We start from the raw sequence: 57,671 nt of genomic DNA, 5'->3' as shown, positions 1-57,671 counted from the left end.
GTTAATTCGGCTGGTAGAAAATGTGAAATTTAATGATGTTGATGCCATTACAAGAAATTTACATCGATTAGAAAGTAAACACAGTGATGTTATTGATGAATTGATCAGGGACCAGGAAACAAGAAATGTGCTTAAAGACGGTTTGTCTGCAATGATCACAGAAATGTTCGAGATTTCTAGTCAGGAGTATTCAGAAGTTGTCAATTCTAAGCTTATTACCTTTGGAGAAGCGCTTTTGACATATATATTTTCTGGATTCTTAAATGCCCAGGGCATATCTAATGTTTTACTAGATGCAAAAGAGTTTATGTATGTGGGGTCTGTTGAAAATCCAGACATTAGCAGGGTTGGTGAAAAATTAAATAAAGTAATAGAAAGTAATCCTCATACATCCTTATATATAACTCAAGGGTTTGTATGTAGAAACGAGGTAGAGCAAATTAGTCATTTAAAAAGAGGAGGTAGTGATTATACTGCTACAATTATTGGTGCAGCATTAAATGCTTCAGAAGTACAAATATGGACCGATATCGATGGGTTGCATAATAACGATCCAAGATATGTAGAAGAAACACACCCGATCTCTCATCTTACGTATAATGAAGCGGCAGAATTAGCATATTTTGGCGCCAAAATACTTCATCCTCAAACCGTTTCTCCGGTTGTAGGTAAAGATATACCTGTACTTCTTAAAAATACATTTGATCCAGAAGCACCGGGAACCGTAATTTCTAATAAAACATATCAAAAAGGATTGAAAGCAATTTCTGCAAAAGATGGAATTACAGCGATTAAGATCAAGTCGAATCGAATGTTGATGGCTCATGGGTATCTAAGAAGAATTTTTGAAGTTTTTGATAACTATCATACTTCAATTGATATGATCACCACTTCAGAGATTGCAATATCGTTAACAATTGATAATACAAGCAATCTGGATGAAATCGTAAAAGAAATAGAAACCTATGCAGAAATAACTGTAGAGCAAGATCATAGTATCATATGTATTGTAGGAGAATCTGTTATCAATGATAAGAATTCATATAAGCTTTTCGAAATATTAAATTTCATACCGGTACGTATGGTATCTTATGGAGGAAGCAATAACAATATATCTATTTTGGTAGATACCAAAGACAAAATACCAACACTAAAGTTTTTAAATGATAAGCTGTTTCAAACTAAGTTAGAAGCAGTTGTATGATTGTTTGTTATGTAATTTTTACATAAAATAAGTAGGGCATAAGCTTGAGATATTATATCATACGTAATATATCTTTATAAGGCGAGGGCCCTACTTTTCAATTCTTATCTTTTAATATCTAAACAAGGAAGACCATAAAATACGTATCTAAAGTATTTTGAATACAAAATCTCAGTTTCATTTTTTAAAACTCATCGTACGTATGTTTGCATGTATGTAAAACATAACACATGCTTACAAAAGTTTTTGGAAGTGCTGTTTTTGGAGTTGAGGCAACATCCATTACGGTCGAGGTGAATATCGATAAAGGAATAGGGTATCACCTTGTAGGGTTACCAGACAATGCGATACGAGAAAGTAGTTATCGTATAGCTGCCGCTTTGCAAAACAATGGGTACAAATTACCAGGAAAGAAAATAACCATTAATATGGCTCCTGCAGACTTAAGAAAAGAAGGATCTGCATATGATCTTACCCTGGCTTTAGGAATTCTTGCGGCAAGTTCACAAATTAAGGGAGATGCAATTTCAGAATATTTGATTATGGGAGAACTATCTCTCGATGGGAGTTTACAACCTATTAAAGGAGCACTGCCTATTGCTATCAAAGCGCGCGAAGAAGGGTTTAAAGGATTTATACTTCCAAAACAAAATGCTAAAGAAGCAGCGATTGTGGATCACTTAGAAGTATACGGAGTAGAAAATATTAGAGAAGTAATTGACTATTTTGATGAAAAAGGAGAACTTGAGCAAACTATTGTAGATACCAGAGAAGAATTTTATATGGCACTGGATAATCCAGAGTTTGACTTTGCAGATGTAAAAGGGCAGGAAAGTATAAAACGATGCATGGAGATCGCTGCTGCGGGAGGACATAATATTATACTGGTAGGCCCGCCGGGAAGTGGTAAAACGATGCTAAGTAAAAGGTTACCTAGCATTTTACCACCAATGTCATTACAAGAAGCGCTAGAAACAACCAAGATACATAGCGTAGTAGGGCGTATTAAAGATAATGTAGGATTAATGGCACAACGACCGTTTCGTAGTCCGCATCATACTATATCTAATGTAGCATTAGTAGGTGGAGGCAGTTATCCTCAACCCGGAGAAATCTCACTATCTCATAATGGAGTATTGTTTTTAGATGAATTACCAGAATTTAAAAGAGAAGTACTAGAAGTTATGCGCCAGCCTCTCGAAGATAGAGAAGTAACGATTTCGAGAGCAAAATTTACAGTAACCTATCCCTCAAGTTTTATGTTAGTTGCAAGTATGAACCCTAGTCCGGGAGGGTATTTTAATGATCCGAATGCTCCTGTAACCTCTTCTCCTGCAGAAATGCAACGCTACCTTAGTAAAATTTCGGGTCCGTTATTAGATAGAATAGATATTCATATAGAAGTAACCCCGGTACCTTTTGATAAGCTGAGTGAGGAAAGACGAGGAGAATCTAGTGTTGAAATAAGAAAACGAGTAATCGAAGCAAGAAATATCCAAACCAAAAGGTTCGCAGAATTACAAAATATTCATTACAATGCGCAGATGGGTGTAAAGCAAATCAGAGCATACTGCGTCTTAGATAGCGCTTCTAAAGAATTACTAAAAACTGCAATGGAACGATTAAACCTATCTGCCAGAGCATACGATCGTATTCTAAAAGTATCCCGAACTATTGCAGATCTCGAAAAATCAAAATCAATTTTGGGAGATCATATTTCTGAAGCAATACAATATAGAAGCCTGGATCGCGATGGATGGCTAGGATAATCATAACAAACAATAAGAAAATAAGTTTTATTTGTGTTAATTAAGATATGATTTTAGAAATATAAATGTACATTTCTTTAATTATTAAAATTCAATTTGTAACAAAGAACTATAATAATAGTCTTACATATGATTGAAGATGATATGAAAATTTAACTCTTTAAAACCAATGATCTTATTTTCACTATCGCATTTTCCAAAATCAATTTCATCAGTTTTTGGTACTACTAAATACTGTAGATATTGCCTTGTCTTTTATGTTTTTACTATATGCTCTGGTGTTGCGATCGGACAAAACAAAGTAGAAAAAAAAGAGGTGTCTTATTTGATTTCAGAAAAAGAAAAACGATTTATTACTCAATCTGATTCTATAAAAAAAATAGAAAATTTTATTCAAAACACATTCTCTCAGGAGAAAGATACTATAAAAGGTTTAGCGTATTGTAAGGCTTTTTTACAAAGAGGAAAAATACAAGAAGATTACAATATTCAATATTTCTCAAGTTATCAGATCGCATACATAGAATACATACGTTCTAACCATAGTAATACAATAAAAAATGCCTATATATCTGTTAAAGCTGCAGAAAAAATAAAGGATACTATAAAGATTTTTGGAAGCCATAGTTTGTTAGGAGGTAGCTATTATGTTCTTGGAGCGTATGAAGAATCACTGCAATCTTATCTTAGTGCCAAAGAGCTTTCTAGAAGCATACAGAATTTATCATATAAGTTGATAAGTCATACCAATATAGCCAATGTACGTATGAAATTAAAACGATACAAAGATGCTATTGATGAATATGATTTAGTACTTAAAACTTTAGAGAAAGAAACAAAAGATAATTTCATTCAATATAAAAACACTTACTTAAGTTCATTATTAGGAAAAGGAAAATGCCTGGCAGAAGTTGATAAGCTTGATGAGGCATTAAAAACTAATGATCAAGGTGTTTTATTGGCAGAGAATTATGGTTTACCTATATACAAAAGCTATTTTTATATTAACCTTGGAGATATCTATTATAAAAAAGAAGAATACCATAAAGCACTGGGGTTTCTTAAGCAAGGAAAAGACATTTTTGTGAGCAATACAGGAGGGCAACAAACCAATTTGTATATAGCTAATTACTATATAGCCAGGTGTTTATATCAGCAAAAAAAATATGATGAAACGATTTCTTTATTAAATGAAAATTTTGACCTTATTGGCGATAACATAGAGGCAGATAAAATAGAAAATATGTATAGGCTGGCCATCGAAACATCAAAAATGATGGGTGATCAGGAAAAGCAGATATCTTATTATGACAAGCTTCAAAATATTATTCAGGTAAAAAGTGACAAAAGATTAGTGGCCAAAGATTTATTGTATGAAGATGATTTGGAAGATTTTAAAATTGAAAACAATAAACTGGCAAGTGAAAAAACAAAAAGCGCAACAAGTAAGAAAATTATTGTAACCGTATCTATAATATTGATTACAATACTATTGTCTGTTTTTTTGGTATATCGAAGGAAAACTAAGATAAAAGAACAAAAGTTTCTAAAAGTGATTGAAGATATTAAGGAGAAAAAATCTATAGATCACGAACCAGAAAACCCGATTCGGGAGGTAAAAATAAAAGATGAGAAATCAGAAAAAATACTCAAAGAACTTCAAGAATTAGAACATACTCATTTTTATATTTCACAAGACTGTAATTTGTATTCAACAGCAAAATTGCTTAATACCAATACTACTTACTTATCAAAAGCCTTAAACGAAATAAGAAAGAAGTCATTTAATCAATATCTCAATGAGTTAAGAATTAATTATGCGCTGCTAAAACTTAAAGAAGATCGCATGTTTAGATCGTATACCATCAGAGCAGTGGCTAAGGAAACGGGTTATAAAAGTGCAACTACATTTATTAAAGTTTTTAAAAGTAAAACTGGACTAAACCCTGCTTATTATATTAAGAAACTAGAGCTAAGCTAGAGGTTTATTGTTTAAATTTATAAATATGAACAATTCGGATTATTAGATAAGCCCAAATATTGATACTTTGTTTTTAATGTATAACTCTTAAAATTTCAATCATGAAAACGAAGTATTTTTTTATTCTCCTTGTTGTATGTATTCCTTATTTTATTAATGCACAAGAAACATTAGTCCCCCAGAATCGTACCGTTGATGTATCCATATCTGTCACTGATTCCTTTAATGATAAAGGGATAATAGAGCAGGTTGTAAAATTAAAAGGGCCAGAAAGATTAGCCTTTAAACCACATGATATTATAAGATTAAAGCTTAATTTAGATTATAGCTCTAGTATAAGTACTACAAAATATCTCAGATTATCCTATACCGTAATACCCAGTGACCCATTTGGAGCCAGTGCACCTGTAATTATACCTCCCGTAAAAAACGACCCCATACCGGCACCATCAATCGTAGAGCCAGTATTTGATTATCCTTATGTTTTTAATACACCTCTATTTTTTAAAGAGAAGAATAATTCAATTTCATTACGCTTGATGGAGTATGATAATGAAGAAGATTATCGTAATGATGAAGATGGTAGCGATGGGGTGTGGTTGGGTGATATTTTAGAAATTGACATATTTATAGGCAAACATCGTTCAGGCCGTACTTCAATGACATCGACTCATAAAAATCCAATTCAATTTTATCCTAATCCTGTTAAAGAGCATTTGACTATTGAATATTTTGATAAGCAAAGCAATGATCATAAAATTCAAATAGATGTGTATAATAACAATGGGATAAAATTAAGGAGTAGAACTTTAAAAAGTAAAAACAGTATAGGATCAAAAGCAATGTATCGTTTTGAAACATTAGATCTGGAAAAAGGGATGTATTATTGTCAGGTTACCTGCGGAGAAAATAGGTATTATAAAACTCTGATAAAAAACTAAAACAATTTCCTTTTTTTGAGATAAACTAAACCGTCTAACAATACGTCTAGACGGTTTTTGTATGTATTCTTATCATACCTATAAACGAGGACTTCTTACTACTAATCAACTATTTTGATTACCCAAACACATATGAGTTGCCACTCTAATACGATGAGAATAACAATCCTTCAAGAAGTGCCATTTTGTTAAAATCAAGCTATTGATTTTTGATTGTTCAAATTTATAAATATGAATATTAACCCTTTGTTTTAAAGGGATATACCACCTAATTTTGAGATAAGTGCTTAGCATGTGTTCTACTTCTGGAACTATTTGCAAACAAGATCTGGCATTTTAAAAATTAAGAAAGAAACTGTCTTAAAGATGTAAAAACATTTTAGGATTCATAAAATATTCTTGCAAGGATAGACATAAACTGTGAGTGTCTATAAATGTTCACACAAATACGATTTTTTAAATTAATAGTTATGTTAAAAAACATTGTAAACCTTAATGGTGTAGATCAATTAAAAAGAGACGAACAAGCTTTTATTAAAGGAGGGATAAAGATAGATTGCAACTCTGATGCAGACTGCCCTTTTTTATGGCCAGTATGTAGTAATAATGGTCATTGTATTAGAGGGTAATGCATCTCGGATTCGAATGAGACGAAATCAATTAATATGAGGCTAAGTTCTATGTAGTTTAGCCTCTATTTGAAGCATAAATAATTTCACATAATAAATCATAAAAACAACTTTTATATCATGAAAAAACTAATGTATAGATTACAATACCTTGTACTATTTCCTATGATTTTAGGATTGCTTTTAATTTCTTCCTGCGAGAAAGAAGATACAAATAATGAGCCGGTAGAGATAGTAGATACCAAAGAAGTGTCAGAAAAATCATTTCCTTTAGATCCTGATTTAAGAGAACCTAATATTCCTAGACCAGGATATAATGCACCTTGTGTAGTTAGGTTATCATACTTGTCTTTTTTAAGAAGATGTCCCGAAAACTCTGGAGTGATGAATTATTGGATTAATATATTGAATTCTCAAGGGTTTGATGATATGACAAAAGGGTTTGTAACTTCAAACGAAGCAAGTGTAAAATGGAATTCTCAATATAATAGTTATCTAAGTAGAAATGGTCTTAGTAGTAATCAAGTAGACAAGCTTATTTATATAACGTATAGAGGAATGCTTTTAAGAGAGCCAGATGTAACAGGAGGAATAGGCTGGACCAACCTGCTATACGATAAAGGACTAAAAAAGGTTCTTAACGGAGTAGCCAATTCTCAGGAATTTCGAAACAGATTGGCCAATATTTCAACAGAATGTACAAATGCAGCAAATCAATGTACATATTAACCCGTGGTTTGTTTTAATCAAGGTTTATAAATCTTCCGTGTAAGTAATTTACCTCGTTTTAGAGTTATACAGTTTTGTTGTTATGTTGAGAAAAATAGCAATATTTCTTTACTACATTGAATCTGTTGATGTATGATTAGAAAATTAGATTTCAAAAGTACAAACAAACTCAGATAAACTATAGTAACTTAACTAACTACAATTTTTTAAAAGGAGTACATACTACTTATCGATAGAAGGGCCTTCCAAGAAAATGGAGGGCCTTTTTATTCGAAACTTTCAATTTAATCAAGAAATAGATCAGCATAAACAATCTCATTTCCTTACTTCATAAAAGCTCCTTTAAGAGAATTTACAGGTATAAAATAGATTCCTTTAACTTTATTTTAATAATGTATCCATAGAAATACTCATTGGCAAAGATTATTTTTAACTCCATAAACAAAAAATATAATTATGAAAACTCAGGTTCATAGGGTACTCATTGTAGCAGTATCCTTTTTATTTTTAGGAGTTATTTCTTGCAAGAAGGAAACAAATTCTGAAACACAAACAGAAGAAGTAGGTAAGTTATCTATTGATTTCGAAAAATATGAGTTAGAAAACGGACTTCAAGTTGTATTGCATCAGGATACGTCTGATCCGATTGTTTCAGTTGCGATCCAGTATGGTGTAGGCTCTAATCGAGAAAAGCCAGGAAGAACAGGGTTCGCACATTTATTCGAACATATGCTGTTTCAGGAATCAGAAAATGTGCCTCAGGATCAATTCTTTAAAAAGATTCAGGATGTTGGAGGAACACTTAACGGAGGAACATGGCAGGATGGAACCATATATTATGAGGTAGTTCCTAAAAATGCTATGGAAACCGTATTATGGTTAGAGTCTGATAGAATGGGGTTTCTAATTAATACAGTCACAAAAAGTGCTTTCAAAAATCAACAGGAAGTTGTACAAAATGAAAAAAGACAACGTGTAGATAATAATCCTTATGGGCATACCAATTGGGTAATTGATAAGAATATTTATCCAGAAGGACATCCATATAACTGGCAGGTAATAGGAGAATTAGTAGACCTTCAAAATGCTACTGTAGAGGATGTGAAAGAGTTTTATGATAAATATTACGGGCCTAATAATGCTACTATAGTACTTGCCGGGGATTTTGAAACAGAAGAGGCTAAGGCAATGATCGAGAAGTATTTTGGCGAAATTAAAAAACGTCAACCGGTAGAAAAATTAAAAGTGCAAAATGTTACTTTATCTGAAACCAAAAGATTCTCTCACGAAGATAACTTTGCTACTACCGCACAATTAAATATGGTTTGGCCAACAGTAGAACAATATACTAAAGATGCATATGCATTAGACTTCTTAGGGCAATTATTATCCGATGGAAAAAAAGCTCCGTTGTATAAAGTTTTAGTAAAAGAAAAGGAATTGACTTCAGATACTAATGCATGGAATAATTCTATGGAAATAGCAGGTAAATTCAGAGTAAATATTACGGCTAATGATGGAAAAAGTCTAGTCGATATCGAAGCGGGAGTCTTTGAGGCATTTAAGAAATTTGAAGAAGAAGGAATTACTGAAACAGATATCGAACGTATTAAAGCAGGACTCGAAACACAATTTTATAATGGAATTAGTAGTGTGTTAGGAAAATCATTTCAATTAGCACAATACAATGTATTTGCCGGTGATCCAGGGTTTATAACTCAAGATATAGAAAATATTAAGGCAGTTACAAAAGAAGATGTAATTAGAGTATACAATACATACATTAAAGATAAGCCTTATGTGATTACTAGTTTTGTTCCTAAAGGAAAACTGGATCTGGCAGCAAATGATTCAGAAAAAGCAGCAGTTGTTGAAGAAGAAATTAAAGAAAATGTAGAAGAAGCAATAGCAGAAACAAAAGAAGAAATCCAAAAAACGCCTTCGGCTTTTGATCGTTCTGTAGCACCAAAAGAAGGAGAATCTCCAAAACTGAACATTCCTCAATCCTGGAGTACTTCATTATCTAATGGAATGAAAGTATATGGTTTAGAACAAAACGAACTCCCATTGGTTAATTTTAGCCTGATAATTTCTGGAGGACATTTATTAGATTCATTTGATAAAGTTGGAGTAGCAAACCTAATGACAGATATCATGATGGAAGGTACCGTTACTAAAACTCCAGAGCAGCTAGAAGAAGAGATAGAGTTGCTGGGAGCTTCTATCAGAATGTATACTACCAGAGAAGCAATTATTATCAGAGGTAATACTTTGGTTCGTAATCTTGACAAAACAATCGATTTAGTAAGTGAAATATTGTTAGAACCAAGATGGGATGAAGAAGAATTCGGAAGAATAAAAACGAAGACTATTAATGGGATTAAAAGATCGGCTGCAGATCCTAATACGGTAGCAAGAAATGTATATAATAAACTTCTTTACGGAGAAAAACATATGTTTGCTTACCCTACCAGTGGTACTGTAGCTTCTGTAGAAGCTATTACTATAGATGACTTAAAACAGTTTTATACCAATAATTTCTCTCCTTCAGTAAGTAAGTTTCAAATTGTAGGAGATTTAGATCAGGACAAAGCACTTGCTGCTCTTAAAAACTTAGAAAGTAAGTGGGCTAGTAAAGAAGTAACTATTCCAGAATATGAAGTAGTTAATACTAGAGATAAATCATCTTTATATTTTGTTGATATCCCTAATGCTAAACAATCTGTAATTAATATAGGGTATCTTTCTATGGCACGTACAGATAAGGATTATTTTCCAGCTACGGTTATGAATTATAAATTAGGAGGGTCTTTCTCAGGAAATGTAAATCTAATTTTAAGAGAGGAAAAAGGATATACCTACGGGGCACGATCCAGGTTTAATGGGAGTAAAATACCAGGAACTTTTACGGCATCTTCAAGTGTTCGTACCAATACTACTTTTGAGTCGGTAAAGATTTTTAAAGATGAAATAGAGAAGTATAAAAATGGTATTTCTGAAGAAGATTTAGCATTTACCAAAAATGCCTTAATAAAATCTAATGCTCGTAGGTTTGAAACTCAGGGAGCATTATTAGGAATGTTACAGGAAATGGGAAGATATGATTTTGCATCAGATTATATAGCTAAGGAAGAAAAAATAATAGAAGAAATGACTTTAGAACAACACAAGGAATTGGCAAATAAATATCTTGATGAAACCAAAATGGCATACCTGTTAATAGGAGATGCAGCTACACAATTTGAGCAATTTAAAAATGCAGGGTTTGATGAAGTATTGATGTTAGATAAAGAAGGAAAAGAAGTGAAGCTTAGCGACGTGAAGATGTAGATATAAAATAAGACTTTTATTGAATAAATTTAAGATGAGTTTAATAGATAGTAAAGGGATATGATCTAATCATATCCCTTTTTTTATGCCAAAACGCTAAATAAAAAACTATATAAGTGTTTAAATCATTGTTTTCTCAGAGGTGTAGTTTGTTTGTTGTCATTCCAGCGTAGGCTGGAATCCATTTTGGTGTTGTGTTATTAATAAACGGATTTCGTTTTTCAATGGGATTATAAATCAACTTATTTCCATATCATGTACGTTTTGTCATGCACTAAACTCAAAAGGGTGAAAGATAATTGAACCCGGATTATACTCTTTAGTGAGTGATTTTGAGAATTTATAAACTATTTACCGTTCTTATCAACAATCACATACGCATGATTGCGGAAATTGATATTTTTAAGAAAGTAGATATTTTAAACTTATAAATATTGATTATGTACCGAATACTTTTTCTGATTTCAATGCTTGTTTTATTAGGATGTAATAAAAACAATGATACACAAAAACAACCATCCGAGGATGTAAAAACCGAAGAACAACCACTACAAGAGAATCCAATAGAACAACCTTTACAACTCACGTTAGAGCAGGCCAATACATTGGTAGAGTTACCATTAGCTTGCTTACAAGTAGAATATCCGAATAAACTGGGGCAAACGTTAGGAGGGAAAGAGAATATTGGAGAACCTCACGTATTGCATCCTACCTTTTATGGTTGTTTTGATTGGCATTCCTCAGTCCATGGGCATTGGTCATTAGTAAAGTTATTAAAAACATTTCCTGATCTGGAAAAAAAGGAAGAAGCGAAAACCAAATTGCTTCAAAATATGTCTAAGAAGAATATTGAAGAAGAAATCAAATATTTTGAAGGAAAACATAACAAATCATACGAGAGAACATACGGTTGGGCCTGGTTGCTTAAGCTGGCCGAAGAACTACATACCTGGGATGATCCGTTAGCAAGAGAATTAGAACAAAACCTACAGCCTCTAACAGCATTGATCGTGCAACGGTATATTGATTTTCTCCCAAAACTTAAATATCCAATTAGGGTAGGAGAGCATACGAATACTGCATTCGGATTGTCTTTTGCTTGGGATTATGCAAATACCCTGGAGGATCAAAAACTAAAAGATCTTATCGAAACCAGAGCAAGAGAATTCTATGCCAATGATCAGGGTTGTCCTATTGGTTGGGAACCTAGTGGATATGATTTCCTATCTCCTTGTTTTGAAGAAATGGATGTAATGAGAAGAGTGTTAAATAAAGAAGAATTTGATCGTTGGATCTCTGATTTTATGCCTCAACTTAAAGCCAAAAACTTTACAATCGAAGTGGGAGAGGTATCTGATCGTACCGATGGTAAATTGGTTCATTTAGATGGACTTAATTTTAGTAGAGCCTGGGTGTTATATGGGCTTGCCAAACAATATAATGAGTATGCACATCTTTTTTCGGTAGCAAATACACATGTAAACTATTCTTTGCCTAATCTGGTTGGCGATAGTTATGAAGGAGGGCATTGGCTGGGATCGTTTGCTATTTATACATTAGATGTTAATACAAAATAAATGAAGAAATTTTTTAATATCGGCCCGGGAACATGGGTGACTGCAGCTTTTATTGGTCCAGGTACCGTAACTGTATGTACATTAGCAGGGGTACAGTTTGGGTTTTCATTACTATGGGCATTGGTGTTATCTATTGTAGCTTGTGTTGTTTTACAGGAAATGGCAGCAAGATTAGGTGTAGTCACCCAAAAGGGATTAAGCGAAGTGCTAAAATCTCAATTTGATAACAAGATTGTAAGAGGAGCTCTTATTACATTGATCTTGTCAGCAATTTTTATAGGAAATGCAGCTTACGAAGCCGGTAATATTAGTGGAGGAGTACTCGGGCTGTCTACAATCTTAGAATCTTCAATCGGGATTTCAGAGAACTATTTAAGTATTGTGATCGGTGTGATTGCCTTTGTACTATTGTACATAGGTAATTATAAGGTTTTAGAACGAAGTTTGATTGTTCTGGTTTTATTAATGAGTGTAGCTTTTATAGTAACCGCAATAGTTACCAAACCAGATATTTCTATGATCTTTAAAGGGTTTGTGCCTAATTTTTCTAGTGATAATGTACTTACCATTGTAGGGTTGATAGGAACAACAGTAGTACCTTATAACCTCTTTTTACATGCCTCTATTGTTAGCGAAAAGTGGAAATCTACCGAAGACCTGCCAGAAGCAAAAAAGGATACTGTAGTTGCAATTGTATTAGGGGGATTCGTATCAATGGCAATTATTATTGCGGGAGCGGCTATACAAGAAGCAGAAGTGAATAATGCAGCAGATCTGGCTAAAGGACTGGAACCGGTTTTTGGATCGATGGCAAAATATGTACTATCTATTGGGTTATTTGCAGCCGGAATTACTTCTGCCATCACAGCACCTCTTGCAGCAGCTTATGTAGTAAAAGGATGTATGGGATGGCAAAAAGGACTCAAAAGTAAATCCTTTAGAGCAGTATGGATATTTATCCTTTTTCTGGGAGTTTTGTTTTCTTCCCTAGGGATAAAATCAATAGTAATTATTCGATTTGCGCAGATCGCAAACGGACTCCTTTTACCTGTAATTGCAATCTTCCTTTTATGGGTAATGAACCAACAAAAAATATTAGGAAAATATACCAATTCATGGAAGCAAAACTTGATTGGGTTTTTCATTCTTATCATTACTTGCTTTTTAGGATTTAGAGGGATTTGGAAAGTGATTGAAAGCTTGTAGGAATTATTACTGATAAATGTAGGAATATGAAGAGAATTATTCTTAATGCAGATGTGGGGGAAGAGGCAGGTTTTGATACCGAAATTATGCAATATATCTCTTGGTGTAATATTGCATGTGGAAGCCATGCGGGAGATGCTGAGGTAATCCAAAGAACGATCGAATTGGCAATGCAACATAATGTGAAAATTGGAGCACATCCATCATACCCCGATCGTGAAAATTTTGGAAGAACCAAAGTTGAAATGCCATATGGTGATTTGGTAAAAACAATAACCGAACAAATACGGTTGGTAAAATCCTTAACCGAAAAAGCAGGAGGAAAACTACATCATGTAAAACCACATGGAGCACTTTACAATGAAGCAGTGAAAAATGAATCGGTAGCTATGGCAATTATCGAAGCTGTGAAAAATATCGATAAAAGTTTATATATAGTTACTTTGAAAAATGCTAAATTATCGTATCTTTCCCGTGAATATTTTGAGGTCAGGTACGAAGCTTTTGCAGATCGAAATTATAATGATGATTTGACATTGGTTTCAAGAAAAGAAAAAGAGGCTTTGCTTACAGGACCAAAAGAAGTTTTTGATCATGTAAAAAGAATGGTTCTTGAAGGAAAAGTGAAAACTAAAAATAGAGTAGAGGTTCCGATTTTTTTTGATACAATTTGTGTGCATGGAGATAACCCAAAATCTGTTCAGATTTTAAAATATTTGTATACAGAGTTTTCGAATTTAAATTTATTATAATGAGAAGCTCATGAAATACAAATTACAATATAAAAGATATTCTGAAAGAGCAATTTTAATAGAATGGCCTTCAGAAATTGACGAAAATATCCTTCAAAATTTACTTTCTTTTAAAAAATCGATACTTTCTTCTTGCGATAAACCAATTGTTGAGGTAATTTCTGCATACAACTCGTTATTAATTTGTTATGTATCTACTATAGAGGATTTCTATAGTGAGGTTTTGATGCTAAAATCATTGTATTCTAAAGGGTTTGGTGAAACAAGGTCCGAAAGTAGACTGTGGAAAATCCCTGTCTGCTACACTACTTCTCTTGCTCAGGATTTAGAAGCATTTGCAGAAAGTAAATCGCTTACTGTAGAAGAAATAATTAGGTTACACACTACTCCATTGTATACTGCATATTTTATTGGTTTTTTACCAGGCTTCTTGTATTTGGGTGGTCTCGATGATCAATTGCATAATGCTAGAAAAATGACACCCTCTTTGCATGTAAAAAAAGGTGCTGTAGCAATTGGTGGAAGTCAGACAGGAGTATATCCTATAAATAGCCCTGGAGGATGGCATGTAATTGGGATGTGTCCTTTGGATTTTTTTAACTCTAAAACAGAAGATTGTTGTTTTATTTCACCAGGAGATAAAATTCAGTTTATATCGATAGAAGAAAAAAAGTATAACGATATAAGAACTAGAGTTGAGAATAATAATTATACACCAGAATCTGTTAGTTTATGATTGCAGATGTCGAAATAATTAAACCAGGACTTTTTACAACTATCCAGGACGAAGGACGTTTTGGTTTTTCAAAATATGGAATTCCAAAAAGTGGAGCAATGGATCAGGTGTCATTTGGATTCGCAAATTTAATATTGGGCAATGCTAAAAATGCAGCATGTATCGAATGGACGATTCAACCTCCTGTTTTAAAATTTCATGACACCACAACTATTGTGTTAACAGGTGGTGAATCAGATGCATTCTTGAATGATGAAAAAATAGGAATGTATCGTGAAATTAAAGTCTTAAAAAATGATATTCTTAAAATGAATTTTTGTAGGAAAGGAGTGTATGGATATGTAGGAATTAAAGATGGATTTCTTTCTGAAGAAGTGTTGCATAGTAGATCTTTTTATAAGTCAATTACACCTCGTTTTCGATTGGCCAAAAATGACAAAATACCATATCAAAGTAGTAGTGATTATACCGATCATTTTTCTATAATTTCTCCACCTTTATTTTTAGGAAATTCAGATGCTTTAGAGGTGTATAAAGGACCCGAATTTGATATGTTAAATGATACTCAAAAATCTAAAGTATTAGATGCTGTTTTTACAATTTCTAATACTATAAATCGAATGGCAATTCAGTTAGAAGAGAAAATCCCAAACACTTTACCTTCGATTATAACATCACCTGTTTTACCAGGTACAATACAATTAACTCCATCTGGTAGTTTAATTGTGTTAATGAGAGACTGTCAAACTACGGGAGGATACCCAAGAGTTTTACAGCTAACCGAAACTGCTATAAACCACATAGCACAAAAACGAATGAAAGAAAAGTGTAGTTTTGGACTAATTGAGTTTTGAGGTAACACAAAATTACGTAAGTCAGAGTATTTTCTCGATTTAGGAAGTGTATTTTGATAGGCTTACCTCTGAGTTTCCTGAAAGGCTCAGCATTACATTGTTTCTAATAATGACAAATATAAAAACGCCTGTCACCCTGAGCTTGTCGAAGGGCAGATGTTAATACTTGTCGATTTAATATTAGGGCAGATGTTTATCATAAACAACATTTTTGCGATCTTTGTAATCTGAATTTGATGTAAGAGTTTAATTTCAAAAAACCGTCAAATTGAGTAATTTTTCATAGTGACACGGAGAAAAATTGTATCGAAATTAGGTTTTTTGATAGTTCTGTTGAGTCTATCGAAAATCACTTTAGCTGATGTGAATTTTGTTATATCTAATTCTGTTTTGTAATTGCTTGAACATGAGTATTCTTATGCGCTTTTTTAAATTCCTATTTCCTGTCAAAATTGTATTTCTGATTCTTTGTTTGATCTCAAGAGGTACCATTCATTCACAATCTACACAAGATACCATCATTGCTGCTCGGTACTACTCGAAAGGAGAAGAGTGGTTGGTCGATAGAAAACAAGATAGTGCATTGGTGTATTTCGAGAAAGCATTAGCAATATATAATCAATCAAATACTCAACAAAGAGTAGCCGATTGTAGTGATAAAATTTCAAAAGCTCACAAGGCCAATTATAATTTTGATCAATCAATGGTATATGCCAAAAGGGCATTGGCTATACGATTAAAAATTTTTGGTGACAACCACCCTCAGGTAGCATATTCCTATAATGATATCGGGCATATTCTTAAGCAACAAGATCAATATGAAGAAGTGATGGAGTGTTATCAAAAGGCTTTGGTAATTCAGAGGGATGCCTTTGGGAATAAAGACCATCGTGTGGCAGACTGTTATCATAATATAGGAACTGTTCATCATGTGTTGGCACAATATGATCAGGCAATGGAACAATACAAAAAAGCCCTAACGATTAGAATAGCCACTTTTGGTAAAAAACATCAAAAAATAGCTGATAGTTATATCGATATAGGGACGACTTATTATCATCTGGGAAAATATGATCAAGCTTTAGAGAATTACCAAAAAGCGCTGAAAATAAGAACTTCTGTTTTTGGAGAAAATAGCCCCGAAGTAGCTCTGTGTTATAATCATATAGGAAATGTTCTTACCTATCAAGATGAATACGATAGCGCTCTGGAATACCAAGAAAAAGCATTAGCCATTATGGTTAATATTTTTGGAGAATATCATCCTGATGTAGCACTTTGTTATAAAAGTATAGGAGTTATTTATAGATATAAAAGAAAAGAAAAATTAGCTTTAGAATACTTTAATAAAACATTAATTGTTCTCATTCAGAAATTGGGAAAAACACATACTAGAATAGCAAGTATATATACTGCGATTGGTAATATAAATTTTAAAGCCGGAAAGTATGATCAATCTCTTAAAAATAATCAAAAATCCTTAACAATTAAATTAAAAATATACTCAAGACAACATTCGTATATTGGAGTTAGTTATAATAATATTGGTCTCATCTATCAATTTAAAGGTGAATATGATAAAGCTATGCCATATTATAAAAAAGCAATAAGCAACTATATAAACACATTGGGTGAAAACCATGGTGCTGTAGCACGTACATATAATAACATAGCTAATGTTTGTAAAGCCAAAAGAGAATATGATCTGGCGTTAAGTTACTATCAAAAGGCGCTAGCTATACGAATCGATACAAAAGGGGGATATCATTCTGATACTTCTGCTTCATATCATGACATTGGTGATATTTATATAATTAAAAAAGAATATACAACAGCTTTAAGTTATTATCAAAAAGCGTTAAAAATTCAAAAACGATTATTTGGAGAAATTCACTATTACACTTGTGATATGTATAACGCTATTGCTAGGGTGTATACAGAACAAAAAGAGTATAAAAAAGCTCTGAAGTTTTTACAAAAAAGTATAGTGATCAGGCTTCGAACCGATGGTTATCATCATCCCAGAACGGCAAAATCGTATAACCAGATTGCGGATGTATATCATCAAACCAAGCACTATAAAAAGGCGATAGAATATTATGAAAAAGCAATTGTGGCCAACACCAACCCTGATGTAAAAAGCAGTGATAGGGATAGTTTGAATCCAGGAGATTATATGGATTTAAATGTCTTATTAACTACTTTTTATGGTAAAGCCAGGGTATTGCAAAAACAGGCTAGTGTTAATAATAACCAAAGTGATCTTAAAGAAAGTATAGTTGTGTGTCAAAAAGCAGATAATTTAATGCAAGGTATACGAGAATCATTGCATACGTATCAGGATAAAATTGCTTTTGCTAAACAAACTCAAAAAGTATATGCAGGGGCTATAGAAACGCAATTGTTATATCATCAAATTGATCAAAAAAAAGAGTCGTTACACCAGGCTTTTAATTATGCCGAAAGAAGTAAAGCCAATACCTTAAAAGAGTTATTAGCAGAGTCTAATGCAAAGAGCTTTGCTGGTTTACCAAAAACAATCCTCGATTTAGAGCAACATCTAAAATCAGAACGTTCTTTTTATATTTCAGAGAGGATACAAGAGCGATCCAAACAGATTGTGGATACTGCTAAAATAACAACCTATGAAAATAAATTATTTGATCTCGATAGAAAACAAGATTCTCTTGCTCAGGTTATAGAAAAAAACTACCCTAAATATTACCAGTTAAAACATCAAAACAAGATTATATCTGTTGCTGATATCCAGGAAAAATTAAATGAGAATACTACATTGTTGGAGTTTTTTGTGTCAGATAGCAGTACCTATGCATTTACGATTTCTAAAAAAGAGATAAAAGTAACGACGTTACTCACCCCAGAACTCAACAAGAATGTTGAAGCGCTAAGAGCTGCTATTGTTGCTAAAAATACGATAGTATTTAAAACGATTTCTCATGCATTGTACAATCAATTAATAGCACCTGTTAAAGATCAAATAAAAGGAAATCAACTTATTGTTATTCCCGATGGTTCGTTATGGCATCTTAATTTTGATTTGTTGCTCACTCAAAATGATCTATCATACGATCCTAAAGCGCTATCCTACCTCCTTAGAGAATATGCGATAAGCTATGCCAGTTCTGCGAATTTGTTGTTTGCTCCTTTTAAAAGTGATTTGCAATCCAAAAAACGACAAGAGTGCCTTGCGTTTTCTTTTTCTGATGGTGAGATTATAGATACAAATACAATGAGCCTTGCTGCACTAAGAGCTACTAATTATGATTTGCCGGGAACCCGTAAAGAGATCAAAGCAATCTCAGATATTATCGATGGGCAATATTATTTCGGGTCACAAGCGATAGAGGCTAATTTTAAGAAAAATGCCAGTCAATATAACATCTTACATTTGGCATTGCATGGTGATGTAGATAACGAACATCCCGAAAATTCTAAACTCCTATTTACCAAAGGTAATGATAGTATAGAGGATAGTTATCTGTATAGCCATGAGTTGTTTGCAATGAATATCCCTGCAGAACTCACTGTGCTTAGTGCATGTAACACTGGATCAGGGAAAATAGCCCAGGGAGAAGGTATTATGAGCCTGGGTAATGCTTTTCAATATGCAGGAACCAAAAGTTTATTGTTGAGTAGTTGGGAAATATCCGATCAAACCACTCCAGAATTGATGAAGTATTTTTACACCAATCTTAAAGCAGGAATGCATAAAGCCAAAGCATTACAGCAAGCTAAGATACAATATCTCAATACGGCACATATCAATCGAACAGATCCCTTTTATTGGGGAGGATTCTATTTGGTTGGGGACTCGTCTCCAATTCCTTTTAAAGAGTATACGATGTTGTATTGGTGCATAGGATTAGGGGTATTGATATTGCTCTGTGTAGGTGTACTCTGGTATCAGAGAAAAATAAAAAATGTTCGATAATTTAAAATGTATATCACCTAGAACTTGTTTTGTCATCCTGAGCCCTTCGATAAACTCAGGACAAGCCTGTCGAAGGATTGATTATTCCCGTATCTCGTCTACACTCAACATAAAATTCAACCGTAATCCTCTTTGGGATAAACTAAAATAGGGATTAACCTCAATTCATTTCCCAATAGGGGGAAAACACCCTTTTAGTAGTAGGGGTAAATACCCCTTGTAATATTTTTTGGATTTTTTTTTAGTGATTTAGGGTGTTGAAATACAGTGGTTTGATGCTGTTTAGGTGTTGTGTGGTTTTTGAATTTAAGGTAGGGTGTATTTGCTTTGCTGCATGTTTTTTGGATATATTAGCATCAATCTAACCTAATTTAATCTAAAAATAATATAACGTTATGGGAAAAGAATTACCAAAAAAAGGAAAAAAAAGACCCGCCGGATGCATTACCGAAGAAGAAGCTAGAGAGTTGCAACATGTATGGTGTTGTACCCGAACACCAGAAATAGATAAATGTATAGGATTTGAGGATACTCGAGAATTTCATTGGAGTGTTGAGGAATTACAACAATATCTTAAGTATGTAAAGAAAAAATCTAAAAAACAGGGGATTGATAATCCCGGGATTCGAATGTATTTTGGTGCGTATCCTGAATCTAAATGTAAAAATAAGAAAGGGTATTCAACTATCTTTTTAGCACCAACAGGAGCACCTGCAGGTGAGATGGGTAAAGGCGGTGATAGTGCACCGAATAATTACGGGATTGAGCCTTATAACCATGGTAATAGTGGAAATCCTCCAGTTATTTATTAATGAAATTACTTGAGATAAGCTTTCAGGTTTCTGAATTTATTGCTGCACTTGTCGGTGTAATTTGCATGATAAGATACCGTGTTGATGTATTAACACGGTATTTTGTATATTATTTATGTTTAAGTTTTATAGTAGATATAGCGGGGAACCTACCTAAACTTATTCTTAAGTTTGAGGAATTATCATTTTTGAAAGACACGTTTTTGGCTAAAAATGCATGGTTGTATAATACTTATACTGTAATAAGTATATTATTTTTTGTGTTGTATTTTAGAGGTTATTTGAAGAGCGATAAATTTCGAAAAATTCTTAGTATACTGGCAATTTTGTTTTTGATTTCTTCTGTTTTAGATTTTCTATTTACTGATGTTTTTTTTACGGTGCATACTTCATTTCTGATGATTATAGGCACTTTTATAATATTAATAAGTGTATTTTTTTATTTTTTTGAAATGCTAAGAAGTGAAAAAATTCTAGAATTTAGTAAAGATTTAGTCTTTTATGTTGCTATAGGAGCTTCGGTATTTCATTTATGTGTTACTCCTCTTTTTATATATTCAAGTTATTACAGTAATTCAATTAGTTCTTATTTTGTAGAAATTCGTCAAATAATATTATATAGCGCTATTATTTTTATGTATACTTGCTTTACCATTGGTCTTGTTTTATGCTCGCGAAAGAACAAATCTTATTAATAATCTATTTTACCATTATTATTCTATTTTTTGTAGTATTTGGTATCATATTCTTCGTGGCATTTCAGCGTCGAAAAAATAAACTACTTCTTGATAAATTTAGGGCAGAACAACGTTTTGAAGATGAGATCTTTAAGTCTCGTATAGAGATACAGGAACAGGCACTTAAAAATGTAAGCTGGGAGCTGCATGATAATATTGGGCAATTGCTATCGACTGCAGTGATGCAAATTAATATTATGGGAGCTACCATAGATGATACAGCGTCAGAATCACTACAAGATGTTAGGAAACTAGTGGGTGACAGCCTGCAAGAAATACGAACCTTATCCAAAACTCTAAATCATGAAGTGATTCAAAATGTAGGACTAGAGAAATCTATTAATGTAGAACTCAAACGTTTTGAAAAACTTAATTTTTTAACACCTTCACTTACTGTAAAAGGAGAAGAAGAATATATAAACCCTAAAGATGAGATTATCTTATATCGTATCATTCAGGAATTTTTCTCTAATACCATAAAACATGCAGAGGCTACAAACCTCGAAGTAGTTTTAGAATATACTCCAGAGACACTCAATATTAGAGTTCAGGATGATGGCGTTGGGTTTGATCCAAAATCAGTTCAGGCAAATTCTGGTTTATTAAATATGAAAAGCCGTGCATCTCTGGTAAAAGCAAAGCTGGATTATACATCTTCGCCAGGAAAAGGAGTTTTGCTTACTTTGTCATATCCTATACAACTTAACGATTGATTTAATACATTTGTATTAGAACTCATCTTGAGTAGTGGTTTTAAGCCGAAAAGTTTGGCTTTTGTGCGATAATGAAGTTAATTTTTTTCAGCATAGCCTTAGCTACGTTGAAAAAAAATAGCAAAATTAGGGTAGAAAATGTGAATTTTGTAGGCGAAAAACATTACTTAAGATGAGTTCTTAAATAAGAAGCGATGCTTCAATGTAGATACTTATAAAATTTAAATATTTGAAAAAGAGGTAATTATCACAAAAAGTAATACAGGTAAAAGGAGCCATTCTTAACTAATATCGATACCATCCAAAATATATAATGGCGAATTTGATCTGACAATTAATAAATAATAAAAAAAAAACAGATGAAGAAGAAGACTATAGTTATTGTCGATGATCATCTCTTATTTGCACAATCACTAGAAAGTTTAATATCTAAACTTGAGGAATATGAGGTGTTGGCTATTCTAAAAAACGGAAAAGAGCTTACGCAATATTATTTACATAAAAGAAAGACACCAGATCTTATTCTTTTGGATGTAAAAATGCCTGTGATGGATGGTGTGCAAACGATGCAATGGCTTAAAGAAAATCGACCAGATCAAAAAGTGCTGGCACTAACAATGGAGGATGACGAAGAAACCATTATTAGAATGCTTAGGGCGGGAGCCAAAGGGTACTTGTTAAAAGATATACATCCCGAAAATTTTGAATTTGCCATGAAGATGGTGATAGAACAAGGGTTTTATTATTCGGGTAAGATAGAAACAGCGTTACGTAATTCTGAAGAAGCCGGAGGTAGTAAAAACCTACAGGAGAAATTAACCGATAAGGAACGAGTATTTTTAAAATACGCATGTTCAGAACTTACCTATAGGAGTATCGCCGGAGAAATGGGATTGAGTCCTAAAACAATAGAGAATTATAGAGAAACGGTTTTTAAGAAGTTAGAAGTAAAAACCAGAGTAGGCCTGGTGATCTATTGCATGAAAAATAAACTTTTTAAGATTGAGTGAAACCCCATTTTGAAAAGCTTGTAAAGCGCATTCAAAATGGCTGGTTGAACCAATCCCAGTGTAGACTGGGATCCATTTGTGGAGAAGAAGGTATCCCTGTTTTGAAAAGCTTGTAAAGCGCATTCAAAATGGCTGGTTGAACCAATCCCAGTGTAGACTGGGATCCATTTGTGGAGAAGAAGGTATCTCTGTTTTGAAAAGCTAGCAAAGCGCATCTAATTACTTGGTGAAAAATCTATACTACAGTATAAGTTATTTGTTTTTAGTGAATTATACGTGTATTCGTTATTTTTTTGCCATTCCAGCAACCTGTCATCCCGTTGGAGAACGGGACTGGGATCCATTTGTGGAGAAGAGGGTGTCTTTGTTTTGAAAACCAAAAACCGTCAAATCGAGTGATTTTTTGAAATGATAATGAAAAAAATGCACTTCGACAGGTTTATCCTGAGTATACCAAAAGGCTCAGTGAGCCTATCGAGATTAGGTTTTTGTGAGAAAACAAAATATTCGGATAGCGTGAGGTCTATATAAGAAAATTTACGTTAGTCAGATTTCTATGACGTTACCAAACGATTTCGCCAAAAACTTTGCCTTCCTGGGCCTTGTCGAGTGTTTTTTTTGTTTCGAAAAGTAGATTTCATTTCGTATAACTTTTTTGGGTATTAGGAAGTATAAAGAGGAGTATGAGTTTTTTGTGATGATTATTAAATTAATTAACATTTAAATTGACGAAAATGTATTAAAACACAATTTTCCTTAGGTAATATTTGATTTTAAATGTTAAAATATTAAAATAAATGCTATTCTGGGTAAGATAGTATTAAGTGTTGCTAGTATAGTATATTTCAGAGGGTTAGAATAGCATTAATTTTGTGCACTAACACAAAACTTAACTATCTAATGAAAACAACAAACACGTTTTTATCGATTCTAATGGGGTTGATAATTTGGCCGATTATGGGTCAACACCAAAAAGAAAAGAGTTGCTCATTCGAGGAAACTCAGCAAGAATACTACGAACAGAGTCCAGAGGCTTTTGAAAAAGCTAAAGAATTTGAAAAAATACTTCGAAAACAAGCCTTACTGAAAAACAGAACCCAGGCAAAGCAGCAGAGTTTAGTACATTAAAAGAAGGAAACCAAAACAGTTCAGTTTAATGCAAATCAATTAAGTGCAGGACTGTATTTGGTAACTGTTACGCTAGGAAAATGAACAGATTCAGTAAGAGTGATAGTCGAATAATCCTTAACTGAAATAGAACTATTTATTTTCGACCTTAGCAGTAAGGTATAGAACATAACGAGTGGTTTTAATCTAATACAATCCCCCTTGAAATCAAATCAAGAAGGGTTGTTTAAATTCTTCAATTTTTTTAATCACCATTAAACTTAGGTTATGAATTCACAAAAATCACTAGTAAAGAATACATCTTAGGATGTATTCAAAAAAAGAATGGCAGTATGTGTGCTATTCAACGAAAATATTGTTGCTAAAAGCTACAGTGAGTTTTCCAATTCATTGCTTGCTTCAGCAAAAGGTGTTGATTCCCATTTATCAACAACTTCATTAACTATTAAAAATTAAATCATGAAAAATCAACTTGTCTTATTTGTAGGCTTATTTGTTTTCCAATTTGGATTTTCACAAACCAATAATTTTTGGAAAAAAAATAGTAGCCCAATTGAAAACAAAAACATTTCTTCCATAAAGAATAATAAAGAAACTTCACACCAAAATACATATCATCTTAGTGTTGAAAAACTAAAAGAAGTTTTGTCTCACTGTCCAAAAAGGTTCAATTCATTTGGAAAATCAAATGTCATTATCATACTTCCAACTGAAGACGGAAGATTTAAAAAATACCGTGTAAAGGAAACGAGTGTTTTGCATCCGGATTTAGCCAAAAAATTCCCGGATATTAAATCGTATGTTGGTACATCTGTTAATGGAGAAAACGAAGTAGTACATTTTAGTTTGGGGCATAATAACTTTAGAGCTATGATTGTGAAACCTGATGCTACAATAATGAATATCAAACCTTCTACTAGTACTAGTAAAACGTATATGGTTACTTCAAAAACGGATGGATCAGAACCAATTAACTGTCAAATAATTGATAATGCAGTCGGACCTTTTTTAGAAAAAAGTACAAAGCAAGCTGAAAAATCAAAAAAAGCAAGAAAAGACGCTAATGATGGTCGCGTTAGAGTCTACCGAATGGCGATAGCAGTAACAGGAGAATTGTCTAAAATTTATACTGATAAGGCAGGCGTTTCAAATGGTTCAACTCAACAAAGGAAAGCCGCAGTACTTGCCGAGTTGAATGCACTGATGACCAGAGTGAATGCGGTTTATGAAAGAGATCTTGGAACTACGTTTGAATTAGTATCTAATATTGAGAATTCCATTTTTCTTGATGGAGCAACTGATGGTATTACCCATGGTAATACTTCAATATCGGTAAATGAAGGTCAAGGTGTTCTTGATGCCGCAATTGGCAATGCTAACTATGATATTGGCCATGTTTTAGATTCAGATGGGACTGGACGTGGAGCTTTAAGAGCTGTGTGTGATGATAGTAAAAAAGCCCAGGGAGCTACTGGTGCACATCCTTTCACATCTGTCGCAGATTATTTCTATCGCACATTCGTTCATGAAATAGGCCATCAATTCGGTGCTAACCATTCGTTTAACAACTCCTGTGGGGGTAATCGTCTTGACGAAGGTGCTGTTGAACCAGGAGGAGGTAATACTATCATGGCATATACAGGTTGTGCTCCTAATACAGAAAATACGCAATATGTTTTTTTTCATGCGAAACAAATAGATGAAATGTGGAATCATATTGTAAGCATTGAAAGTTGTGCTACCCTAAGATCAATAGGTAATAGTGCGCCAGTAGCTAGTATAGGAGGTAATTATACGATTCCAAGATCTACTCCATTTATATTAGAAGGATCAGCTACTGATCCTAATACAGCCTCCAGCCAACTAACATATACCTGGAACCAAATGGATAAAGAAATAGCTCCGATGCCTCCTCGTGCTACGTCAACTAGCGGTCCTGTATTCCGTTATAAACCTCCTTCATCCTCTCCAAATCGTTATATGCCTGACCTTTCTACCATAAAAGCTGGAAATGCTTCTTCTGAATGGGAGGTAACACCTTCTGTTTCCAGAACTATGAATTTTAGATTCACCGTAAGGGATAATCATCCGGGAGGAGGTAATACAGATTCTAAGGATGCTGTTATTACGGTAAGTGGAACTGCCGGTCCTTTTGTGATTACTTCTCAAAACACTAGGTTTGATGCGCCTATAGGCTCTACGCAAACAGTAACCTGGAACGTAGCAGGAACCACAGGAAATGGGGTAAATGCAGCAACTGTTGATATTTTGTTATCTACAGATGGTGGAAATACATACCCAATAACATTAGCTTCTGCAGTACCTAACGATGGTTCTCAACAAATTACAATACCAGACAATGAAGGAGGTGTAAATAGAATTATGGTAAGAGGTACGAATCATATCTTTTTCGATGTTACCAATGCTAATTTTAGTATTACCAATGGAAATTTGGATCCTATGCCTACAAATTATTGTGCTGCGGGTTATCAAGGTAATAATTATATAGATGAAGTTGTCTTTGGAGCTATCAATAATAAAAGTGGAAATGGTGGGTATTCTGATTTTACTAACCTGGGAACCAACATTACTAAAGGCGAGTCTGTTGCTTTAACCGTTAATCCAGGAATCGATTTCTGGGATCCTAATTATTTTGGAGCTTGGATTGATTGGAATAAAGATGGAGATTTTACAGATGCAGGTGAAGAAGTTTTATTGAAAACCAATGGTGCGGGTGGTGTAACAACAACTGTTGTAGTTCCTAATACCGCAAAAAGTGGCGCGACCAGATTAAGAGTACGTTATAAAATACATACTGCCCCTGAGCCTTGTGGAACAGCAAGAACTAATGGTGATGAAGTAGAAGATTATTTTGTGTTCATTAAAGGTGGAAGTTCGAATCCAACCTGTACTGATGGGATTCAAAATGGTAATGAAACTGGTGTAGATTGTGGTGGGCCTGATTGTGACCCTTGTACAGTAGACCCAACATGTAACGACGGCATTCAGAATGGTAATGAAACCGGAGTAGATTGTGGCGGGCCTGATTGTAACCCTTGTAATACAAATGTAACCTACTGTGTAGCTTCGACCACTCAAAATGCTACCTTACACATTACCAATGTTAGCTTAGGATCTATAAATAATAGTTCCACAAATGCTGCATATAATGATTTTACCAATCAGTCTACAAACCTTACTAATGGTCAAGCAACGGCATTAACGATAACCATGAATAATAATACCTGGACATATAATGCGGTAGGCGTATGGATTGACTGGAATAATAATGGAGATTTTACTGATGCTGGAGAGTTGGTGTATTCCAGATATGGTGCGGGTCCTTATACGGCTAATATTACTCCTCCTTCTGGAGCAATTTCTAATACTTCGTTGCGAATGAGAGTTCGAGTTGGATATGGGTCTGAAGCAAAAATAACACCTTGTGGTACTGATACTTATTTGGGCGAAGTAGAGGATTATACCATAAGAATTGGAGGTACAACTACACCAACCTGTACTGATGGAATTCAGAATGGTAATGAAACCGGAGTTGATTGTGGAGGATCTTGTAGCCCTTGTGCTACTAATGGAACTGTGGTGTATGTAGATATGAGTGACGAAACAACAAGCTCTTCAAGTACCTGGAATTTCTTTAGAATAGAAGTTGGTGATGATAATGATTTTGGAGCATGGTTCACTAATAATTCACTTCGATTAGTGAGCTATGGAAAAAATGTTGTTTGTGAAGGAACAACTAGTAATGTCACATTTATCGGAGAAGGAATCGAGGTTGGTGCAGCCAGTAATTTTGTTGCCAATTCTAATAGTTTTGTGGTAAGTTCATCTTCATATACAGATTGGAGAAGTAAATCTGGTTATATAGGGTTTACCTTTAAAATAGGAGGGAACACACACTATGGATGGTTTTATGCTACTGTAGCCAGTGATGGATTGTCATATACAATCATGGATTATGCATATAATACTACAGCTGGTCAAGGTTTACTTACAAAAAGACCGACTAGACAAAAAGAGAGAACTTCAGAAAATAAGGTTAGTATATACCCTAATCCATTTGAAGAAACTGTTACCATAGATGTATCAAGATTGGAAAGTGATACATTTACAATAATCGTATATAACTTATTAGGAAAAGAATTGATCCATAAAAAGTATAGTAAAAATCCAGGTACAATACGATTAGGAGATCAAATAAAATCCTCTGGGAATTATTTTGTAAAAATACAAGCCAATAAACATATAGAAACCTTAAGGCTTGTTAAGTTTTAATATAAAATTGGATTCTAAGTAATAAGAATTCAGGATTCTAAAAAAAATAGGACCTTTCATTTTAATGGAAGGTCTTTTTTTTAATTAATCTTTACAAAAATATTTTTTTGGTTTTCCCTGAAAACGCTTAGAGAATAGAGGCTTTTTTCGGTTGAATCAAAAAAAGTCAAGACGAGTTTATTTAAAAAACTAATTTAGTATTTGTATTTCAAAAAAATATTTTCCTATATTTGACCACATAAATGAATACTAGAAACATAAATATTAATACAGTCATTATTATTGAGGTGATTATTTCACCTCGATAAGGGATGTATTAATACTATACTATAAGATATTAAAATCCCTTTACTCGAGTAAAGGGATTTTTTTATATAAAAGATTTAAGATTATAATCTAAAATAAAGTATATACAATAGAAATGAGAATATTTAGCAACATAATTAGTAATGTCATTGTCATTATTGTGATTATTTCACCATGATGAAGGGACATTATTGTATATAAATAAATACAGACTCCCTTCAGAAATGAAGGGAGTTTTTTTTGATGTATAAAGAATATTTAAATAAAATTATCAAATAGTGATTGTAAATTATAAAAACATAAAATACTGTAAATCAACTGTTAGTGTGTGTAAAAAGGCTATTGGATATTGTAAGGATATTGAATAATGTACACATGTTTAGCTACAACAAAATAATTTTATACTGTGGTTTATTCAATCTAATGCATACATCATAGGGTAAAAGTTAAAATTTTAAATAATTCGTAAAAACTGATATTCAAAAAAGAAATGAGCATCAATAAGTATAGTAAACAAGTCACTCAAGATGACACGCAACCTGCCGCACAGGCAATGCTTCACGCAATTGGTTTAACCGATGAGGATTTTAATAAACCATTAGTCGGAATCGCCAGTACAGGTTATGAAGGGAACCCATGTAACATGCACCTTAATGATCTTGCTAAATTGGTAAAACAAGGAACAGTAGAAGAAGATGTCGTCGGGCTCATATTTAATACTATTGGAGTAAGCGATGGGATTTCTATGGGAACACCAGGAATGCGTTTTTCATTACCATCTCGTGATGTAATTGCAGATTCGATGGAGACTGTGGTACAGGCAATGTCTTATGATGGTATGGTAACTGTTGTTGGTTGCGATAAAAATATGCCAGGGGCATTAATGGCAATGCTTCGATTAGACCGCCCTTCGATTTTAGTTTATGGAGGAACCATAGCATCTGGATGTCATGAAGGTAAAAAATTGGATGTAGTTTCTGCTTTTGAAGCCTGGGGAGAAAAAGTAGCCGGTACAATATCCCAATCAGAATATAAAAGTGTCATAGAAAAAGCATGTCCGGGAGCAGGAGCTTGTGGAGGAATGTATACTGCTAATACTATGGCCTCGGCAATCGAAGCATTAGGAATGTCATTACCCTATAATTCTTCGAATCCTGCAATAAGTAAACATAAAGAGGAAGAAAGTATCCAGGCAGGTCGCGCTATGCGAACATTATTAGAAAAGGATATCAAACCTAAAGATATAGTAACCAAAAAATCACTCGAAAATGCAATACGATTAGTTACTGTACTTGGGGGTTCTACGAATGCCGTATTACACTTTTTGGCAATTGCCAGGGCTGCAGATGTAGAGTTCACATTAGCAGATTTTCAGAGAATTAGTGATGAAACTCCGTTTTTGGCAGACCTTAAACCAAGCGGAAAATACCTGATGGAAGATGTGCATGAAGTTGGAGGAATTCCTGCGGTATTAAAATACCTTTTAAAGAAAGGATTACTACACGGAGATTGTTTAACCGTTACCGGAAAAACAATTGCAGAAAATCTATTAGACGTTCCTGATCTTGCAGAAGGACAGGATGTTATCAAGCCTTTAGAGAATCCAATTAAATCAACAGGACACCTTAGAATCATGTTTGGTAACCTATCTGAAGATGGATGTGTTGCAAAAATCACAGGTAAAGAAGGATTGCGTTTTCAAGGAAAAGCCAAAGTTTTTGATGGAGAGTATGATGCTAATGATGGTATTAGAGATGGAAAAGTAGAAAAAGGAGATGTAGTCGTCATAAGGTATGAAGGACCAAAAGGAGGACCAGGAATGCCAGAAATGTTGAAGCCTACTGCTGCTATTATGGGAGCTGGTTTAGGTAAAGACGTAGCCTTAATTACAGATGGAAGATTTTCTGGAGGAACACATGGATTTGTTGTTGGACATATCACACCTGAAGCACAAGAAGGAGGTTTGATTGCTTTAGTACAAGATGGAGATGTTATTACTATTGATGCAGAGACCAATTCGATTACTGTAGATATTAGTGAAGCTGAGATCGAAAAAAGAAAAGCTTCCTGGGTTCAACCCGCATTAAAGTTCAAGAAAGGAGTGCTGTACAAATACGCACATACAGTATCCTCTGCATCACAGGGATGTGTAACCGATGAATTCTAAAAATACTCCAATGCGAAGCATTGGTTTCAAATAAATTGTCATTCCAGCGAAGGCTGGAATCTAAAAAAGTACAGCATTTGATGCTGATTAAACGATAAATTATCATTCTGATGAAGATCAGGATCTAAAAAAGTCTAGACTCTAGTTTCTAAAAGTCTAGCCTCTAAAATAAGAGTGTATGGAAACACAAACGCAAACGTTAAAAAAAGAAACCAAAATATCAACAAAACGTATGACTGGTGCAGAGGCAGTAATTCGATGTCTGTTGGCAGAAGGAGTAGATTTAATTTATGGATATCCCGGCGGAGCCATAATGCCGGTCTATGATGAACTATACAAATATAGAGATCAATTGCATCATGTATTAACCAGACATGAACAAGGAGCAACCCATGCAGCACAGGGATATGCAAGAACAAGCGGCAAAGTTGGAGTCGCTATTGCTACTTCTGGACCTGGAGCTACTAATTTTGTAACGGGAATCGCAGATGCACAAATAGACTCTACACCTATGGTATGTATTACAGGCCAGGTTGGATCACACTTGCTGGGATCTGATGCGTTTCAGGAAACTGATATTATAGGAATCTCTACACCAATCACAAAATGGAATCATCAGGTTACCAAGGCCGAAGATATTCCTGCTGTATTAGCTAAAGCTTTTTATATTGCTCGCTCTGGTCGACCAGGCCCTGTATTAATAGATATTACAAAAGACGCACAGTTTGGCGAATTAGACTTTGCGTATGAGAAATGTAAAGGTGTACGTAGTTATAAACCTGTACCCGAAACAGATCTAAAAAGTTTGGAACAGGCAGCAAAACTGATAAACAAAGCAAAAAAACCGATGATTGTCTTTGGCCAGGGAGTAATCCTTGGAGAAGCAGAAGAAGAGTTGAAAAATTTTATAGAGAAATCAGGAATCCCATCTGCATGGACTATTTTAGGACTTTCTGCACTCCCAACATCACACCCATTAAATGTAGGAATGGTTGGTATGCATGGTAACTACGGACCAAATAAGCTGACCAACGAATGTGATTTATTACTGGCAATCGGAATGCGTTTTGATGATAGAGTTACGGGTAATTTAGAAACCTATGCCAAGCAGGCCAAAATCATACATTTTGAGATTGATCCGGCAGAGATAAATAAAAATGTAAAAGTAGATGTTGCAGTAATGGGTAATGTGAAAAATACATTAGCACAGATACTTTCGATGGTGCAATCAAATTCTCATGATTCATGGGTACAGGAGTTTAGAGATTATGATGCAATAGAATATGATAAAGTTATCAAAGAAGAATTGTATCCTAGTAATGAAGGCTTATCTATGGGTGAAGTGCTTAGAAGAATTAATGAAGAAACCAAAGGAGATGCAGTGATTGTATCTGATGTAGGACAGCACCAAATGATGGCTTGTAGATATGCCGAGTTTAATAAGTCTAAGAGTAATATTACTTCTGGAGGTTTAGGTACAATGGGATTTGCATTACCCGCAGCGATCGGTGCAAAAATGGGAGTCCCGGATAGAGAAGTAGTAGCGATTATAGGAGACGGTGGATACCAGATGACAATACAGGAGTTGGGTACAATTTTCCAAACCAAAGTACCAGTAAAGATCGTAGTGCTAAACAATGATTTCCTGGGAATGGTACGCCAATGGCAACAACTATTTTTTGATAAACGATATGCTTCTACAGAGATGGTAAATCCAGATTTTGTAAAAATAGCAGAAGGGTATAATATCAAATCTACCAGAGTTACCAAAAGAGAGAATTTACAAGAAGCAATCGCAGAGATGATAGCATCAAAAGAAGCATATTTTTTAGAAGTATGTGTTGAAAAAGAAAATAATGTGTTTCCGATGATTCCTACAGGAGCATCAGTTTCGGATATAAGATTAGAATAATAGAATTTTTGTTATTCTGGCACTTCGTCTACACTTAGTATAGACTTTGGCTAGAATCTATGCAATGATACAATATACTAGTAATGAAAAAAGAAAATTATACCATATCAGTATATACTGAAAATAATATAGGGTTGTTGAACAGGATTTCGGCAATATTTTTAAGACGTCATATCAATCTTGAAAGTTTTACAGCTTCGGTATCAGAGATTAAGGATGTATTTCGTTTTACAATCGTGGTGAACATAACTGAAGAACAGGTAAAAAAGATTATTGGGCAGATTGAAAAACAAATAGAAGTGATTAAAGCTTTTTATCATAAAGATGATGAGACTATTTATCAGGAAACGGCTTTGTTTAAAATCGCTTCAAAACTGTTATTCGAGGAACGTAAAATCCAGAATGTAATCAAGGACAGTAATGCTAATATTGTTACCGTAACTCCAGAGTTTTTTGTATTAGAAAAGACAGGACGACGAAGAGATGTTGAAGCTTTGTATGATCAATTAGAACCTTATGGTTTAATGCAATTTGTGCGTTCTGGAAGAATTTCAATAACAAAAGAAAAGCTGCATATTTCTAAAATATTAGAAAATTTTGGAATGGAAGCTGTGTAAGGGATAGTAGTGACATCCTTTTTGGTTGTCTCCTTAATAACTTAGGATGACAAACAAAAAGATATATCGAATAGCCCGGCCCTGAATTTAATTCAGGGATACACCATAAAAATCGAAACAACTAAAAATAAAATTAAATCAAATTTCCTAACGGAAATCACAACAAATTAAGAAAGAAATGGCAAATTACTTTAATACGCTATCATTAAGAGATCAACTAACACAACTAGGAAAATGCAGATTTATGGATGCTGAAGAGTTTTCGGCAGGTGTAGATGCATTAAAAGGGAAAAAAATGGTTATCGTAGGGTGTGGAGCCCAGGGACTTAACCAGGGGTTAAACATGAGAGACTCTGGTTTGGATATTTCGTATGCGCTTCGTGAAGCAGCGATCAAAGAAAAAAGACAATCTTTCAAAAATGCATCTGACAATGGATTCAATGTAGGGACTTATGAAGAATTGATTCCTAATGCAGATGTGGTTATTAATTTGACACCAGATAAACAACATACTCAAGTGGTAACTACAGTAATGCCACTAATGAAAAAAGGAGCAACTTTATCATACTCACACGGATTTAATATTGTAGAAGAAGGTATGGAAGTGAGAGATGATCTTACTGTGATTATGGTAGCACCAAAATGTCCGGGATCAGAAGTAAGAGAAGAGTATAAAAGAGGGTTTGGAGTACCTACATTAATAGCGGTACATCCAGAAAATGACCCTCAGGGACATGGTTTAGATCAGGCAAAAGCATACGCAGCAGGAACAGGTGGTCATAGGGCAGGAGTGTTAGAATCTTCTTTTGTAGCCGAAGTAAAATCAGATCTTATGGGAGAGCAGACCATTCTATGTGGATTACTGCAAACCGGGTCTATTTTATGTTTTGACAAAATGATAGAAAAAGGAATCGATGCAGGATACGCTTCTAAATTAATCCAATACGGTTGGGAAACCATTACCGAAGGGATGAAGTATGGAGGGATCACAAATATGATGGATCGATTATCAAATTTATCAAAGATTAAAGCATTCGAACTGTCTGAAGAATTAAAGAGTATCATGCGTCCGTTGTTTAGAAAACATATGGATGATATCATGCAAGGGCATTTTTCTAAAACGATGATGGAAGACTGGGCTAATGATGATAAGAATTTATTATCGTGGAGAGCAGCAACAGGAGAGACGGCATTCGAGAAAACTCCTGCAGGAGATATTGAAATTTCTGAACAAGAATTCTATGATAATGGTGTGTTAATGGTAGCTATGGTAAGAGCTGGTGTTGAACTGGCTTTTGAAGCAATGACAGATTCTGGAATTATTGAAGAGTCTGCATATTACGAATCGTTACACGAAACACCGCTTATTGCCAATACGATTGCACGTAAGAAATTGTTTGAAATGAATCGTGTGATCTCTGACACTGCAGAATACGGTTGTTATTTATTTGATCATGCTTGTAAGCCTTTACTAGCAGATTTTATGAAAAAAATAGATACCGATGTTATCGGAAAAGCATACGATGCAGGAAAAGAGAATGGAGTAGATAATGCTAAGCTAATAGAAGTAAATGCAATTATAAGAAATCACCCTATAGAAGTTGTTGGCTCTCGATTAAGAGCATCGATGACAGCAATGAAGCCTATAGTATAATACATTTAATTTTGTCAGGCCAGGTCTGTTAGAGTTTTGAGATGTGTATTGTGTAACCTTTGATAGATCTGAGCCGGCAAGAATACCCCAGTTTAACTTTGAAATCGTGCAAAAGAAACTATTTATTAGTGCTATTTCAAAGTTAAAATGGATAATATAAAAGACCAGCGTAAACTTAAATTATGAGTACCATAACCACCACAACCTATTTCCCTGAATTAGAGGATATCCAAAAGGCAGCTTCAACGATAAAAGAAGTGGCTATGGTTACTCCTCTTATGAATAGTATTCGGTATTCTCGCAGATACGACACTAATATTTTATTGAAACGAGAAGATCTTCAACGTGTTCGTTCGTATAAGATAAGAGGTGCTTTTAATAAAATAAGTTCACTTACCAAAGAAGAACTAAAAAAGGGAGTTGTTTGTGCCAGTGCAGGTAATCATGCGCAAGGAGTGGCATTTGCCTGCCATCATTTGGGGATAGAAGGTACAGTTTATATGCCTTCGGTAACCCCAAAACAAAAGGTGGCACAGACGCAAATGTTTGGTGGTGATCATGTAAAAATTGTTCTCGAAGGCGATACATTTGATGATTCGTATAAAGCAGCGATGGAAACCTGTACTTCTGAAGGAAAAACCTTTGTGCATCCCTTTGAGGATCCAAAAACTATAGAAGGACAAGGAACAATAGGGCTTGAGATTTTTAAGCAGACCGATGTACCTATTGATTACATTTTTGTAGCTATTGGTGGCGGTGGTTTGGCCTCGGGATTATGTGGAGCAATGAAAGCCTTATCGCCAAAAACAAAAATTATTGGTGTCGAACCAGAAGGAGCACCTTCTATGTTATCATCTATCCAAAATAATAAGAATACAGAGATTTTTAATATTGATAAGTTTATCGATGGTGCAGCAGTTCAGAAAGTAGGAGATCTTAACTTTGATATTTGTAAAGAATACCTCTCTGATATGTATACAGTTCCCGAAGGATTGGTATGCCAGACTATTTTAGATTTATACAATAGAGATGCTATTGTAGTCGAACCGGCAGGAGCATTAACCTTGGCAGCTCTAGAGTTTTATAAAGATAAGATCAAAGGTAAAAATGTAGTATGTATTGTAAGTGGTAGTAATAATGATATTACCCGTACTGCAGAGATTAAAGAAAGAGCTTTGCTATATGCAGATTTAAAACACTATTTCATTGTTCGTTTTCCGCAACGAGCAGGCGCATTAAAACAATTTGTAGGAGAAGTGCTAGGTCCAAATGATGATATCACTCATTTTGAATATTCGAAAAAATCTAGTAGAGAAAATGGTCCCGCAGTGGTTGGGATTGAACTAAAAGATAAGAAAGATCTGGAACCTTTGGTCTCCAGGATGAAGGCTCTTAATTTCTTTGGAGATTACCTTAATGATAAACCCGATCTTTTTCAGTTTTTGATATGATTTGATCAAAGTAGCATTGCGTAGTATTACCTATCCTTAATCATCAAGTTTTTGGTGACCTTCAACAGCTTTGTTGTCAATAGGTTATAGTTTTTCCTAGCTTTTTTTGATAAAAATGCGCAATATTTGGCTCTTTATCGATATATTCACGCACTTAAACGATAAAAACTAAATCTATTATGAAAAAACTTTTACTTTTTGCTGTAGTTGCTTTATTAGGATTAACAACAAATGCGCAGGTTAAACTTGGTTTTGGGGTTGGTTATGCTATTCCTTCTGGAGATATTGCCGATATTACAGATGGAGGGTTTTCTGGGCACCTTGAACTGGGATACGGAATAACAGAAGATATTGATGTTTCTGTTTTTGTGCATGGAGATTTTTTAACCGGGGCAGATGCGGGTCTATTATCTTACGATACTGTTGCTTTTGGGAGTTATATGGTAAATGGACGTTACTACTTTAAAAAAGAAGGATTTAGACCTTATGGTAGTCTTGCTATAGGAATTACTGATATCGCACAGATCGAGGCAGCAACAAACGGAACAAGAGTTGCAGCCACGGCAAGAACTTCTAATTTTTCGTTTCGCCCGGCACTTGGTTTTAAATATGGTATTCTTAATGTTAATGCCGCTTATCTAAATGCAGGAGAAATAGGAGAAGGTGATGGAAAGGCTACAGTAAGTGATTTTGCATTTAATGTAGGGCTTTTGTTTACTTTTGGAGGAAAATAAAAACAACTCAAGATAAAAATTTAAAAAAGGCGATCTGAAAAGATCGTCTTTTTTGTTAGAGATTCACAATATAGAATATCAATTTAACAGTCAAAACTTTAGATTTTTATAAAAATGATAAAAGTTAATCAGTTTTACGACTTATTTGTTTCCCGTATTAATTTTTTACGTAATATTGTACCATCTAGTTAACGAAAGGGGCTACGGCCGACGATTTAGAGTTACTATTATGAAAACGGTAAATTACATATCTACAGAGAGTAAAGTTCAATATTTGAACAATTTTGGTAATACATTTATTCCCACACGCCGCTTTCGTCGCCCCTTGGGGGTCTAATATTCTTTTGAAGTAGGTGCGTCCTACTTCCCCTAGAGACATCGAATCCATTTTAGAAAAACTGAATTTTTAGATAGTTGTGTACATAACCTATTTAAAGTATTTAGTAAGAATTCTTATCACGCCAAATAACGGGATATGATTCACATACCAACCTGGATTCAGAAAAATCAACACTAATTTTAATAGTTATATCATTTACATTTTGAATTCGATATAGCGAATTCAAAATGTAAATGATATAACGCTTCTTTAATAAGCGGGATTCGTTTATGGAAAAAGTAAAAATAATAATTGCTAACGAAAATCATTTTCGTCATGCAAAGGAAATATGCGAAGTAATATCTGACTCTGCCAAAGTAAGAGGAACCGGTATAGCTAAGCGTACTCCAGAGTATATACAAACAAAGATGCAAAACAGGAATGCAGTTATTGCTATATCCGGCAATCAATTTGCAGGGTTTTGTTATATCGAAATCTGGGGTCATGAAAAACATGTAGCACATTCTGGTTTAATCGTACATCCTAATTTTAGAAATCAAGGTCTGGCAAAAAAAATCAAAGAATTTACATTCAATTATTCTTTGAAGAAATACCCAATGGCCAAAGTATTTGGTATCACAACAGGATTAGCTGTAATGAAAATCAATTCTGATTTGGGATATAAACCCGTTACATTCTCCGAATTAACAGATGATCCTAAGTTTTGGGCAGGGTGCAAAACATGTACAAATTATGATATTCTAACTTCCAAAGAGCATAAAATGTGCTTGTGTACCGGCATGCTATACGACCCTTTAAAAGAAGTAAAGAAAAAAGAAAAGTGGTACGATAAAAAAGTACTAAAACGATTAAAAAATATTAAACAAACGATGCTTGCAAGCAATAAACAATTGTTGTTATGGAAAAAGTAGTATTAGCATACAGCGGAGGACTGGATACCTCATATTGTGTAAAATATCTTATTCACGAAAAAAAACTGGATGTACATACCATTTTGGTAAATACAGGTGGTTTTTCTGAAAAGGAGTTAAAGGAGACAGAAAAAAGAGCATATGAGTTGGGAAGCTCATCTCATGTAAATAAAACTATTCTAAACGAGTTTTATGATAAAGCGATTAAGTATCTGATTTATGGTAATGTATTAAAAAATAATACGTACCCACTTTCTGTAAGTGCAGAACGAATTTTTCAGGCTATAGAGGTGATTAAATATGCTAAAAAAGTAGGAGCAAAGTATATTGCACACGGAAGCACAGGAGCAGGAAACGACCAGATAAGATTTGATGTGATTTTTCAAACATTAGCGCCGGAGATCGAAATTATTACTCCGATTAGAGATTTAAAACTGTCTCGTCAGGCCGAAGTAGAATATCTGGAAAAACACGAGGTGTACTACAGCTGGGAAAAGGCACAGTACTCAATCAATAAAGGTATTTGGGGAACCAGTGTAGGAGGAAAAGAAACCCTTTCTTCGCATAGTGCATTACCAGATACGGCATACCCAAGTCAACTTCAAAAAGAAAATGAAGAAGTTATCACCTTAAATTTCGAAAAAGGAGAACTTGTAGGATTAGATGGAGTTAAGGATATCCCGGTGAATACCATTCAGAAGCTGGAAGAACTCGCCAGTGCTTTTGCCATTGGTAGGGATACCCATGTAGGAGATACAATTATTGGTATTAAAGGGAGAGTTGGTTTTGAAGCAGCCGCACCAATGGTAATCATTAAAGCTCACCACCTTTTAGAAAAACACGTTTTAACCAAGTGGCAACAATATTGGAAAGAGCAACTAGCTAACTGGTATGGTATGTTGTTACATGAAGGAAACTATCTGGATCCGGTAATGAGAAATATAGAAGTGTTTATGGAAGACTCTCAAAAATCAGTAACAGGAGACGTAAAAGTAAAATTGAAACCCTATCACTTTACGCTGGAAGGAATCGAATCAGATTTCGATATGATGAAATCAGACTTCGGGCAGTATGGTGAGATGAATAATTCCTGGACATCTGATGATGCTAAAGGTTTTATAAAAATCTACGGTAATGCTAATAAGATATATCATAATGTAAACCCAAGTGAGTCATGATACAAGTAGGAATAATAGGAGGATCTGGATATACAGCAGGAGAACTCTTAAGGTTATTGGTACATCACCCAGAAGTAAAACTGGATTTTGTGTACAGCACAACAAATGCAGGTGTACCAATTCATAAACAACATCCAGATTTAATAGGAGAAATAGATCTTAAGTTCACAGATACCATAAACCCAAATGTAGATGTATTGTTTTTGTGCCTGGGGCATGGTAGGTCAAGATCGTTTTTAGAAACCAATACGTTTTCAAAAATGACCAAAGTAATTGATTTGGGAAATGATTTTAGATTAAACGATGATCAGGAATTTCTGGGAAGAGATTTTGTATATGGTTTGCCAGAGTTAGAAAAAGAAAAGATTAGGTCAGCAAAAAATATTGCAAATCCGGGATGTTTCGCTACTGCCATTCAGTTAGGGTTATTACCATTAGCTTTTGCAGGAAAACTTAAGAATACTGTACATATTAATGCTACAACAGGAAGTACAGGAGCTGGTGTAATGCCAGGAGGAACCACTCATTTTAGCTGGAGAGATAATAATTTTTCTAGTTATAAAGTATTCTCACATCAGCACCTTGGAGAGATAAAACAAAGCCTTAAAAAGGAGCAACATGATTTTGAAGCCCCGGTTTTCTTTATTCCTAATAGAGGAAATTTTAGTAAAGGAATTTATGCCACCATGTATACAAAATATGAAGGTAGCGAAGAAGAAGCAAAAGAACTGTATACAGCTTATTATAAAAAGGCTGAGTTTACGGTGGTTTCTGATGAGGAAATTCATTTAAAACAAGTAGTAAACACGAATAAATGTATACTACACATTAGTAAGAAAAATGGAATGTTACTCATCACATCTGTAATCGATAACTTAATCAAAGGAGCATCCGGACAAGCTATTCATAATATGAATTTAATGTTGGGATTAAAAGAAAAAACAGGATTAGAATTAAAAGCAAGTGCGTTTTAGTAAAAGAATTTCATATAGAAATAAACGTATAAAAAAATAATATGAACACAATAACAATTATAGGAGGAGGAAACTTAGGTAAATCAATAATTTCTGGATTGGTCAATAGTGATTTGTTTGAAGCTACTGATATTACAGTAGTAGATAAATCAAAATATAACCTAAAAGAAGTTGAAGAAAAACTAGGGGTATCTACCTCACAACATATAGTAGACTCTATAAAAAATGCAAAATGGGTAATTCTTTGCGTACAACCAAGACAGTTGGATGCTGTTTTACAGGAAATAAAAAATACAGTAACAACAGAGCAAATATTGATTTCTACAGTAACAGGCACATCCATTGCCGAAATCAATGCAGTAGTTCCTAATAATAAAGTAGTACGGGTAATGCCAAATACAGGAGCTGCCAAAAAACTATCGATGACCTGTATTGCAGCTAATGAGGATGTAAAAGAAGAATTAGCTATAGTACAAAAGATGTTTGATACCATTGGTAAAACGCTAGTTATAGAAGAACGCCTAATGCAAGCCGCTACGGTTTTAGGAGCTAGCGGAATAGCATTTTTTCTTAGATTTTTAAGAGCTATGATACAAGGAGGGATTCAAATGGGATTTCATCCACATGAAGCCCAAATCATTGCTGTACAAACCGCCATAGGAGCTGCAACATTGGTAGCAGAGAATGGAACTCATCCCGAACGCGAAATCGATAAGGTAACAACACCTCAGGGATGTACCATAGAAGGTCTAAATGAGATGGAGCACCAAGGGTTAAGCTCATCGGTAATAAAAGGAGTGATGGCTTCTTATGAAAAAATAAACACAATTAAATAGTTGATCGTTTTTGGTTGTTAGTTGATGCGTATGTACTGGTAACGAATAATGAATACTAAATAATAGAAAATGTAAAAGCACAAAGTATGAAACCTGAAACCGATGTCTGTTCGAGTGCCATGCCTTAGCATGGTGTATCGAGAACCAATATAAGTAGTTATTATCAAAACAACCTGAAGTTAATTTTAGATAGAAAAACTAGAAGTGAAATAAAAAATATTGAATGTCGAAAAATAGGAAATGAATATTTAATATAGAAAAACAACCAACAATTATTACTATGAAATTATTTGACGTATATCCTTTATATGATGTAGAGCCTGTAAAAGCTTATGATGCTACCGTTGTGGATAAAAATGGAACAGAATATCTGGATATGTACGGAGGGCATGCGGTGATTTCAATTGGCCATTCGCATCCTCACTATGTGCAAAACATAAAAGAACAGGTAGAGAAAATAGGCTTTTATTCTAATGCTGTTCAAAATAACTTACAAACGAAATTAGCAAAAAAACTGGGAGCATTATCGGGATATGACGACTATCAATTGTTTTTATGTAACTCTGGAGCCGAAGCCAATGAAAATGCATTAAAACTAGCTTCTTTTTATACAGGGAAATCAAGTGTGGTAGCATTTCATAATGGTTTTCATGGGCGAACATCTGCCGCAGTAGCTGCTACAGATAATGCTAAAATCAATGCACCATTAAATACTCAGCAAAACGTCACTTTTTTGCCGTTAAACCAAATTGAGCTCGTAAGAACTGAATTAGAAAAAGGTGACGTGTGTGCTGTGATTATAGAGCCTATACAAGGAGTAGGAGGGCTAGATGAAGGCACGACTCCTTTTTTTATAACCTTAGAAACCATATGTCATGAGTTTGGTGTTGTTTTAATAGCAGATGAAGTGCAATCGGGTTACGGCAGGAGCGGTAATTTTTTTGCACATCAATATCATGAGATTACACCAGATATTATTTCTATAGCAAAAGGTATGGGTAACGGTTTTCCGATAGGAGGCATATTAATTGCCCCGCATATTAAACCTGATTATGGAATGTTGGGGACCACTTTTGGAGGTAATCACCTGGCTTGCGTTGCAGCATTATCAGTTCTTGAAGTGATTGAAGCCGAACACCTTATTGATAATGCAAGAATAACAGGAGCATATTTTGCTTCTAAAGCACATCAAATTCCTGGAGTACAAAAAGTGAAAGGAAAAGGGTTAATGCTAGGATTAGAGTTTGATTTTGAGGTTAGTGAACTTAGAAAAAGACTCATCTATGAAGAACATATTTTTACAGGAGGAGCAATGAATAAAAAGCTATTGCGAATTCTTCCTCCATTAACTATTGGGAAAAAGCAGATAGATCAATTTATAGAAGCATTACAAAGTGTATTGGTAGAAAAACCAATGATTTAAGAGATAAGAATGAACAACTACTTTTCAATACAGAATATAGACTCTTTACCCGGTTGGGTAGAGGAAGCAATTGCAATAAAGAAAAACCCTTTATCCCATAAGGCTTTGGGTAAAGATAAAACGATAGGATTGTTATTTTTTAATCCAAGTCTTCGTACCCGTTTGAGTACCCAGAAAGCAGCCTTAAACCTGGGAATGAATGTTATGGTCATGAACTTTACAGGAGAAGGCTGGTCGCTCGAGTATGGAGACGGAACCATAATGGACCAAGGGAATTCTGAACATATAAGAGAAGCTGCTCAGGTAGTTTCTCAATATTGTGATGTACTTGCAGTACGCGCTTTTGCAAAATTAGAAGATAGAGATGATGACTATAGCGAGAAAGTACTTCATGGATTTATAAACCATGCTTCGATACCGGTTATCAATATGGAAAGCGCGACCAGACATCCATTACAAGCGTTAACAGATGCTATAACAATTTTTGAATATAAAAAAACAGATAAGCCAAAGGTTGTACTATCATGGGCACCGCATCCAAAAGCCTTACCACAGGCAGTTGCTAATTCTTTTGTAGAGATGATGCAACGTATGGACGCAGATTTTGTAATTACCCATCCTGTGGGATTTGAGTTAGCCAGTCAGATTACTAAACAGGTGCCCATTGATTACAACCAGGAAAATGCATTAAAAGATGCCGATTTTGTGTATGTCAAAAACTGGAGTGCCTATCAAGAGTACGGTAAAATCATAGATAATGATCTTTCCTGGAAAATTACAAACAAAAAAATGAGGCTAACCAATGATGCAAAATTTATGCATTGCTTACCTGTACGAAGAAATGTAGTTGTGGATGATGCAGTACTGGATAGTAAAAATTCTATTGTTATCGAACAGGCAAATAATAGGACATATGCTGCACAATTGGTTTTAAAGAAAATACTTGAAAAATCTTAATGTGATGAGAGAACATGTGAAAAATAGATTGTTGGTAGCCAAGATTGGCGGAAATATAATAGAAGATCCAGAAGCATTGACTTCTTTCTTAGAAGATTTTTCTAAAGTAGAAGGCCCAAAGGTTTTGGTTCATGGCGGAGGAAAATCTGCTACTCGACTTGCAGCTCAGTTAGGAGTAAAGACCGAGATGATCGATGGTCGAAGAATTACTTCTGCAGAGAACCTGAATATCGTTGTAATGACTTATGCCGGGCTATTAAATAAAACCATTGTTGCAGGTTTACAGCACCGCCATTGTAATGCCCTGGGATTAACAGGGGCAGATGCCAATGTAATTATGGCAAAGAAAAGACCTGTGCAATTTGTTGATTATGGATATGTTGGTGATGTTGTTAAGGTAAATGGCGATATCATAAAAGCGTTTTTGAATCAGGGAATTACACCAGTTTTTTGCGCCATTACCCATGATAGCCAAGGGCAATTGTTTAATACGAATGCAGATACAATAGCTTCAGAAATAGCTTCTGAAATGAGTGCTGATTATGAGGTGTCGTTATTTTATTGTTTCGAATTAAAAGGAGTTCTTGAAAATATAGAGGATAAAGATTCTGTAATCGAACATATTGATTTAGAAAAATATATAGCATTAAGAGAAGCAGAAGTGATCACAGAAGGAATGCTTCCAAAGCTTCAGAATTGCTTTGATGCCTTACAAAAAAAAGTAAGTACGGTACATATTGCAAATGCAGATTTTATAAAGGATAATACAACTAAACATACGACCTTAAGCCTATGAGTACTATAACATTTTAGGAGGTGAGTAATGTAGAGGATAGAAAATAACAGACTTAACGATGTAGTAAATAGTTTTAAAAACTAGAAAATGGAAAAGTTAAAGAATACTAAAAATAAATTACAAATAGATAACAACGATGATCAAGTACTTGATGAATCACATACTCAGTTACTCTCCAACTCAAAAACTAAAGAGTTAACACGTGAAGCGATTGAGCTTTTACATCATTTAATAGAAACACCATCGTTTTCATCAGAAGAGGAAAAAACAGCGCAATTGATCGAGAATTGGTTCATTCAAAATGATATTCCTTTTGAGAGGGAGAATAATAATATATGGGCATACAATACGTATTTTGACGAATCTAAACCTACTATTTTATTAAACTCCCATCATGATACGGTAAAACCAAATGGAAACTATACGAATGATCCTTTTAAAGCTTTTGTAGAAGAAGGGAAACTGTTTGGCCTGGGAAGTAATGACGCGGGCGGTTGCCTGGTTGCCTTACTAACTACATTTACTTATTTCTACAATAGAGAAGGATTACACTACAATTTTGTGATTGTTGCTTCTGCAGAAGAAGAGAGTAGTGGTCCTTTAGGACTAAAAAGTGTATTAAAATATCTTAAGAATGTAGCATTTGGCATTGTAGGAGAACCAACACTAATGCAATTGGCTGTTGCAGAAAAAGGCTTATTGGTATTAGATATATCGGTAAAAGGAACAGCTAGTCATGCTGCTCACCCTAATGAAGATAACGCAATTTATAATGCTTTGCAGGTGATAGAGTGGTTTAAAACATATGAATTTAAAAAAATATCAGAAAACCTGGGCAAAGTAAAAGCTACAGTGACACAGATCAATGCTGGGAAACAACACAATGTGGTACCGGCAAGTTGTGATCTGGTGGTAGATATACGAGTGAATGATAGTTATACAAATAAAGAGGTTCTGGATATTGTAAAACAACACATGCCTCAATATGTTGAGGTTGCACCCAGATCTTTGGATTTAGGATCTTCGTCAATTGCTGTAGATCATCCTATTGTAAAATCGGGAATTGCACTAGGAAGAAGTACGTATGGATCACCAACCTTATCGGATCAATCGGTATTGAGTTGCCCTTCATTAAAACTGGGGCCGGGAGATTCGACCAGATCACATTCTGCAAATGAATTTATTTATGTAGATGAGGTGAAAGAAGGAATTGAACTGTATATCAAAATTTTAGAAGGTATAGTATAAATAATGAAGTAGTTAAAATCACTTCAACAAAAGAATAATTAATGAAACTTTGGGATAAAGGATTACCAACAGATCAAAAAATAGATAGGTTTACCGTAGGTAATGACAGGCAATTGGATATGGTAATTGCCAGGTATGATGTGCAGGCAACACTGGTTCATGCTAAGATGCTGCATAAGATTAATTTACTTTCTGACAAAGAAATTTCTGAAATTGAAAAAGAATTGAATATATTGGGGCGGGAAATAGAAAAAGGAGTTTTTGTGATAGAAGACCAGTTCGAGGATATACATTCTAAAATTGAGTTTGAATTAACTCAACGAATAGGAGATGCAGGTAAGCGAATACATACTGCCAGGTCACGTAATGACCAGGTATTGGTGGCGATGCACCTGTATATGAAAGAAGAACTACTTCAAATTAAATCTCTTGTTAACGAATTATCTCAGAATTTACTTACCCTTGCAGAAACGTATAAGGATGTGTTACTTCCTGGGTATACCCATATGCAGATAGCAATGCCATCCTCATTTGGACTTTGGTTTTCTGCCTATGCAGAAAGCTTTATTGATGATCTGTATTTTGTAAATGCTGCTTTAAAAGTTGTGGATCAAAACCCATTGGGAAGTGCTGCCGGGTATGGTAGTTCATTTCCGATAGATAGAGAGTTTACCACAAGAGAATTAGGTTTTGAAACCCTTAAGTATAATGTAGTTGCTGCACAGATGAGTAGAGGGAAATCAGAAAAATCTACTGCTTTTGCGATGAGTAGTGTAGCTGCTACTTTATCTAAACTCGCAATGGATGTGTGTTTGTATATGAGTCAGAATTTTGATTTTATGAGTATTCCATCAGAATTTACTACAGGATCCAGTATTATGCCACATAAGAAAAATCCAGACGTCTTTGAGTTAATAAGAGGGAAATGTAATAAAATTCAGGCACTGCCTTACGAATTAAATTTGCTAATCAATAATTTACCTAGTGGTTACCACAGGGATTTACAATTGCTTAAAGAAGGAATTGTACCCGCTATTCAGGATTTAAAAGCATCTCTTGAGATGACTATGTATGCACTTAAGAATATAAAGGTGAACAAAAATATTTTGGATGATGATAAGTATGATTACCTGTTTAGTGTAGATACATTAAATGAATTAGTAATGCAGGGCATGTCTTTTAGAGATGCCTATGTAAAGATTGGATTAGATATTGAGAAGGGATGTTATACTCCCGAAAAGAATACAAAACATAGCCATAGTGGTAGTATTAATAATTTATGTCTTAACAAGATAAAAAAGAAATTAGAGGAAGTTTGAGGGAACAACACTTTCTGAAAAACAGATGAATTATGTTAGAATACAAGCTACTCTATAGGATTAGTTTGTAGTTCTTAAATAAAAAATTGAAAATGTTAATAAAAAGGCATATCTTAATGATATGGAAGAAAAGCTGAAGTATATTTAATTGAGTGTAAGTTGAGTTAGTTTGATTTTTTCGCTTCAGCCTAGACCCCCAGAGGAGTTGTTAACCACTGGGGGTTGTTTTTTTATGATTAGCGATATAGTATGCCTTAGAATTAGTACGAGAGGAAGATGATGTAATAGGGATAGTAAGATGGCATATCAAAAAAACTCCACATCAAAAATGCAGAGTAATTTAGTGTTTTGGAAAGAAATTCGGGTTGAAATAACTAAAACAATACGAAGAAGACTTTAGATTATTTCATTATAAATAGCATATAGCTATGAGTTATGCTATATGTGCTTCACACGAAATCCATTCTTCGTCCCCATTAGAGTCTTCAGATACTCCACAATCCATCATTACAGACCCTTCTGGATAATATTGTACAAATGTGCAATTATTAACCTGCTCTGCAGTACATTGATCTCTTCTGCCTCCACCTATTAATAGTAGCTCTTCTCGGGATAAAACTTTGAATTTTTTAAATGCTTCTAAAGAATTTTTCATGAGTACATAATTTATATTGATTAATGTATGTACTAAAATACAGTATTAACCAAAGCATAACAAGATAATAAATGTTATAGTTTACTTATTAATGATAAAAAAAATAGATAATTATTACGAAATCAAGGCTTTTAGATCATTGATTACATTGATGTTGTGCCTAAGATTGGCATAAAGGATAAACAAAATAATGATGGCAACGATAAACCCTAACAAGATCCCATTATTTCTACTCGACAATTTTTTAGAAGTCTTAAGATACGCCTTAGAAATCTTCTTTGCATAATTGGTCACCAGGGCAAAAGCAGGTGCAAAAATTAAAACGATAACCAGCATATCTATTATCACCAGGAGATATCCCTGTTGATCGATATGTTTCTTTACATATTTTAAGATATACTCATTGATTAATGCAGCAGATAAGACAGCTACGGTGTAGATAGCATATTTAGTAGTTTGTCGATTACTCATAGTAGGGCAACTATTCTTTATTTAATACGATTAATTGTGGCGGTTAAGGTAAAATCTAAAATTTAATATTCAAAATAAAGATTGTTTTTTGATAAAGAGTAATCGGGTAATACAGCATACGAATTAAATAGTTTTTTGAAAATAAGAACACTATACTACATGAGACCTCACAGGTTTTTAAAACCTGTGAGGTCTACCTTACTACTATTATTTTACTAACAGATCGTGTATTTAAGTTTAACTGAGGAATCTAAATGGTAACATTTTTACGTTCTTTGTTATTAATATACTAAGGGATATATATTGAAGTTGTTATCCTGAGTATAATGTATTTCGACAGGCCTGTACTGAGCATATCGAAGAGAACATGACATTTTATAATATAGATAGCTACGTAAACGCCTGTCATCCTGAGCTTGTCGAAGGAAGATTGAGCTTAGGAAAAATAAAGTTTTAATAATGAAATACTATTATACATATATAGTCGAGTGTAGTGATGGTTCTTTTTATACCGGTATGACTAATGATTTAGAGCGAAGAATAAATGAGCATAATGCTGGTAATAAACCAGATAGTTATACCTATGATAAACGGCCAGTTGTTTTAAAATGGTTTGAAATATGCACTAACCCAAATGAAGCCATACAGATAGAAAAGCAAGTAAAAGGATGGAGCAGAAGAAAGAAAATAGCTTTAATTGAAGAAAATTGGGATAAATTGGTTGAATATTCTAAAAATTATACCCAGTTTGAAAATAATATTGATAAAAGTAATGGGTCTTCGACAGGCTCAGACTGACATTACGTTTTTAATTAATAATTGTCACCCTGAGCCTGTCGAAGGGTAAACATAACATATCAGAATAGATGACCATCACTATACAATCAATACCATACAAAAAAGCACTTCTTTACTGTGTAATTGGTATGTGTTTTTTATACACCACCCTTGGTTATACCCAAACGGTAACCGACACTACAGTTGCCTCACAACACTTTACCAAAGCAGATGTATTACTGGCAGAAAGAAAACTAGATAGTGCTGTAGTATATTTTAAAAAAGCCTTACCCATCTACCAAAAGGCCAACGCCTGGATGCGTGTTGCCCGATGTTATAATAAAATTGCTGAAAGCCAATGGCGAAATAAACAGTATGATATATCTTATAAAAATGCACAAAAAGCACTAGAAATAAGTAAGATATACTTACCGAAAGATAATAGAGAAAAAGCTTATGGTTATGATAATATGGGGAAATATTATGAAGCTAATAGTTCAGACTATAAAACTGCTTTAGAATATTATGAAAAAGGGTTGAAAATAAGATCAATAATTTACGAAAAAGATCATCCTGCTATTGCAAATTCATATTCTCAAATGGGAGATATATATTATCTGAAAAGTGATTTTATTGAAGCAATGAAGTATCAAGAGAAAGCTCTTGATATGCGAATTAAAGCTTTTGGCGAAAATCATCTTGCTATTACAAAATCTTATGAGCATATTGGGCATATATATTTTTTTCAGAGAGATTATGATACAGCTCTAAAATATTATAAAAAATCCTTAGTCATTAAGGAGGAAAAATTGGGATCAAATCATTTTAAAACTAGTATAGTTTATTTTAATATTGGTCTTACTTATTATAGAAAAGAAGAATCCGATAAAGCATTGTTATATCTCAATAAGGGACTGTTTATTCAAATTAATGATTCCAATAAATATAGTAAAGACTTAGCTAGATCTTTTAGAGTCATTGGAGATGTATATCGAAAAATAGGAGAGTATAATGACGCTCTTCTTTATTATGAAAAATACCTGTTTATTTTAACTAATCTTTATAAACAAGAGCATGTTACAGTGATTAGTGCTCTTAATCGAATTGGTCTATGCTATAAAAACAAAGGAGCGTATGATAAAGCGTTGTATTATTATAATCAAGCTATTAATATTGAAAAAAAATTGTCAAGACAAGACAAAAAAATGTACTTTTCGGTTTATAACAATATAGGTGTGGTATATAAATATAAAGGTGCCTATGATAAAGCCTTAGAATATTATAGAAAAGCACTTCAGACTACAGTCAAAAAAGAAGGAGATAATCGTATACATGCTGCACTTAACTATAATAATATTGGTAATATATACAGATTAAAGGGAAGTTATGATCAATCTCTGTTGTATTATAAAAAAGGATTAGATATACGAATAAAACTATTAGACCAAAACAATTCTCATATAGCAGATTCTTATAATGATATCGGGGAGTTGTATACCTTAAAAAAAGAGTATGATAAAGCATTACACCATACCAATAAAGCCTTAACAATCAGGATTGCTGTTTTTGGAGAAAACCATCCAGATGTAGCAGATTCTTATGAGAGTACTGGTAATATATATCATGCCAAAACAGATTATAATACAGCTTTAGAACAGTATCAAAAAGCCTTAACCATACGACAAAGTGTATTTGGTAAGCATCACCCCAAGGTTGCACAATCCTATACTAAAATAGCAAAAGTATATGCTACACAAAAAGAGTTTGCTAGCAGTTTAGCACATTATGATAAGTCTATAGTGGCAAATACTAAGCTTAATGCAAAAAATAAGGTAACTTTTGCCCCAGATCACTACTTAAACTTAGATGTTTTATTAACTTCTTTATTAGGTAAAGCCAAAATCCATACTGCTTTGTATACAAAAAGTAACAATATTAATGATCTTAATCAAGCTATACAGACGTATCGAAACGCAGATATTCTTATCAATACGATCAGACAAACCTATACCAACTACCAGGACAAGGTGCATTTTGCTAAAAAAGCAGCAGCAGTGTATCAGGGTGCCATAGCAGCACAATTACTAGTGTATAACATAGAAAAAGAGCAATCCTCTTTAGAACAAGCGTTTTACTATGCCGAGAAAAGTAAAGCCAATACCTTAAAAGAATTGCTTACCGATGCCAATGCCAAAACCTATACAGGGTTACCAGCAGATCTTGTGGCATTAGAAAAAGAACTAAGGATTGATAAAGCATTTTATCAATCTAAAATTACAGAGCTCTACAACGGGCTAAGGATGAGTAGCAAAGATTCTCTAAAAATAGCTCGATATGAAAATACACTATTTGACATTAGCAATAGGCAAGATTCACTAACAGCAGTGTTAGAGCAGAAGTATCCTAAATATTACCAGCTTAAACATGAAAATGCTATTGTTACGGTTCGTGATATTCAGCGTCATCTAAACGATAATACTGCAGTACTCGAGTTTTTTACTTCAGATCGTATTACCTATGCTTTTACGATTTCAAAAGAAAAGATTGCAGTACAAGAATTAGAGACTCCCAATCTTACGACTACTATAGAACAATTAAGAAAAGCAATAACTTCGCAAAACCTGGCAGCCTATAAAACAACGGCATATGCTTTATATAACCAATTAATGGCCCCGATTGCAAATACTCTTCGACAGGGTGACACGTTTGCAGGTGATGAATTGATTATCATTCCCGATGGGCCACTGTGGCATTTAAACTTTGAGTTATTGCTAACCCAAAAAGATGCAACAAATAACCCTGCAGACCTATCATATTTGCTTAAAGAATATGCCATTACCTATGCTAATGCTGCTAACTTGTTATTTACTAAAGATAAAAGTGAAGAACCCACACAACAACGGCAGGAGTGCCTGGCATTTTCATTTTCAGATAGTACGATAACGACCAATACAATGAGTTTGGCCACGCTAAGAAGTACCGGTATTGATCTTCCAGGGACGCGAAAAGAAATCAAAGCGATCTCTAATATTATCGATGGGCAATATTATTATGGATCACAAGCCATAGAATCTAATTTTAAGAAAAATGCAGGCCGGTATGCGATACTTCACCTGGCGTTGCACGGGGATGTAGACAATGAACGGCCAGAGAATTCAAGGCTTTATTTTACCAAAAGTAAAGATACGATAGAGGATAATTTGTTGTATAGTCACGAATTATTTGCTTTAGATATTCCGGCAGAACTTACTGTGCTTAGCGCTTGTTATACGGGTACCGGTAAGATTGCTAAGGGAGAAGGGATTATGAGTTTAGGTAGTGCTTTTCAATATGCGGGGACTAAAAGTTTGCTCTTAAGCAGTTGGGAAGTATCGGATCAAACCACCCCAGAGTTGATGCAATACTTCTATACCAATCTTAAAGCAGGGATGAATAAGGCAAAAGCACTACAACAGGCCAAATTGCACTACCTGGCAACGGCAAATATCAATCGTACGCAACCGTTTTATTGGGGAGGATTTTACCTGGTAGGAGATTCGTCACCAATTGCTTTTGAAAGCAACACCCTGTGGTATTGGGTAACATTGGTATTACTAGTATTGATAGGAGTAGGTTTGTTTTGGTATAGGAGAAGGGTAAAGAATGTGATCACTTCGACTTCGCTCAGTGATCGTTGACTTCGCTCAGTGATCGTTGACTTCGCTCAGTGATCGTTATGTTTGTTATCATTAGAGGACTGAGTCCTTCGGCTTAGCTCAGGAAACACGGAGTCGAAGTCCGGTGCTCTATACACAGAATAATGCGTTTCATTTTTACATTTTGCCAGATTATGTAAGTCTTCCAAATCCCCTCTTATAAGTGCTTTTTTCTTAGCTTTGGACCAGCCTTGCACCTGTTTTTCTCTATAGAAAGCAGTGTCAATACGATTATATTGTTCGTAATAGAGTAATTTTACCGGTAATCGTTTTTTGGTGTGGTTTGAACCTTCTCCATTTTGATGTTGCTGTATTCTTCTTTCCAAATATTTTGTACTACCGGTATAGTAACTCCCATCACTACATTCTAAAATATACATATAACCTTTCATATCAAGCGTTCTTTTATAGTATTAATTCACAATATTATGGGGTAAGAGTTTCATTTTTTGAAACAGGTGAGTTATATATACCATAAATTTACCGACTTGGATAAGTAGGCGGCGCTTCTTTCATATGGTAACCCCTTTCCTAACAGACTATTTACCGATCATCGGGACATAAATAGTAATCCTCGCAATACGAATACCTTTCCGCGCACTCCTTTTATCGGTCATCGGTATAAGTATATCGATCATCGCAATAAGGATACCCTTCCCCGCATTCTTTTTATCGACCAGCGGTATGCCGGCACCTTCCCCCGCAAGGGGAAACCAATCCCCGCAATAGGATATGGCTCCATCGCTGCGCGGAGACATAAACCCTGTGCACGGACTAGTAATAGCAATAGGTGATCAGTATTTGTATAAAGATATTTTGTATGGTATAAAAGATTTCGAATCAAAAAAGTCCTTCTAGAAAGCTCTGTTGATGATGTTTTTTAGATGCGAATTTAAAGTATCTACCTAAATTACCTCTTGATAAAACTTTTAACGATATCCTCTTTAGGGTATTTGATTTTTATGAAATAACAACCTTTAGGGAATCGACTAACATTAATATTCAAGGCATTATCTACAATACTAGTAGAAGATTGCTTCATTATTTCTTTTCCCGAAATATCATACATGAAAACCTGTATGTTTTCTGGAAGTTCATCAAAATCAAATAAAACACTAAGGAAGGTGTCTGCCGGATTAGGAAAAACCTGGATAGTATTGGTAGTTTCTACAGGCAATGGCGGCGGAGGTGGATTTTCATTATCCCCTGTCGTAAACGAAAAATAAGATGTCCAATCCCCGGTATCATTGTCTTTTATCCTCCAGCAATATTCTGTATTTATTGTAAGTGTATTTTCTGGTACAACAAATGATTCTTCAGATATATTAGAGGCTGTAAATATAGGGGCCATTTTGGTAGCATTTGCAGATGCTGACTTAGAAAACTTATAAAATGTATTGGGTTCACTTACGATATAGATAGTCCCCTGATTATCTACCGTTACGCCTTCTGCCTGGAGAATTCTATTGGGTAAGGTACCATTAGCACCATTAGTACCAAGATCTAAACGACTATATTCTTTTCCGGTCATATCGGTTTCTACTAATGCTCTGGATTCATGACTCAATACAAGAAAATGAGTATTATGACCTATTGTATTGTTTCCTAAATGATGTAAACCAGACAAATCTCTAAATCCAAAATTATTTGTAGCAATATCGAATGGATTGGTAACGGTAGGAGGAGTTGATAGATCTGCAGGTACTTCTAGAGAATATATAGTTAACGGACTTTTTTCTTTCACCAATATTAGTTCATTTGTATTTGGGTTATAGGATACTCCTTCCAGACCATTATTTGCTCCCCAATTACCGGGTAATTGAATATAATCTGTTGGGTAAGAAATGGTTGTTGTTGTGTTTTCTACAGTAATTTTAACTGCTCGCCCTCTTTTTTCTTCAATAACAAAAAAATCTGTACCATTAACCCATACCAAACCTTCTGTATCATTAAAACCTTGTAGGGGGATAGCTCTAACAACATCACCATCTAGACTCAATTCATAGAGTCTGGGAGGATCGTTAATCACTGCAAAAATTGTATTGGTAGTGTTGTTGTAGGTTAACCCGGATAGATCATCAGGGATCTGTGTAATCGTTTTCGGACCCTCGATAAGATTAAATTGATCCAGACCCAAACCGATTGTAGGATTTGGAGGGGGAGGGGGATCTATGGGGCTACAATCGGTTATTTCTAAAGTATAAGAACTTGCGGAGCCTGACCATTCTAAAGTAGGAGTAATAGATATATTTTCTGAAGCATTATCTGGTCGAATTAATGCTAATTCATTATTTTCTACAGCACCTGGTGCTACTGCACCGATATCGGCATTTACCCTTAGCCTGCCTAAAATATCATCTGCAGGAAGCTGATCTGCTCTTGCCATATTAATAGCAGGGCTATTGGTCCCGGGTGTTCCATACGTGTTTACAAGGCGTTCGAATGCCTCTCTAATCGTAATCGAACCATCTTTAAATTGGTTTAAAGAAGAATCATAATGAGGAATGATTAGGTTGTTTTGATCTCCTAACAGTGGATTAGCTGTTATACCGTTTGCATCATCTGCACTGTTAATTTTATCGCTGCTATCCTGGGGTATAGGAGTACCATTATTCCAATATAAGTTAGTATCTAAGGTATACGTATCGGTATGAGATATAGGGCAATCTGAAAAATCATTCATAGTCCCGGTAGGGTCAGACCATATATTATTATAAATATTAATAGTGTTGATAATAGGATTTGTAGGTTCTCTGTTAAATCTGAATGCAAATGCATTAGCAGGTAAATCTCCTGTTACTGTATTGTTTCTGAATGTAATATCTCTACAGCCCTTAATACCAAAAGGTGCCCGCATAGGATTACTACTATTTCCCAGCATTAGGTTATTTTCGATCATGACATCAAAGGCCTGGTAATGCGGTTCACTGTCTTCTCCTATAAGAACAAAGTTTGTGGCTACGGTTCCTTCCCAATTTAGAAATACATTTCTACGAATCTTAACATTTCTCGAACCAGTATAGATATCATTACTACCACCACTATCTTTGATAACAATAAAACTACTGGTATCATTGTTATTTGTACGGCCACTACTCGAAAAATCGTTTAAGAAAATATTATCCTGTATAATTAAGTTTTCTACACTGTTACCATCGATATGCTCATCAGATCCGGATTGATTAAAAAATAAATTCCCCTGGAAAGTGATATTGTATGAGGCGGCATTTACTTTTACAAGATCATTATTGTAACTATCGTGTATAACACAATTCTGAAATGTGATATCATGTACATCGCCATTTCCATCTCCATCAATGTGAATAACTAAAGGGGCGGCACCGGGAGCATCATGAGCTATATCAAAACCATCAAAAGTAATACCATGGCAACCGCTAGGGCTTTTATAGGCGGTAATAACGGTAGTATTATTGCGTAATTTTGCCATATAAGACACTTGTGATTTTACTAAAACACCAGTAGTAAAACTTCCACGAACTCTCACACGCCCATTGTATGTACCGGGTTTTACTAAAATTGTACTCCCATCTGTAACAGTATTAAGGGCATGTTGTATGGTCGCCCAGGGAGTATCGTTAGAGCCATTGCCGCTAGAATCATCTCCGTTTACAGCTACGTAGTAGGTGGTTTGGCCTGTTAAAGAAATGGAGATAATAAGTAGTAAGAATAATAGTATTTTTTTCATTTGACTTTTCATTTAATGTTGGGATACGTCATAAATCAGTAAAAACTAGTTTTTCTTCTACAGGTTTGTTTACAAAAAATAAAGGGACAAAGTGTAAAATTACATGAATTAATACTCAAAAAAACCCCTGTTTTCAGTGAAAAAAAGCTTAATAATTTGAATATGTCTATTAAAATTAGAGCAGGTAAAGTTTAGTCTTTAGTATAGAAAAATGTAAAGATCTATATAGGGAAGGAATGCTTTATAATTTTATTTTTTCTGATTTCGGATATGGGTAATCAGGACGATATTGCTGCATATTCGAAACATACCAGAAAAAATAAACCCTTCACAAATTCTAGAACCAGTGAAGGGTTTGTATATGTATCTACAAAGGAATATTGCCATGTTTTCGATCAGGACGCTCGACTATTTTATTTTCGAGCATACTAAATCCTTTGATTAGTTTTCTACGGGTATTTTGGGGTAAAATAACCTCATCTACAAAACCACGTTGTGCAGCTCGGTATGGATTAGCGAATTTCTCTGCATATTCAGCTTCTTTTTCGGCAAGTTTAGCTGCCGGATCATCTGCCGCTTTGATCTCTTTTCTAAAAATAATCTCACTGGCACCTTTGGCACCCATCACTGCAATTTCTGCAGAAGGCCAGGCAAAATTAAGATCTGCACCAATATGCTTAGAATTCATCACATCATATGCACCACCATAGGCTTTACGTGTAATTACTGTTACTTTAGGTACGGTAGCTTCGCTTAAGGCATATAACAATTTGGCTCCGTGTACAATAATACCATTCCATTCCTGATCAGTTCCCGGTAAGAATCCAGGAACATCTACCAATACTAACAAAGGAATATTAAAGCAATCACAGAAACGTGTAAATCGCGCAGCTTTTTTAGAACTATTTACATCTAAAACTCCAGCCAGAAATTGAGGTTGATTAGCAACAATCCCAATACTTCTTCCGCCCAGACGGGCAAAACCTACAATGATATTCTCTGCATAGTCTTTATGAATTTCATAGAAGGAGTCTGTATCAATAATCCCGCTGATTACCTCGTGCATGTCATAAGGTTTGTTGGGATTATCAGGAACAATAGAAGAGAGGCTGTCTCTTACTTCGTCGGTTAACGTATATTCTAATTTTTTAGGTTGCTCTTTATTACTTTGTGGCAGGTAACTTAGTAGCT

Annotated in this window: 40 protein-coding genes (2 of these 40 running past the window's edge); 35 read left to right on the top strand and 5 right to left on the bottom strand. The window is 34.4% G+C overall.

Annotation, left to right across the window (positions count from 1 at the left end):
• The 33 genes from DK441_RS03485 to argH form a co-directional block, all read left to right on the top strand.
• Positions 1-1,204 carry the 3' portion of an aspartate kinase gene (locus DK441_RS03485; protein WP_109097653.1) on the top strand. The gene continues 131 nt to the left of window position 1, outside the view, so only the last 1,204 of its 1,335 coding nucleotides appear in the window; its start codon lies off the left edge, out of view; it ends in the stop codon at positions 1,202-1,204.
• Positions 1,205-1,434: 230 nt separating this feature from the next.
• Entirely contained in the window at positions 1,435-2,973 is a 1,539-nt protein-coding gene (locus DK441_RS03480) for a YifB family Mg chelatase-like AAA ATPase (protein WP_109097500.1), read from the top strand.
• 169 nt (positions 2,974-3,142) lie between these two features.
• Complete coding sequence (locus DK441_RS03475; protein WP_109097499.1) at positions 3,143-4,954, top strand: AraC family transcriptional regulator; 1,812 nt, start codon at positions 3,143-3,145, stop codon at positions 4,952-4,954.
• Between the two features lie 101 nt (positions 4,955-5,055).
• Positions 5,056-5,895: a T9SS type A sorting domain-containing protein gene (locus tag DK441_RS03470; protein WP_109097498.1), complete on the top strand. Its 840-nt coding sequence runs from the start codon at positions 5,056-5,058 to the stop codon at positions 5,893-5,895.
• 470 nt (positions 5,896-6,365) lie between these two features.
• Positions 6,366-6,524, top strand: a complete 159-nt coding sequence (locus DK441_RS26430) for a hypothetical protein (protein WP_160111943.1) — start codon at positions 6,366-6,368, stop codon at positions 6,522-6,524.
• Between the two features lie 120 nt (positions 6,525-6,644).
• Positions 6,645-7,253, top strand: a complete 609-nt coding sequence (locus tag DK441_RS03465) for a hypothetical protein (protein ID WP_109097497.1) — start codon at positions 6,645-6,647, stop codon at positions 7,251-7,253.
• Between the two features lie 456 nt (positions 7,254-7,709).
• Positions 7,710-10,583 (top strand): pitrilysin family protein, encoded by a 2,874-nt coding sequence (locus DK441_RS03460; protein WP_109097496.1) that lies wholly within the window; start codon positions 7,710-7,712, stop codon positions 10,581-10,583.
• A 440-nt stretch (positions 10,584-11,023) separates the two neighbouring features.
• On the top strand, positions 11,024-12,160 hold the full coding sequence (locus DK441_RS03455; RefSeq protein ID WP_109097495.1) for a DUF2891 domain-containing protein: 1,137 nt from the start codon (positions 11,024-11,026) through the stop codon (positions 12,158-12,160).
• Entirely contained in the window at positions 12,161-13,366 is a 1,206-nt protein-coding gene (locus DK441_RS03450; RefSeq protein WP_109097494.1) for an Nramp family divalent metal transporter, read from the top strand.
• Between the two features lie 26 nt (positions 13,367-13,392).
• Positions 13,393-14,118, top strand: coding sequence for a 5-oxoprolinase subunit PxpA (gene pxpA, locus DK441_RS03445; RefSeq protein WP_109097493.1), 726 nt, complete (start codon positions 13,393-13,395; stop codon positions 14,116-14,118).
• 10 nt (positions 14,119-14,128) lie between these two features.
• On the top strand, positions 14,129-14,854 hold the full coding sequence (pxpB, locus tag DK441_RS03440) for a 5-oxoprolinase subunit PxpB (RefSeq protein ID WP_109097492.1): 726 nt from the start codon (positions 14,129-14,131) through the stop codon (positions 14,852-14,854).
• Complete coding sequence (locus tag DK441_RS03435) at positions 14,851-15,708, top strand: biotin-dependent carboxyltransferase family protein (protein WP_109097491.1); 858 nt, start codon at positions 14,851-14,853, stop codon at positions 15,706-15,708. The genes pxpB and DK441_RS03435 overlap by 4 nt, the downstream gene beginning before the upstream one ends.
• Before the next feature lie 418 nt (positions 15,709-16,126).
• Positions 16,127-19,660, top strand: coding sequence for a tetratricopeptide repeat protein (locus tag DK441_RS03430; RefSeq protein WP_160111942.1), 3,534 nt, complete (start codon positions 16,127-16,129; stop codon positions 19,658-19,660).
• 395 nt (positions 19,661-20,055) lie between these two features.
• Positions 20,056-20,472: a hypothetical protein gene (locus tag DK441_RS03425; protein ID WP_109097489.1), complete on the top strand. Its 417-nt coding sequence runs from the start codon at positions 20,056-20,058 to the stop codon at positions 20,470-20,472.
• Between the two features lie 667 nt (positions 20,473-21,139).
• Positions 21,140-21,922, top strand: coding sequence for a sensor histidine kinase (locus DK441_RS03415; protein WP_109097487.1), 783 nt, complete (start codon positions 21,140-21,142; stop codon positions 21,920-21,922).
• 359 nt (positions 21,923-22,281) lie between these two features.
• Complete coding sequence (locus DK441_RS03410; RefSeq protein ID WP_074409257.1) at positions 22,282-22,932, top strand: response regulator transcription factor; 651 nt, start codon at positions 22,282-22,284, stop codon at positions 22,930-22,932.
• A 900-nt stretch (positions 22,933-23,832) separates the two neighbouring features.
• Positions 23,833-24,060 (top strand): hypothetical protein, encoded by a 228-nt coding sequence (locus DK441_RS03405; protein ID WP_109097486.1) that lies wholly within the window; start codon positions 23,833-23,835, stop codon positions 24,058-24,060.
• A 459-nt stretch (positions 24,061-24,519) separates the two neighbouring features.
• The gene (locus tag DK441_RS03400; protein ID WP_109097485.1) at positions 24,520-28,353 is read left to right on the top strand and encodes a GEVED domain-containing protein; all 3,834 of its coding nucleotides are present in this window, start codon (positions 24,520-24,522) and stop codon (positions 28,351-28,353) included.
• A gap of 796 nt (positions 28,354-29,149) precedes the next feature.
• Complete coding sequence (ilvD, locus tag DK441_RS03395) at positions 29,150-30,826, top strand: dihydroxy-acid dehydratase (RefSeq protein WP_109097484.1); 1,677 nt, start codon at positions 29,150-29,152, stop codon at positions 30,824-30,826.
• 178 nt (positions 30,827-31,004) lie between these two features.
• Positions 31,005-32,738 carry a biosynthetic-type acetolactate synthase large subunit gene (ilvB, locus tag DK441_RS03390; RefSeq protein ID WP_109097483.1) on the top strand — a complete coding sequence of 578 codons (1,734 nt, stop codon included), beginning with the start codon at positions 31,005-31,007 and terminating at the stop codon, positions 32,736-32,738.
• 83 nt (positions 32,739-32,821) lie between these two features.
• A complete protein-coding gene (gene ilvN, locus DK441_RS03385; RefSeq protein ID WP_074409252.1) occupies positions 32,822-33,355 on the top strand; it encodes an acetolactate synthase small subunit in 534 nt (177 codons plus the stop codon).
• Between the two features lie 178 nt (positions 33,356-33,533).
• Positions 33,534-35,009, top strand: coding sequence for a ketol-acid reductoisomerase (gene ilvC, locus DK441_RS03380; RefSeq protein WP_109097482.1), 1,476 nt, complete (start codon positions 33,534-33,536; stop codon positions 35,007-35,009).
• 182 nt (positions 35,010-35,191) lie between these two features.
• Positions 35,192-36,460, top strand: coding sequence for a threonine ammonia-lyase IlvA (gene ilvA / locus DK441_RS03375; RefSeq protein WP_109097481.1), 1,269 nt, complete (start codon positions 35,192-35,194; stop codon positions 36,458-36,460).
• Positions 36,461-36,639: 179 nt separating this feature from the next.
• Positions 36,640-37,194, top strand: coding sequence for a hypothetical protein (locus DK441_RS03370; RefSeq protein WP_109097480.1), 555 nt, complete (start codon positions 36,640-36,642; stop codon positions 37,192-37,194).
• Between the two features lie 609 nt (positions 37,195-37,803).
• Entirely contained in the window at positions 37,804-38,445 is a 642-nt protein-coding gene (locus DK441_RS03365; protein ID WP_109097479.1) for a GNAT family N-acetyltransferase, read from the top strand.
• Positions 38,433-39,623 (top strand): argininosuccinate synthase, encoded by a 1,191-nt coding sequence (locus DK441_RS03360; RefSeq protein WP_109097478.1) that lies wholly within the window; start codon positions 38,433-38,435, stop codon positions 39,621-39,623. The genes DK441_RS03365 and DK441_RS03360 overlap by 13 nt, the downstream gene beginning before the upstream one ends.
• Complete coding sequence (gene argC, locus DK441_RS03355; protein WP_109097477.1) at positions 39,620-40,597, top strand: N-acetyl-gamma-glutamyl-phosphate reductase; 978 nt, start codon at positions 39,620-39,622, stop codon at positions 40,595-40,597. The genes DK441_RS03360 and argC overlap by 4 nt, the downstream gene beginning before the upstream one ends.
• A 41-nt stretch (positions 40,598-40,638) precedes the next feature.
• Entirely contained in the window at positions 40,639-41,433 is a 795-nt protein-coding gene (gene proC, locus DK441_RS03350) for a pyrroline-5-carboxylate reductase (RefSeq protein WP_109097476.1), read from the top strand.
• 280 nt (positions 41,434-41,713) lie between these two features.
• A complete protein-coding gene (locus DK441_RS03345; protein WP_109097475.1) occupies positions 41,714-42,856 on the top strand; it encodes an aspartate aminotransferase family protein in 1,143 nt (380 codons plus the stop codon).
• Between the two features lie 9 nt (positions 42,857-42,865).
• Positions 42,866-43,813, top strand: coding sequence for an N-acetylornithine carbamoyltransferase (locus tag DK441_RS03340; protein WP_109097474.1), 948 nt, complete (start codon positions 42,866-42,868; stop codon positions 43,811-43,813).
• Positions 43,814-43,817: 4 nt separating this feature from the next.
• On the top strand, positions 43,818-44,609 hold the full coding sequence (argB, locus tag DK441_RS03335) for an acetylglutamate kinase (RefSeq protein ID WP_109097652.1): 792 nt from the start codon (positions 43,818-43,820) through the stop codon (positions 44,607-44,609).
• 87 nt (positions 44,610-44,696) lie between these two features.
• On the top strand, positions 44,697-45,857 hold the full coding sequence (locus DK441_RS03330; RefSeq protein ID WP_109097473.1) for a M20 family metallo-hydrolase: 1,161 nt from the start codon (positions 44,697-44,699) through the stop codon (positions 45,855-45,857).
• 41 nt (positions 45,858-45,898) lie between these two features.
• Positions 45,899-47,176: an argininosuccinate lyase gene (argH, locus tag DK441_RS03325; protein WP_109097472.1), complete on the top strand. Its 1,278-nt coding sequence runs from the start codon at positions 45,899-45,901 to the stop codon at positions 47,174-47,176.
• A 433-nt stretch (positions 47,177-47,609) separates the two neighbouring features.
• On the opposite strand, the gene DK441_RS03320 is transcribed toward argH, so the two are convergent.
• Complete coding sequence (locus DK441_RS03320; protein ID WP_074409240.1) at positions 47,610-47,831, bottom strand: hypothetical protein; 222 nt, start codon at positions 47,829-47,831, stop codon at positions 47,610-47,612.
• 114 nt (positions 47,832-47,945) lie between these two features.
• Entirely contained in the window at positions 47,946-48,302 is a 357-nt protein-coding gene (locus tag DK441_RS03315; RefSeq protein ID WP_109097471.1) for a hypothetical protein, read from the bottom strand.
• A gap of 459 nt (positions 48,303-48,761) precedes the next feature.
• On the opposite strand from DK441_RS03315, the gene DK441_RS03310 reads away from it, so the two are divergent.
• Together DK441_RS03310 and DK441_RS03305 are read left to right on the top strand one after the other, a co-directional pair.
• Positions 48,762-49,100 (top strand): GIY-YIG nuclease family protein, encoded by a 339-nt coding sequence (locus tag DK441_RS03310; RefSeq protein WP_109097470.1) that lies wholly within the window; start codon positions 48,762-48,764, stop codon positions 49,098-49,100.
• Between the two features lie 68 nt (positions 49,101-49,168).
• Positions 49,169-52,756, top strand: coding sequence for a CHAT domain-containing protein (locus DK441_RS03305; protein WP_109097469.1), 3,588 nt, complete (start codon positions 49,169-49,171; stop codon positions 52,754-52,756).
• A gap of 26 nt (positions 52,757-52,782) precedes the next feature.
• On the opposite strand, the gene DK441_RS03300 is transcribed toward DK441_RS03305, so the two are convergent.
• From DK441_RS03300 to DK441_RS03285, 3 genes are all read right to left on the bottom strand, one after another.
• Positions 52,783-53,166 (bottom strand): GIY-YIG nuclease family protein, encoded by a 384-nt coding sequence (locus tag DK441_RS03300; protein WP_109097468.1) that lies wholly within the window; start codon positions 53,164-53,166, stop codon positions 52,783-52,785.
• A gap of 518 nt (positions 53,167-53,684) precedes the next feature.
• Positions 53,685-56,480: an SdiA-regulated domain-containing protein gene (locus tag DK441_RS03290; RefSeq protein ID WP_160111941.1), complete on the bottom strand. Its 2,796-nt coding sequence runs from the start codon at positions 56,478-56,480 to the stop codon at positions 53,685-53,687.
• Between the two features lie 367 nt (positions 56,481-56,847).
• A protein-coding gene (locus DK441_RS03285; RefSeq protein WP_109097465.1) for an acyl-CoA carboxylase subunit beta crosses the window boundary here: on the bottom strand, positions 56,848-57,671 show its 3' portion. The gene runs 718 nt beyond the window's last position; the window shows 824 of its 1,542 coding nt (coding positions 719-1,542); the start codon falls outside the window, past its right edge; its stop codon occupies positions 56,848-56,850.

Origin of the sequence: Aquimarina sp. AU58 (assembly GCF_900312745.1) — a bacterium.
Taxonomy (GTDB): domain Bacteria; phylum Bacteroidota; class Bacteroidia; order Flavobacteriales; family Flavobacteriaceae; genus Aquimarina; species Aquimarina spinulae.
Note: the sequence above shows the minus strand (reverse complement) of the source record. Positions and strands in the feature narration are given on the sequence as shown.

Excerpts from the sequence above, each read along its gene's own strand:
- DK441_RS03480 (WP_109097500.1), top strand. The coding sequence starts at position 1,435 with ATGCTTACAAAAGTTTTTGGAAGTGCTGTTTTTGGAGTTGAGGCAACA.
- DK441_RS03475 (WP_109097499.1), top strand. The coding sequence starts at position 3,143 with ATGATCTTATTTTCACTATCGCATTTTCCAAAATCAATTTCATCAGTT.
- DK441_RS03470 (WP_109097498.1), top strand. The coding sequence starts at position 5,056 with ATGAAAACGAAGTATTTTTTTATTCTCCTTGTTGTATGTATTCCTTAT.
- DK441_RS26430 (WP_160111943.1), top strand. The coding sequence starts at position 6,366 with ATGTTAAAAAACATTGTAAACCTTAATGGTGTAGATCAATTAAAAAGA.
- DK441_RS03465 (WP_109097497.1), top strand. The coding sequence starts at position 6,645 with ATGAAAAAACTAATGTATAGATTACAATACCTTGTACTATTTCCTATG.
- DK441_RS03460 (WP_109097496.1), top strand. The coding sequence starts at position 7,710 with ATGAAAACTCAGGTTCATAGGGTACTCATTGTAGCAGTATCCTTTTTA.
- DK441_RS03455 (WP_109097495.1), top strand. The coding sequence starts at position 11,024 with ATGTACCGAATACTTTTTCTGATTTCAATGCTTGTTTTATTAGGATGT.
- DK441_RS03450 (WP_109097494.1), top strand. The coding sequence starts at position 12,161 with ATGAAGAAATTTTTTAATATCGGCCCGGGAACATGGGTGACTGCAGCT.
- pxpA (WP_109097493.1), top strand. The coding sequence starts at position 13,393 with ATGAAGAGAATTATTCTTAATGCAGATGTGGGGGAAGAGGCAGGTTTT.
- pxpB (WP_109097492.1), top strand. The coding sequence starts at position 14,129 with ATGAAATACAAATTACAATATAAAAGATATTCTGAAAGAGCAATTTTA.
- DK441_RS03435 (WP_109097491.1), top strand. The coding sequence starts at position 14,851 with ATGATTGCAGATGTCGAAATAATTAAACCAGGACTTTTTACAACTATC.
- DK441_RS03430 (WP_160111942.1), top strand. The coding sequence starts at position 16,127 with ATGCGCTTTTTTAAATTCCTATTTCCTGTCAAAATTGTATTTCTGATT.
- DK441_RS03425 (WP_109097489.1), top strand. The coding sequence starts at position 20,056 with ATGGGAAAAGAATTACCAAAAAAAGGAAAAAAAAGACCCGCCGGATGC.
- DK441_RS03415 (WP_109097487.1), top strand. The coding sequence starts at position 21,140 with ATGCTCGCGAAAGAACAAATCTTATTAATAATCTATTTTACCATTATT.
- DK441_RS03410 (WP_074409257.1), top strand. The coding sequence starts at position 22,282 with ATGAAGAAGAAGACTATAGTTATTGTCGATGATCATCTCTTATTTGCA.
- DK441_RS03405 (WP_109097486.1), top strand. The coding sequence starts at position 23,833 with ATGAAAACAACAAACACGTTTTTATCGATTCTAATGGGGTTGATAATT.
- DK441_RS03400 (WP_109097485.1), top strand. The coding sequence starts at position 24,520 with ATGAAAAATCAACTTGTCTTATTTGTAGGCTTATTTGTTTTCCAATTT.
- ilvD (WP_109097484.1), top strand. The coding sequence starts at position 29,150 with ATGAGCATCAATAAGTATAGTAAACAAGTCACTCAAGATGACACGCAA.
- ilvB (WP_109097483.1), top strand. The coding sequence starts at position 31,005 with ATGGAAACACAAACGCAAACGTTAAAAAAAGAAACCAAAATATCAACA.
- ilvN (WP_074409252.1), top strand. The coding sequence starts at position 32,822 with ATGAAAAAAGAAAATTATACCATATCAGTATATACTGAAAATAATATA.
- ilvC (WP_109097482.1), top strand. The coding sequence starts at position 33,534 with ATGGCAAATTACTTTAATACGCTATCATTAAGAGATCAACTAACACAA.
- ilvA (WP_109097481.1), top strand. The coding sequence starts at position 35,192 with ATGAGTACCATAACCACCACAACCTATTTCCCTGAATTAGAGGATATC.
- DK441_RS03370 (WP_109097480.1), top strand. The coding sequence starts at position 36,640 with ATGAAAAAACTTTTACTTTTTGCTGTAGTTGCTTTATTAGGATTAACA.
- DK441_RS03365 (WP_109097479.1), top strand. The coding sequence starts at position 37,804 with ATGGAAAAAGTAAAAATAATAATTGCTAACGAAAATCATTTTCGTCAT.
- DK441_RS03360 (WP_109097478.1), top strand. The coding sequence starts at position 38,433 with ATGGAAAAAGTAGTATTAGCATACAGCGGAGGACTGGATACCTCATAT.
- argC (WP_109097477.1), top strand. The coding sequence starts at position 39,620 with ATGATACAAGTAGGAATAATAGGAGGATCTGGATATACAGCAGGAGAA.
- proC (WP_109097476.1), top strand. The coding sequence starts at position 40,639 with ATGAACACAATAACAATTATAGGAGGAGGAAACTTAGGTAAATCAATA.
- DK441_RS03345 (WP_109097475.1), top strand. The coding sequence starts at position 41,714 with ATGAAATTATTTGACGTATATCCTTTATATGATGTAGAGCCTGTAAAA.
- DK441_RS03340 (WP_109097474.1), top strand. The coding sequence starts at position 42,866 with ATGAACAACTACTTTTCAATACAGAATATAGACTCTTTACCCGGTTGG.
- argB (WP_109097652.1), top strand. The coding sequence starts at position 43,818 with ATGAGAGAACATGTGAAAAATAGATTGTTGGTAGCCAAGATTGGCGGA.
- DK441_RS03330 (WP_109097473.1), top strand. The coding sequence starts at position 44,697 with ATGGAAAAGTTAAAGAATACTAAAAATAAATTACAAATAGATAACAAC.
- argH (WP_109097472.1), top strand. The coding sequence starts at position 45,899 with ATGAAACTTTGGGATAAAGGATTACCAACAGATCAAAAAATAGATAGG.
- DK441_RS03320 (WP_074409240.1), bottom strand. The coding sequence starts at position 47,831 with ATGAAAAATTCTTTAGAAGCATTTAAAAAATTCAAAGTTTTATCCCGA.
- DK441_RS03315 (WP_109097471.1), bottom strand. The coding sequence starts at position 48,302 with ATGAGTAATCGACAAACTACTAAATATGCTATCTACACCGTAGCTGTC.
- DK441_RS03310 (WP_109097470.1), top strand. The coding sequence starts at position 48,762 with ATGAAATACTATTATACATATATAGTCGAGTGTAGTGATGGTTCTTTT.
- DK441_RS03305 (WP_109097469.1), top strand. The coding sequence starts at position 49,169 with ATGACCATCACTATACAATCAATACCATACAAAAAAGCACTTCTTTAC.
- DK441_RS03300 (WP_109097468.1), bottom strand. The coding sequence starts at position 53,166 with ATGAAAGGTTATATGTATATTTTAGAATGTAGTGATGGGAGTTACTAT.
- DK441_RS03290 (WP_160111941.1), bottom strand. The coding sequence starts at position 56,480 with ATGAAAAAAATACTATTATTCTTACTACTTATTATCTCCATTTCTTTA.